The 57,671-nt window shown below is 60.4% G+C and carries 51 protein-coding genes, 1 tRNA gene, 1 other RNA gene and 1 pseudogene (2 of these 54 cut by a window edge); 28 read left to right on the forward strand and 26 right to left on the reverse strand.

The genetic code is table 11. The features are described from left to right. The 4 genes from JIN81_RS10295 to JIN81_RS10310 all read left to right on the forward strand — a co-directional run. Positions 1–781: the 3' portion of a UUP1 family membrane protein gene (locus tag JIN81_RS10295; RefSeq protein ID WP_200278864.1), read on the forward strand. The gene continues 755 nt to the left of window position 1, outside the view; the window shows 781 of its 1,536 coding nt (coding positions 756–1,536); the start codon falls outside the window, past its left edge; its stop codon occupies positions 779–781. Continuing rightward, a complete protein-coding gene (locus JIN81_RS10300) occupies positions 781–1,779 on the forward strand; it encodes an alpha-L-glutamate ligase-like protein (RefSeq protein WP_200278865.1) in 999 nt (332 codons plus the stop codon). Before JIN81_RS10295 ends, JIN81_RS10300 begins: the two co-directional genes overlap by 1 nt. Further along, complete coding sequence (locus JIN81_RS10305; RefSeq protein ID WP_200278866.1) at positions 1,776–2,441, forward strand: ABC transporter ATP-binding protein; 666 nt, start codon at positions 1,776–1,778, stop codon at positions 2,439–2,441. Before JIN81_RS10300 ends, JIN81_RS10305 begins: the two co-directional genes overlap by 4 nt. A 78-nt stretch (positions 2,442–2,519) precedes the next feature. Further along, on the forward strand, positions 2,520–3,806 hold the full coding sequence (locus JIN81_RS10310) for a dihydroorotase (protein ID WP_200278867.1): 1,287 nt from the start codon (positions 2,520–2,522) through the stop codon (positions 3,804–3,806). 146 nt (positions 3,807–3,952) lie between these two features. Here JIN81_RS10310 and JIN81_RS10315 read toward each other — a convergent pair whose 3' ends face one another. From JIN81_RS10315 to JIN81_RS10340, 6 genes are all read right to left on the reverse strand, one after another. Continuing rightward, the gene (locus JIN81_RS10315; RefSeq protein WP_200278868.1) at positions 3,953–5,539 is read right to left on the reverse strand and encodes an Rne/Rng family ribonuclease; all 1,587 of its coding nucleotides are present in this window, start codon (positions 5,537–5,539) and stop codon (positions 3,953–3,955) included. Between the two features lie 21 nt (positions 5,540–5,560). Next, entirely contained in the window at positions 5,561–7,714 is a 2,154-nt protein-coding gene (gene mrdA / locus JIN81_RS10320) for a penicillin-binding protein 2 (RefSeq protein WP_200278869.1), read from the reverse strand. 7 nt (positions 7,715–7,721) lie between these two features. Beyond that, positions 7,722–8,315, reverse strand: a complete 594-nt coding sequence (locus JIN81_RS10325; protein WP_200278870.1) for a hypothetical protein — start codon at positions 8,313–8,315, stop codon at positions 7,722–7,724. Continuing rightward, on the reverse strand, positions 8,312–9,124 hold the full coding sequence (mreC, locus tag JIN81_RS10330; protein ID WP_200278871.1) for a rod shape-determining protein MreC: 813 nt from the start codon (positions 9,122–9,124) through the stop codon (positions 8,312–8,314). Before mreC ends, JIN81_RS10325 begins: the two co-directional genes overlap by 4 nt. Positions 9,125–9,155: 31 nt before the next feature. Continuing rightward, the gene (locus JIN81_RS10335; RefSeq protein WP_200278872.1) at positions 9,156–10,184 is read right to left on the reverse strand and encodes a rod shape-determining protein; all 1,029 of its coding nucleotides are present in this window, start codon (positions 10,182–10,184) and stop codon (positions 9,156–9,158) included. Between the two features lie 214 nt (positions 10,185–10,398). Continuing rightward, the gene (locus JIN81_RS10340) at positions 10,399–11,181 is read right to left on the reverse strand and encodes a ParA family protein (RefSeq protein ID WP_200278873.1); all 783 of its coding nucleotides are present in this window, start codon (positions 11,179–11,181) and stop codon (positions 10,399–10,401) included. 112 nt (positions 11,182–11,293) lie between these two features. On the opposite strand from JIN81_RS10340, the gene JIN81_RS19470 reads away from it, so the two are divergent. Further along, positions 11,294–14,191, forward strand: coding sequence for a DEAD/DEAH box helicase (locus JIN81_RS19470; protein WP_200278874.1), 2,898 nt, complete (start codon positions 11,294–11,296; stop codon positions 14,189–14,191). A gap of 280 nt (positions 14,192–14,471) precedes the next feature. Here the strand turns inward: JIN81_RS19470 and JIN81_RS10350 are convergent, their stop codons facing one another. After that, positions 14,472–15,356, reverse strand: a complete 885-nt coding sequence (locus JIN81_RS10350; RefSeq protein ID WP_200278875.1) for a hypothetical protein — start codon at positions 15,354–15,356, stop codon at positions 14,472–14,474. A gap of 61 nt (positions 15,357–15,417) precedes the next feature. Between JIN81_RS10350 and JIN81_RS10355 the strand changes: the two genes are divergently transcribed. The 12 genes from JIN81_RS10355 (at position 15,418) to JIN81_RS10410 (ending at position 31,961) form a co-directional block, all read left to right on the forward strand. Continuing rightward, entirely contained in the window at positions 15,418–16,254 is an 837-nt protein-coding gene (locus JIN81_RS10355; RefSeq protein ID WP_200278876.1) for an alpha/beta hydrolase, read from the forward strand. Positions 16,255–16,437: 183 nt separating this feature from the next. Further along, positions 16,438–21,123, forward strand: a complete 4,686-nt coding sequence (gltB, locus tag JIN81_RS10360) for a glutamate synthase large subunit (RefSeq protein ID WP_200278877.1) — start codon at positions 16,438–16,440, stop codon at positions 21,121–21,123. 189 nt (positions 21,124–21,312) lie between these two features. Then, entirely contained in the window at positions 21,313–21,876 is a 564-nt protein-coding gene (locus tag JIN81_RS10365) for an elongation factor P (RefSeq protein ID WP_200278878.1), read from the forward strand. A 173-nt stretch (positions 21,877–22,049) separates the two neighbouring features. Beyond that, the gene (locus JIN81_RS10370) at positions 22,050–23,816 is read left to right on the forward strand and encodes an NADH-quinone oxidoreductase subunit G (RefSeq protein ID WP_200278879.1); all 1,767 of its coding nucleotides are present in this window, start codon (positions 22,050–22,052) and stop codon (positions 23,814–23,816) included. 18 nt (positions 23,817–23,834) lie between these two features. Continuing rightward, positions 23,835–25,112 carry a complex I subunit 1/NuoH family protein gene (locus tag JIN81_RS10375; protein WP_200278880.1) on the forward strand — a complete coding sequence of 426 codons (1,278 nt, stop codon included), beginning with the start codon at positions 23,835–23,837 and terminating at the stop codon, positions 25,110–25,112. A gap of 8 nt (positions 25,113–25,120) precedes the next feature. Continuing rightward, entirely contained in the window at positions 25,121–25,687 is a 567-nt protein-coding gene (locus tag JIN81_RS10380; RefSeq protein WP_200278881.1) for a NuoI/complex I 23 kDa subunit family protein, read from the forward strand. A gap of 46 nt (positions 25,688–25,733) precedes the next feature. Then, a complete protein-coding gene (locus tag JIN81_RS10385) occupies positions 25,734–26,291 on the forward strand; it encodes an NADH-quinone oxidoreductase subunit J family protein (protein ID WP_200278882.1) in 558 nt (185 codons plus the stop codon). Between the two features lie 6 nt (positions 26,292–26,297). Beyond that, the gene (gene nuoK, locus JIN81_RS10390) at positions 26,298–26,615 is read left to right on the forward strand and encodes an NADH-quinone oxidoreductase subunit NuoK (RefSeq protein ID WP_200278883.1); all 318 of its coding nucleotides are present in this window, start codon (positions 26,298–26,300) and stop codon (positions 26,613–26,615) included. Positions 26,616–26,669: 54 nt separating this feature from the next. Next, positions 26,670–28,487, forward strand: coding sequence for an NADH-quinone oxidoreductase subunit L (gene nuoL, locus JIN81_RS10395; protein ID WP_200278884.1), 1,818 nt, complete (start codon positions 26,670–26,672; stop codon positions 28,485–28,487). Between the two features lie 33 nt (positions 28,488–28,520). Further along, positions 28,521–29,966, forward strand: a complete 1,446-nt coding sequence (locus JIN81_RS10400) for a complex I subunit 4 family protein (RefSeq protein WP_200278885.1) — start codon at positions 28,521–28,523, stop codon at positions 29,964–29,966. A gap of 35 nt (positions 29,967–30,001) precedes the next feature. Continuing rightward, complete coding sequence (locus tag JIN81_RS10405) at positions 30,002–31,471, forward strand: NADH-quinone oxidoreductase subunit N (RefSeq protein WP_200278886.1); 1,470 nt, start codon at positions 30,002–30,004, stop codon at positions 31,469–31,471. Positions 31,472–31,493: 22 nt separating this feature from the next. Continuing rightward, positions 31,494–31,961 (forward strand): hypothetical protein, encoded by a 468-nt coding sequence (locus tag JIN81_RS10410; protein ID WP_200278887.1) that lies wholly within the window; start codon positions 31,494–31,496, stop codon positions 31,959–31,961. A 7-nt stretch (positions 31,962–31,968) separates the two neighbouring features. Here JIN81_RS10410 and trpD read toward each other — a convergent pair whose 3' ends face one another. The 7 genes and pseudogenes from trpD to JIN81_RS10445 all read right to left on the reverse strand — a co-directional run bounded on the left by trpD (position 31,969) and on the right by JIN81_RS10445 (position 39,864). Beyond that, the gene (gene trpD / locus JIN81_RS10415) at positions 31,969–33,012 is read right to left on the reverse strand and encodes an anthranilate phosphoribosyltransferase (protein WP_234044703.1); all 1,044 of its coding nucleotides are present in this window, start codon (positions 33,010–33,012) and stop codon (positions 31,969–31,971) included. A gap of 957 nt (positions 33,013–33,969) precedes the next feature. Then, positions 33,970–35,370 (reverse strand): annotated as a pseudogene (locus tag JIN81_RS19565) (sodium:solute symporter family protein); the annotation flags it as partial. A gap of 92 nt (positions 35,371–35,462) precedes the next feature. Continuing rightward, positions 35,463–36,044 carry a thioredoxin family protein gene (locus tag JIN81_RS10425; RefSeq protein WP_200278889.1) on the reverse strand — a complete coding sequence of 194 codons (582 nt, stop codon included), beginning with the start codon at positions 36,042–36,044 and terminating at the stop codon, positions 35,463–35,465. 15 nt (positions 36,045–36,059) lie between these two features. Then, on the reverse strand, positions 36,060–36,545 hold the full coding sequence (locus tag JIN81_RS10430; RefSeq protein ID WP_200278890.1) for an SRPBCC family protein: 486 nt from the start codon (positions 36,543–36,545) through the stop codon (positions 36,060–36,062). A 47-nt stretch (positions 36,546–36,592) separates the two neighbouring features. Then, complete coding sequence (locus JIN81_RS10435; protein WP_200278891.1) at positions 36,593–37,351, reverse strand: gamma-glutamylcyclotransferase family protein; 759 nt, start codon at positions 37,349–37,351, stop codon at positions 36,593–36,595. Between the two features lie 4 nt (positions 37,352–37,355). Next, the gene (obgE, locus tag JIN81_RS10440; RefSeq protein WP_200278892.1) at positions 37,356–38,402 is read right to left on the reverse strand and encodes a GTPase ObgE; all 1,047 of its coding nucleotides are present in this window, start codon (positions 38,400–38,402) and stop codon (positions 37,356–37,358) included. A gap of 34 nt (positions 38,403–38,436) precedes the next feature. Further along, positions 38,437–39,864 carry an MATE family efflux transporter gene (locus JIN81_RS10445; protein WP_200278893.1) on the reverse strand — a complete coding sequence of 476 codons (1,428 nt, stop codon included), beginning with the start codon at positions 39,862–39,864 and terminating at the stop codon, positions 38,437–38,439. Between the two features lie 140 nt (positions 39,865–40,004). Between JIN81_RS10445 and JIN81_RS10450 the strand changes: the two genes are divergently transcribed. After that, positions 40,005–40,553 carry a YqgE/AlgH family protein gene (locus JIN81_RS10450; protein ID WP_200278894.1) on the forward strand — a complete coding sequence of 183 codons (549 nt, stop codon included), beginning with the start codon at positions 40,005–40,007 and terminating at the stop codon, positions 40,551–40,553. 16 nt (positions 40,554–40,569) lie between these two features. On the opposite strand, the gene JIN81_RS10455 is transcribed toward JIN81_RS10450, so the two are convergent. The 8 genes from JIN81_RS10455 to JIN81_RS10490 form a co-directional block, all read right to left on the reverse strand. Next, a complete protein-coding gene (locus JIN81_RS10455; RefSeq protein WP_234044704.1) occupies positions 40,570–41,013 on the reverse strand; it encodes a YraN family protein in 444 nt (147 codons plus the stop codon). After that, on the reverse strand, positions 40,940–41,563 hold the full coding sequence (locus tag JIN81_RS10460) for a ribonuclease HII (protein ID WP_200278897.1): 624 nt from the start codon (positions 41,561–41,563) through the stop codon (positions 40,940–40,942). Before JIN81_RS10460 ends, JIN81_RS10455 begins: the two co-directional genes overlap by 74 nt. Before the next feature lie 7 nt (positions 41,564–41,570). Then, positions 41,571–42,044: a CAP domain-containing protein gene (locus JIN81_RS10465; RefSeq protein ID WP_200278899.1), complete on the reverse strand. Its 474-nt coding sequence runs from the start codon at positions 42,042–42,044 to the stop codon at positions 41,571–41,573. Between the two features lie 281 nt (positions 42,045–42,325). After that, positions 42,326–42,400: transfer RNA gene (locus JIN81_RS10470), tRNA-Thr, on the reverse strand. 145 nt (positions 42,401–42,545) lie between these two features. Continuing rightward, positions 42,546–42,965 (reverse strand): secondary thiamine-phosphate synthase enzyme YjbQ, encoded by a 420-nt coding sequence (locus JIN81_RS10475; protein ID WP_200278901.1) that lies wholly within the window; start codon positions 42,963–42,965, stop codon positions 42,546–42,548. 116 nt (positions 42,966–43,081) lie between these two features. Then, a complete protein-coding gene (locus tag JIN81_RS10480) occupies positions 43,082–44,311 on the reverse strand; it encodes a dihydrolipoamide acetyltransferase family protein (protein ID WP_200278903.1) in 1,230 nt (409 codons plus the stop codon). A gap of 5 nt (positions 44,312–44,316) precedes the next feature. Continuing rightward, positions 44,317–45,285, reverse strand: a complete 969-nt coding sequence (locus JIN81_RS10485) for an alpha-ketoacid dehydrogenase subunit beta (RefSeq protein ID WP_200278905.1) — start codon at positions 45,283–45,285, stop codon at positions 44,317–44,319. Beyond that, on the reverse strand, positions 45,282–46,304 hold the full coding sequence (locus JIN81_RS10490) for a thiamine pyrophosphate-dependent dehydrogenase E1 component subunit alpha (RefSeq protein WP_325100871.1): 1,023 nt from the start codon (positions 46,302–46,304) through the stop codon (positions 45,282–45,284). The genes JIN81_RS10485 and JIN81_RS10490 overlap by 4 nt, the downstream gene beginning before the upstream one ends. Before the next feature lie 130 nt (positions 46,305–46,434). Here JIN81_RS10490 and JIN81_RS10495 point away from each other — a divergent pair, with 130 nt between their 5' ends. Then, a complete protein-coding gene (locus JIN81_RS10495; protein ID WP_234044705.1) occupies positions 46,435–47,346 on the forward strand; it encodes a nucleotidyltransferase family protein in 912 nt (303 codons plus the stop codon). An 18-nt stretch (positions 47,347–47,364) separates the two neighbouring features. Here the strand turns inward: JIN81_RS10495 and JIN81_RS10500 are convergent, their stop codons facing one another. Beyond that, entirely contained in the window at positions 47,365–48,108 is a 744-nt protein-coding gene (locus tag JIN81_RS10500) for a TrmH family RNA methyltransferase (protein ID WP_234044706.1), read from the reverse strand. Between the two features lie 167 nt (positions 48,109–48,275). Between JIN81_RS10500 and ssrS the strand changes: the two genes are divergently transcribed. After that, positions 48,276–48,460, forward strand: a non-coding RNA gene (ssrS, locus tag JIN81_RS19635) — 6S RNA. 16 nt (positions 48,461–48,476) lie between these two features. On the opposite strand, the gene JIN81_RS10505 is transcribed toward ssrS, so the two are convergent. Together JIN81_RS10505 and proB are read right to left on the reverse strand one after the other, a co-directional pair. Further along, positions 48,477–49,733 (reverse strand): glutamate-5-semialdehyde dehydrogenase, encoded by a 1,257-nt coding sequence (locus tag JIN81_RS10505; RefSeq protein WP_200278911.1) that lies wholly within the window; start codon positions 49,731–49,733, stop codon positions 48,477–48,479. Then, positions 49,730–50,494 (reverse strand): glutamate 5-kinase, encoded by a 765-nt coding sequence (proB, locus tag JIN81_RS10510; protein ID WP_200278913.1) that lies wholly within the window; start codon positions 50,492–50,494, stop codon positions 49,730–49,732. Before proB ends, JIN81_RS10505 begins: the two co-directional genes overlap by 4 nt. 101 nt (positions 50,495–50,595) lie before the next feature. Between proB and hisI the strand changes: the two genes are divergently transcribed. From hisI to JIN81_RS10535, 5 genes are all read left to right on the forward strand, one after another. Beyond that, positions 50,596–51,039 carry a phosphoribosyl-AMP cyclohydrolase gene (gene hisI / locus JIN81_RS10515; RefSeq protein WP_200278915.1) on the forward strand — a complete coding sequence of 148 codons (444 nt, stop codon included), beginning with the start codon at positions 50,596–50,598 and terminating at the stop codon, positions 51,037–51,039. 188 nt (positions 51,040–51,227) lie between these two features. Next, positions 51,228–51,575 (forward strand): 50S ribosomal protein L19, encoded by a 348-nt coding sequence (gene rplS, locus JIN81_RS10520; protein ID WP_200278917.1) that lies wholly within the window; start codon positions 51,228–51,230, stop codon positions 51,573–51,575. A gap of 140 nt (positions 51,576–51,715) precedes the next feature. Beyond that, positions 51,716–52,624 carry a hypothetical protein gene (locus tag JIN81_RS10525; RefSeq protein ID WP_200278919.1) on the forward strand — a complete coding sequence of 303 codons (909 nt, stop codon included), beginning with the start codon at positions 51,716–51,718 and terminating at the stop codon, positions 52,622–52,624. A 53-nt stretch (positions 52,625–52,677) separates the two neighbouring features. Continuing rightward, positions 52,678–53,427: a YdjY domain-containing protein gene (locus tag JIN81_RS10530; RefSeq protein ID WP_200278921.1), complete on the forward strand. Its 750-nt coding sequence runs from the start codon at positions 52,678–52,680 to the stop codon at positions 53,425–53,427. 6 nt (positions 53,428–53,433) lie between these two features. After that, positions 53,434–54,591 (forward strand): prenyltransferase/squalene oxidase repeat-containing protein, encoded by a 1,158-nt coding sequence (locus JIN81_RS10535; protein WP_200278923.1) that lies wholly within the window; start codon positions 53,434–53,436, stop codon positions 54,589–54,591. Here JIN81_RS10535 and JIN81_RS10540 read toward each other — a convergent pair. Next, on the reverse strand, positions 54,588–55,325 hold the full coding sequence (locus JIN81_RS10540; RefSeq protein ID WP_200278933.1) for an endonuclease/exonuclease/phosphatase family protein: 738 nt from the start codon (positions 55,323–55,325) through the stop codon (positions 54,588–54,590). The genes JIN81_RS10535 and JIN81_RS10540 overlap by 4 nt on opposite strands. 66 nt (positions 55,326–55,391) lie before the next feature. Between JIN81_RS10540 and JIN81_RS10545 the strand changes: the two genes are divergently transcribed. The 3 genes in view from JIN81_RS10545 to JIN81_RS10555 are tightly spaced (at most 60 nt apart) and all read left to right on the forward strand, a layout consistent with a single transcriptional unit that may run on beyond the window. Next, positions 55,392–55,991, forward strand: coding sequence for a CDP-alcohol phosphatidyltransferase family protein (locus JIN81_RS10545; RefSeq protein WP_200278935.1), 600 nt, complete (start codon positions 55,392–55,394; stop codon positions 55,989–55,991). Positions 55,992–56,051: 60 nt separating this feature from the next. Continuing rightward, the gene (der, locus tag JIN81_RS10550) at positions 56,052–57,437 is read left to right on the forward strand and encodes a ribosome biogenesis GTPase Der (protein ID WP_200278937.1); all 1,386 of its coding nucleotides are present in this window, start codon (positions 56,052–56,054) and stop codon (positions 57,435–57,437) included. Between the two features lie 14 nt (positions 57,438–57,451). Continuing rightward, positions 57,452–57,671, forward strand: partial view of an ABC transporter ATP-binding protein gene (locus tag JIN81_RS10555; protein WP_234044707.1) — the 5' portion only. 758 nt of this gene lie beyond the right edge of the window; the window shows 220 of its 978 coding nt (coding positions 1–220); its start codon is at positions 57,452–57,454; the stop codon falls past the right edge of the window.

Here is a 57,671-nt window from a genome sequence, read left to right on the forward strand (position 1 = left end):
CGATCCGCGACAGATGTTTGTCTGGAACCGGGGAGGAGACCCGCTTCTCGACCTCAGTGGGGGAGAGAATTCCCAGGTCGTCTTCACGGCAACGCGCGACATGGTGCCGATGGACCAACTCACGGATCTCCGCAGCTCCGGCCTGCTGGTTTCCACCATCTTCGGTTTGCCCGCCTCGGAGCGTCAGGTTTTCCGCTACGTCGTCCTGATCCCGATCGGAGCCTTCGTCGTGGTCCTGCTGCGCAATCTGATCGGCATCGCCACACTCGGCACCTTCATGCCGGTCCTTCTGGCGATGGCCCTGCTCGAGATGGAGTTGAAGAGCGGACTCCTGATGTTCGCCATCATCGTGGGCGCGGGTCTGTGGTGCCGCTTCCTGCTTTCCCGGCTCAACCTGCTGGTCGTGCCGCGAGTGGCGGCATGCGTGGTCATCGTCACCTTGTTGATGATGCTCCTCAGCGTGGTGAGTTGGCACCTCGGAATGAGGGACGGCCTGAAAATCACCTTGTTCCCGATGATCATCCTGGCGTGGACGATTGAACGGATGTCCCTGACCTGGGAAGAAGAGGGCAAGCGGTCCGCGATCCTCCAAGTGCTTGGCTCGCTGATCGTGGCGGTCGTGGCATTCACCGTGATGGAGCAAAGGCAGGTCCGCTACCTCGCCTTCTACTTTCCCGAGCTTCTCCTCGTGCTTCTCGCCGGGATCCTGCTCCTCGGTCGCTACACCGGCTACCGCCTGAGCGAGTTGATCCGCTTCAAGAACTTCGAGCCCGTTGATTGATGAAAGGGTGGTGGCATCGCTTCATCCGCACGCCCGGCGAACTCCACGCCCTGGGAGTGGTCGGCATCAACATGCGCAACGCCCGCTTCGTGTTGCCAAACAACCCCCGTAGACTCTACGGACTTGTCGACGACAAGACCCAGACCAAGCGGATCGCCGCCGAGCGGGAGATCTCGATTCCCGAGACCTACGGCATTGTTAGTAATCCCGCGGAACTCAGGAGGGTCGAACGACTTCTTGGCGACAGGGAATCCTTCGTGATCAAACCATCACGGGGCTCGGGAGGGAAGGGGATCATGGTCATCGCCGAGAAGGATGGGGAACATTATCTCAAGCCGAGCGGGGCGCGGGTCACGATCGAGGAAATCAAACACCACCTGCAGAACATCCTCGCAGGTCTCTTCAGCCTCGGAGGACTGCGTGACAAGGCGCTGATCGAGTATCGGGTCAAGGCGGCCCGCATCATGACCGACATCAGCTTCCAAGGGGCTCCGGACATCCGGGTGGTCATGCTTCACGGCTACCCATTGATGGCCATGCTCCGGGCCGCCACGCGGGAATCCGATGGTCGATCGAATCTCCATCAAGGAGCGCTTGGCATCGGTGTCGATATCGCGACGGGCCGCACGATCCACGCGATCCACCACGGCAAGTCCGTCGAACTCCACCCGGACCTCAAGGTTCCTCTACTCGGAATACAGATTCCCGACTGGGATCACATTCTGGACATCGCCGTGACGTGTCATGAGATGACCGGGCTGGGTTACCTCGGAGTGGACCTCATGGTCGACGAGGAGAAGGGCCCCTTGATGATTGAAGTCAACGCACGTCCCGGCCTGGCCATCCAGATGGCAAACGGCGTAGGTCTCCTCAAACGCCTCGTGCCGGTCCAGCGACGAGCGAAAGAACACCCGCACGACGAACGCCGGCAGAAGATCAGTTTCTCCCGCAATACCTTTGCCTCCAAATCCGGAATACAACCGACCTCCCTCCCATGATCGAAGCGCGCAACCTTCACCGCAGTTATTCGATCGGGAAGAAGTCGATCGAAGTCCTTCATGGCATTGATCTGTCGCTGAAGAAGGGGGAATGCGCCTTTCTCTGCGGTCCGAGCGGTGCCGGCAAAACGACACTACTCTACACCCTCGCAGGATTGGAACGCCCCCAGCAGGGCTCGGTGGTAATTGACAATACCGACCTCTATTCCTTGAAGGCACGCCAACAGGCGGCGTTCCGCAACGCGAACATCGGCTACATCTTCCAGAACTATCTCCTGCTCCCCGAGCTCACCGCGCTCGAGAACGTCATGGTGCCGGGAGCCATTGGTGGCGCGAATACGAAGGAGCAGGCCGAGGCCGCGTTGGAGCGGGTCGGCCTGAGCAAACGGGGTGAGCATCTCCCCGCCGAACTCTCGGGTGGTGAGCAGCAACGTGTGGCCATCGCGCGCGCGGTGGCAAACCGCCCCGCCGTTCTTTTCGCAGACGAGCCGACAGGCAACCTCGACTCCCGCAATAGCGGTGAGATCATGGATCTGCTTCTGGGGCTCGCGCGGGAAGGGGGGACGACTCTGGCCGTGGTGACCCACGATCCGGAGTTGGCCAAAGTGGGCGATCGCCAGCTGTTGATTCGGGATGGGGCGATCGAGGAGATCGGGAGCTGAACCACCGGTTGACCAAGCTTTCCCGCAATCCTGAAATCCGCCCTTTTCCATCCGACCAGAGGGTGGCATCAACAGCGCATGTCCAACTGCCTGTTCATCCGGAACGTCCAGATCCACTCCGAAGACTCACCTGATCCCGTAACCGCCGACGTGCGGATCGAGAATGGACTCTACCGGGAAATTGGCCCCGGTCTGATGCCCCCTGAGGGCGCGAAGGTCATTGATGGGCGGGGGCGACTGTTGATGCCGGCGATGTTCGATGCGCACGTGCATTTCCGCGAACCCGGCGGAGAGGCCAAAGAGGACATTGCGAGCGGAAGTGAGGCCGCAATCAATGGCGGTGTGACCGGTGTCGTGATGATGCCGAATACCAGCCCCTCGATCGACTCCGGCACCGTCGTCAAGATGGTCCTCGACAAGGCCGCTCAGGTTTCCCGCATTCCCATCCAAACCTCCGGCTGTGTGACCAAGGACCGAGCTGGAAAAGAGCTTGCCGGCATTGACAGCATGCGGGCGCTCGGCGTGACCATGCTGACCGACGACGGGGATTCCACCGGTGACCCGGCGTTGCTCTACCGCGCGATGCAGTATGCGTGTGAGTTCGGCATGTTCTTCGCCAGCCACTGCGAAGTGCCTGAACTGGCTGGCCCACGGGCTCTCAACGACGGCCCGAAGGCCTACCAACTGGGGATCAAGGGCAGCCCGGCCTGCGCCGAAGAAATCATCATCGATCGGGACATCCGCCTCGCCCATGCCGCCGGCGCCCACCTGCACATCCAGCATGTGTCGAGCAAGCTCGGCATGGAAACCATCCAGTGGTGGAAGCAACGGGGCGACGTCAAGGTCACTGCCGAGGTGTCACCCCACCACCTGATGTTCATCGACGAGGACATCGGTGACTTCGATACCCATTACAAGATGAACCCGCCACTGCGGACCCGCGCCGACAACGAGGCGCTGCTTCAGGGACTGAAGGATGGCATCTTCGACCTCCTTGCGACGGATCACGCCCCCCATACGCCCTTCGAGAAGGCTCAGGATTTCACCGCCGCTCCGAACGGCATCACCGGACTGGAAACCGCGGTGGTCTCGATGCACGACCGATTCATCGCGCGAGGTGAACTCACCTGGGATGTGATGGTGAAACGCTACTCGGCAGAGCCTCGGAGGATGATGGGTCTGCCTGCCATTCCGGTCGAGGTCGGTGGCACCGCCGAGTTCCTGATCTTCGATCCGGAAGCCGAGACTACCTTCACGAACGAGTTCATGAAATCGAAGGCGAGCAACACGCCATTCCTCGATAAAACCCTGAAGGGCCGGATTGACCTCGTCGCCCGCGAAGGCGAGATCCTCCTCGAGCGGTAGGAGAGCCGGCGTTCCCCGAGGGAATGGAGATACGATCTCGGATCTCCGCCGCCCACGCGCCACAAAAAACAGGCACAGGGAACTCCCTGTGCCTGAATGAGAATCAGTTCCGCACCGGAACCGATGAGCAGCCGGAGCCGGGCCGTCTAGACCTTGGCAATCGCCTTCTCGGTGGCGGCATCGATGATCGAGAAGCGCTCACGGTGGAGGGCCGGATCCGACCGGAAGATGAGGCGTCCGGAGTGCTGACGCTCCAGTTCCACAAGGATGCGGCTGTCCTCGGTCTTGAACCGGTTCAAGACATCCGGATTCACCACCACGATCAAGTCACCCTCGTTGTTTTCACGCTGCTTGTTGATCACTGCGACCAGCTTCCGCTGGATCTCGACGCTCATGGTCATTGTCGTCTTCACCCGGCCCTTGCCCTGGCAATACGGGCACGGCTCGAACATGGTGTCGCGCAGACTCTCGTTGAGGCGCTGACGCGTCATCTCCATCAGGCCGATGGACGAGATCTGCAGTACTTGCGTCTTCGCCTTGTCGCGGCGAAGGCGTTCCTTCATCGCCTTGTAGACCGTCTGCTGGTCCCGGCGGTGGCGCATGTCGATCAGGTCCACCACGACGAGTCCACCGATATTCCGCAAGCGGAGTTGCCGGGCCACCTCTTCGGCGGCTTCGATGTTCGTCTGCAGGATCATCTTATCGACATCCTTCGAGCCCCGGTTCCGGCCGGTGTTGACGTCGATCGCGATCAGGGCCTCGGTTTCATCGATGACGATGTAGCCGCCGCACTTCAACCAAACCTGGCGGGAGAACGCTTCATCGATCTGCTTCTGTAGGTTGAGGCTCTCGAAGATCGGCTTCTGGGTCGGCAGGTGGTGGATGCGCCGTTTGGCCCTGCGTGAAACCTTGCCGGCAACCTCACGCACGAACTCCGCGGTCTCGGGACTATCACAAATCACCTGATCCACTTCGTCGGTGAGGAAGTCACGCGCGGTGCGTTCGATCAGGCCGGGCTCGCGGAAGGCGCAAACCGGGGCGGGGCGGGAGTCACGCTGTTCCTCCACGCCTTCCCATTGCTCGAGGAGCATGGCCAGATCGCGGACGAAGTGACGGGCGCGGGTTCCTTGGGCGACGGTCCGCATGATGATTCCCATGCCCTCAGGCACGGACAGACGCTGCATGATCTTGCGGAGTCGGGCACGCTCCTTCGGATCGTCGATCTTCCGCGAGATACCGAACTGCTCGGTGTAGGGCATCAGCACCAGGTAGCGTCCGGCGAGTGAGATGTTGGTCGTGACCCGTGGCCCCTTGGTGCCGATCGGCCCCTTCGAAACCTGGATCATGATTTCGGAGCCCACTGGATAGATGCTCGGAATGTCCTTCGAACTGATCTTCTTCTGCTTGCGGGGCTTGTTGCCACGCTTGATTTCCTCGATCCCTGAATCGAGGGCTGCCGGGATGGCGTCCCAGAAGTGGAGGAAGGCATTTTTATCCAGGCCGATGTCCACGAACATGGCTTTCAGGCCCTGCTCGATGTTCTTCACACGACCCTTGAAGATGCCTCCGACAATGTTGTCGTCGCCTTCGCGTTCGACCGTGTATTCCTCGAGGAGACCGTCTTCGAGCAGGGCGACCCGGCGCTCGAGCTTCTCGACGTTGATGATGAGTGTATTGCCTTCCTTCGGGCTGGGTTTCCCCACTCCTAAGATGCGTTTGATTTTTTTAATCATGAATTTGGTAAGCTAAGAGGTTTATGGGTCCTCGACGGGGATGGCACGTGGAATCACGGATCCTTCCTCATCAATTTCCGGGGTGATGGTTGGTTCTGGGGTGATGGGGGTCTCGACAGGCATGGTCACGGCGGGTTGCACATTGACCGGGTCACCTGCTTCGTCTCCCGTTTCGCCGACATCCGTGGTCTCGATTGCTGCGAGGACATCCTCGGGCAGCTCGATTTCTTCGATCGGATCACGATTGCCGTAGAAAGGTTCAAGCGGGGCAAGCGGAAGCCGCATGCCGTCGTCGCGGGCCAGCAGCCCACGTAGAATCAGATGAACGAGGGGGCCGCACACCTTGCCGCCCGACTTGCCGTTCTGAACGAGGACGACCACGGCATACCGCGGCTCGTCATAGGGAGCGAAAGCGACCGTCCAGGAATTGTGCGACCGCTTTCCGTCATCCGCGGTCTGGGCGGTTCCGGTCTTCGCCGCGACTTCAACGTCGGGAATCTTGGCCCGTCCGGCGGTGCCACCGGGTTGGTTCACGGCCATCCACATGCCCTTGCGGATCAGCTCGAGATCGGCCGGCTTCACTCCCTCCTTGATCAGGTCCACCCGAAGCTTCGGACGATCCTCGACCAGAACGGTGCCGTTCTCCATGACCGCCTTCTTGACGATACGAGGTTGATAGTAGCGACCTCCATTGGCAATGCAGGCAACCATCGCGCACAGCTGAAGCGGAGTCGCCAGCGAATCACCCTGACCGATGGACAGCTGCGCGACGTCACCGGGAGTCAGGGAGCGCCCGCGGTTCGCCTGCTTCCATGCACGCGTGCCGGGGATGCGTCCCGCACCCTCATTGGGGATCTCCACGCCAGTCGGCTGGCCGAAGCCGAGCATGGTCAAACCGCTGACAAGCCGATCACTGCCCATTGTGTTGCCCAGCTTGTAGAAGTACGGGTTGCAGGAGCGCTGAAGGGCCTCCGACAGACCGAGCGTTCCATGCCTGCCACGCTTCATGTTCCACAGCCAGCAGGCAGGCTTGTAGTTGCCGTAGGACACGAAGCCTTCACATGAAAAACTCCGTTGGGCCAGACCATTGAGTGCGCCCGCGGTGGCCGTTGCCAGCTTGAAGGTCGATCCCGGAGCGAAGCCCGAGGTCCCGCGATCCGTGAAGGGGGAACTCGGGTTCGCACGGTAGTCCGCATAGACCTGCGCTGCGATGCTTGGAATGAAATCGTTCGGATCGTAATCCGGAACCGAGGCCATCGCCAGCACCTCTCCCGTCCTCACATCCATGACCACACCCGCGGCACGTCCGGTGCGACGCAGCACCTTCGAAACCAGATACTGCACCGGAGCATCGAGCGTCAGGGTCACATCGGCTCCGACCTTCGGCTCACGGTAATCGATCATGCCGGTGATCTTCCCCTTGTCGTTCTTGACGAGGGTCCGACTTCCTTCAGGGCCGCGGAGCAAGGGGTCCAGGGTCGCCTCGAGCCCCATCTTGCCTTTCTCCTCGCCGATGTAGTGGTTGAACCTCCGACGGGCATCGTCGGGAATGTCGCCTTTCTCCCACTGCTGGGTGTAGCCGATGATGTGGGACGCAAGCGCCTCATAGGGATACTCGCGCTGGGGTCTGACATCGAGATACACGCCAGGCACCTCCACGTTGTGCTCCGCCAAACGAGCAAATTGTTCGTAATTCAGGTCCGTGTTGTAGGAGAAGGGGACGAGGCCGCGATGCGTGATGAAATGGGTCCGCATCGCGTTGGCGCTGTAGTTCTTCGCCACATCCAGTTCTGCCAGCTTGGGAATGATCCACGTGTTGACGATTCGGGCGATATCCGTTTCCTGACCGAGACGGGGCATGCCCTGCTCGTTCGTCAGCACGTCGCGCTTCGCATCCTGCTCGTGCTGGCGGCGGTAGCTCTTGTGGATTTCCTCGAGGTCGAAATAGACTTCGTAGTTGCGGCGGTTTCTGGCGAGCTCGATGCCGTTCCGGTCCTTGATGGCGCCGCGGATTCCGGGCTCACGGACGGTCACCTCCCGGTCACCGGGAACCAGCTCCTGATAGTAGGTCCGCTGGGTGATCTGGAAATCATACAAACGGCTCAGCAACGCGCCGAAACCGAACAGCACCAGCGCCGTGAGAAGAAAGATTCGAATACCTGGCTTGGGATCCATTGAGGAATCAGACGGCCTGCGCCCTGGTTGCCCCGCGCTTCAATCCATCTAACCGAATGGTGTAGTTGCTCCATTCCGCGATACGAAAGAGGAGCCAGAAGACGAGTGGTGAGAAGATCGTGGTCAGCCCGGAGGTGAAGACGATCTTGAACAAGGTTCCGCGACTGAAGGTAAAGCCTCCACGCACGAAGTTGATGAGTAAATACTCTGTCAGGAGATAAAGAAAGACCGAGACTCCGGTCAGGATGGTGGATACCTGCCAGCGCCCCTGACGGAACAGTGGCTGGATACCCTGCATGATGAATCCCATGACTCCGTAAAGGAGGATGGAATATCCGAAGCGCAAGGCCTCGACCGGACGGGTATACACTTCGGGATCACCCCCATGGGGACCCAGCGTGCTTTCCGCGTCGGTGAGGAATCCGCAGACGAAGGCGAGGCCCAGCATGAGAGGGGTTGGCAAGGTCACGGCACCGCACAGGAAAACCAGCGGCACGAGGAGCATCCTCGAGCCATTGAGCACCGTGAGTGCCGGCAGGAATTGCTGCACCACCACGGCCAACAGCACCAGGATCAGAAGACACAAGGTGTAGCGGATCATGGGTTGTCCTCCTGGGGGGTGAGCACGAAAACCGTGCCGAGGTTCTGGAAATCCACCGAAGGCCGCACCAATGCCTCGGTGGCAAGTGGGCCTGAGATCACCTGCGCGATCGAACCCAGCAGCAGGTCCGATGGAAACACACCGCCGCGCCCGGTCGAGAAGACCCGCATGCCTTCGCGGATCCGTGCATCGCGTGAAAGAAAGCGCAACCGCAGCATCGGTTCACCGCCGACCTGCTCGCGCTGACCCTGCAGGATTCCCGCCTCGGGTGTGCCTTCGACCTTGGCTGAGACCTGGCAGGCCTCGTCCGTGAGAAGCACGACGGTCGAGCGATGGCTTCCGAGTCGGTCGACCTTGCCGACCAGACCGCGGTCGGTCACCACGGTGTAGGCCGTGGCAATGCCGGATTGGTCACCGCGATCGATCTCCATGGTCTGCCACCAGGTCGTCGGTTGACGCCGGGTCACCCGAGCGGCGACCACGTCGAACTGGGTTCGTTCCTGGAAATCCAGTGCCCGGCGCAAGCTCGCATTCTCCGCCTCCACCGTGCGGAATTGAGCTTCGATCAGACGTAGCCGATTGAAGTCGGTCCGCATCGCTTCGATTTCCGCCTCAAGCACTTTCGAGTGCTCGACTTCATCAAGGAACGCACGTGACCGCTTCTCCAGTTCCGAGCCGACGCTCAGGAAAGGTGAAATCGAGCGGTAGTAGGTCGCCTGAATGTCGCGCACCGTTGGTTCACTCCGCGTCAATGCCCACGTCGCTCCTGCGAGAAACAGGAGGAGAGCGAGCAAATTGAGCGGTTTCATCGCAGGAAGTGGCGATGGAGATTCCGGACAATCAACGTGATGGGCGGGTCACCTGCTTCAACACATCCAGTTCCTGGAGCATCTTGCCGGTTCCCTCAGCCACAGCACTCAGCGGGTCTTCCGCCACGTGGACCGGGAGCCCGGTCTCTTCACGCAGCAGACGATCCAATCCGCGGAGCAGGGCACCTCCGCCGGCGAGGACCATGCCGCGGTCGACGAGGTCGGCGGCAAGTTCGGGAGGGCAGCGCTCAAGGGTCGTGCGCACTGCATCGACGATGGTCGACAGCGGATCCGCCATCGCTTCACGAACCTCCTGCGAGGTGATGGTGATGGTTTTCGGAAGACCGGCAACGAGGTCGCGCCCCTTCACATCCATGGTCATTTCCTTGGCAATCGGGGCTGCCGATCCGAGCCGGATCTTGATGTCCTCGGCGGTGCGTTCGCCAATCATCAGGTTGTAGGCCCGTTTCATGTAGGAAACGATGGCCTCATCGATCTCATCGCCCGCGGTCCGGACGGAGCGCGCGTAAACGATGCCACCGAGTGAAATCAAGGCCACCTCGGTGGTCCCGCCACCGATGTCCACGATCATGTTGCCCGAAGCATCCAGCACGGGCAGGCCGACGCCGATGGCGGCAGCCATGGGTTCCTCCACGATGTGGACGATGCTGGCACCGGCCTGCTCGGCGGATTCCGAAACCGCCCGGCGTTCCACCTCAGTGATGCCCGAAGGAACGGCGATCACGACCTGGGGATTGCCACGGCGACGGTTGTTCGCCTTGCGAATGAAATGCCGCAGCATGGCCTCAGTGACCTGGAAGTCGGCGATCACGCCATCCTTCAGCGGCCGAATGGCGACGATGCTGCCCGGCGTGCGACCCAACATGCGTTTGGCGTCGTCTCCGACGGCCAAAACCTCATTGGTGCCGGCTTTGACGGCAACCACGGAGGGCTCGCGAAGGACAATGCCCTGATCCTTGACGTTGACGAGGGTGTTGGCTGTGCCGAGGTCAATACCGATATCGTTGGAAAACCATTTTCCGAAGAACTTAGAAAACATTATGAAGGTGAAAGAGTTACGAAGATGCTCTGAGCGATTGGCCAGCCTCTTGAATCCGTGAATTCACGAGCTGGCAGACGAAAAAAAATCCCCCTCCCGAGATCTCCGGGAGAGGGGCGAAAATATGTCCGCGATGGCCCTCGAGGGTCAAGCGGGAATAAGGGCTGAATCCATGATCCCTAGAGGGTTCTGACGGAGGAGCAGATCGTCGGATTCAGACGACGACCGCCGGTTGGTGACGCCTGAGAAACTCCTCGGCCATTTCCCGGTAGGCCCGGGCCCCCAATCCGGCGGGGTCATGCTCGAAAATCGTCTTCGCGTGGCTGGGCGCCTCACCGATCCGGATGGTCCGTGGAATCACGGTGTCGTAGAGCTGATCAGGGAAGTAGTTCCTCACCTCCTCGACGACCTGACGGGCGAGATTGGTGCGCCCATCGAACATGGTCATGACGATACCTTCCAAGGTCAGCCCTGGATTCGCGCCGGAATCCCGGATCTGCTCGATCACGTGCACGATCTTCGCAAGCCCCTCGAGACCGAACCATTCGCACTGGAGGGGAATCAGAATTTCATCCGCCGCCGCCAAGGCCGAGGTCATCAGCACCCCGAGCGATGGGGGAGTGTCGAGGATGCAGTAGTCGAACAGATCGTTCGGCTTGAGCCCCTGCAGATGCTGCCGGAGGCGGACGAGGTGGTCGTCGCTACGGGCAAGTTCGATCTCCACGCCCGCGAGGTCCATGTGGGAGGGGATCAGCGACAAACGCTCACGGCCAGAGTCGCGGATCTTGTCCCTGACGTCCGCTTCGCCGAGCAGGGCAGGGTAGACCGAATCCTCGCCTTCGCACTCGATGCCGAGACCGCTGGTGGTGTTCGCCTGCGGGTCCAAATCGATGAGCAGCACTCGTTCGCCCTGCAGGGCCAGGGCTGCTGACAGATTCAGGGCGGTCGTGGTTTTTCCCACGCCTCCTTTTTGGTTACCGATGGCGACTACTTTCATCTCAAACGCGGAGCGGGCACTGACTCTCCCGATCGAAAGGCGGGGTGGCAAACAAAACTGCCGTGAATCTTTTCTCGCACCACCCGGAAAGTCAGGCGAAACAGTCGGGCACGTGAGCGACTGGGACGAGACAAGACTTCGCAGCGAAGTCTCATGGCAGGCATTCAAGGAAGGAAAGTCGTTGCTGGAAAGGGGTCGCGTCCAGGGACTGAAGCTCGGCGAGGATCTGGCCACCGCCCAGTTCATGGTCGGCAAGCGACGCCTTCGGACGGTTGTCCGCACCGGAACCCAACTGGATGTGGAATGCCAATGCCGCGAGAACCGATCCACCGGTGAAGTGTGTGCGCATGCCGTGGCAGTGGTTCTCGCGGGTCTCGGCATGGCGGAAACCGAGACGCCCGAAACCGAAACCGTCACCACGCCTCATGGTGAGAACCTCGCCTGCGCCATCGAGTTTCCCCCGGGATTCGAGAGAGGTCTGGCGGTCGGACGTTTGAGCGTGAAGCTCGATCGCGTCGGCCCGGGCGAAGGCGTGGCCGATGCGGTGCTCTCCCAATGGATTGCGGCCAACCACCCGAACCCGTCGTTCCCATGCCACCTGAACACAGGCGGCAGCCTAACAGCCGAACTATTGGACGCCCTGCGGGATCACCCTCGACTCACGGACTCGAAAGGAAATCCGCTGCGTATCGCGACCGACTCCATGCCACCGGTCAAACTTGCCGGATCATCCCTCAGGGGAACCCGCGTCCACCTTGAGTTGGAGAATCCGCCCACTCCGATTCGCTGGGGCTACGGACTGGGCTGGATGAGTGGAGCGCTTCTTGGCCGAGCACCAGTTGCAGAAGTTCCCGTTGCGTGGCGGGACGAGGCATTCGACCTACTGCAAGAAGGAAGCCTCGATCTTCCCCTGGATGAGTTCATCGGCGGTATCGACTCCTGGATGGATCTACTACAGGCACCGCATGTCGGCTGGCTCGGCGAGATCCGCTTCCGCCAGCGCACCGCAAGAGTCGAGTTGAGCCTTGAGGGGTCGCTGAATGCACTCGATGCGGAAGTCCGCATCGATACAGGCAAAGGAACCGCTGTTCACGACCCGGAAACGAACACGATCTTCACCACCGACCGGACCGCGGCCGACCGTGTCGCCCGGAGGATGACCCAACTCGGATTCTCAAAGTCGGGCTCGGGCTACACACTGCGCGACAAGCCAGCCATCCTTTCCTTCCTCGCAGACGATCGTCACCGCTTGGGGGAGGAATGGACCGTGAAACTGGGTGATCGGCTGAGCCACGTCATCAAATCGCTCCACGTCATTCGTCCCAACTTCGACTTCGGCCCTCAGGAATCGTTGAGCTGCGAACTCTCGTTCCAGACCGACGGCGGCAAGGTCATTCCGCGAGCAAAAGTGCTGGAGATTCTTCGCTCCGGTCGCGATAGCGTGAAAACAAAGAGCGGCGCGGAGATTGTCGTCAGCAAGCAGGTCGCCACTGAAGTGGAACCGCTTCTTGCCGATCTTGGCATCGTCCGACCCGAGGGACGCCTCCAACTCACCCGTGCCCAACAGGAATGCCTGCGGATCGCTGCCGGCAAACCCGGAGTGGGGGACCTTCCACGAAAGACCCCAGGCTCTCTCGGTCCGGCAACCCTGCGCGACTACCAGGTGTTCGGTGCCGACTGGATTCTCGACCGTATCGACCAATTCGGTGGCGCCCTCCTCGCCGATGAAATGGGACTGGGGAAAACGATTCAGACCATCGCCTGCCTGACACGACTGAAGGGTGGCGCACGCCAGCCCAGCCTGATCCTCATGCCCACCAGCCTGATCGGGAACTGGGCGGATGAGCTGTCCCGATTCACCCCCGAGTTGAAGGTCGTGGTTCTCCATGGACCGAAACGGGATGCACTGAGACCTCAGGTCGACGAGTCGGTCGTCGTCATTACCAGCTATGGCACCATGGTGCGCGACCTCGCGTTTCACCTCGCTCAGGACTACTCGTTGGTGGTGGCGGATGAGGCCAGCCTGCTGCGGAATCCCGACAGCGAGATCTCGCGCTCGGTCGCCAAGCTCAAACCCGGGGGCCGACTCGCACTGACAGGCACTCCGGTGGAGAACCGATTGCTCGACCTCTGGTCGATCTTCCGCGTCGTGGCCCCCGGCTACCTCGGAGCGAAAGATGAATTCCTCAGCCGATACGAGCAGGGAGACGCCGCGGAAACCCGCAGGCTGCGCACACGCATCTCACCCTACGTCCTCAGAAGAACGAAGACCGAAGTTGCCAAGGATCTACCGGAGCGAATCGAGACCGACCAGTGGCTTGAACTCGGGGATGGGGCCCGCGCGCTTTACCGTGAGATCGCCACCGCTGGCGTCCACCAATGGGAATCTCTCCAGGATGAAGGGAAACAGGGAGCCGCCAGCATGCACCTGCTCACGACCTTGCTTCGGCTACGCCAAATTTGTCTGGATCCAGCACTCGTCACGGACCTCGAGGAATCGGCCGTCAGCGCGAAAACCCACTGGCTTGGTGAATACCTAGATTCCCGCGCGATAGAACATTGCAAAACGTTGGTATTCAGTCAATTCCCTAGCTATTTACGAAAACTGGAAACCGAAAAACTCGGTCAGGCCGGGAGGATTTTCCGGCTCGATGGCAGCACCAGGAACGGCACCGCACTGGTCAACGAGTTCCAAAAACACGAGGGGCCTGCCGTTTTCCTCATCAGTCTGAAAGCGGGCGGATACGGCCTCAATCTGACGGCCGCAGATGCAGTCGTTCATATGGATCCGTGGTGGAATCCAGCCGTCGAAGCCCAGGCCAGCGACCGCGCCCACCGGATCGGACAATCCAGACCGGTCAGCATCCATCGCTTGCTGATCCGGGATTCGGTTGAGGAACGCGTGCGGAAGCTCCAGCTGGCCAAGCAAGCCATGATTTCGCAAATCACCGAGGACGAAACGCCATCAAACTGGTCCAACGACGATCTCAGAAGCTTGATCGAACTTTAGGCACGATCCGGCAAGCACAGGGTGGCGGCTTAGTGCACGACAGCAGAAGCGGAAGACGAAGTTTGGGAAGCTCGGCGACCTAGCGGACTGACACGCGGTCGGGAGAGCTCGGCAAAGTCCCATGCGAATCCCAAACCGAATCATGGAAAGACAGGGAACAACACCCCGTCCGAGACCACCTATTTCGATTCCGCATTACATACATTGTAACAAGTAATGCTTTAGACCAGTAGTGAGCCGCGACCATGCTGGATTCCGGCCTCGGAGGCCCCAATCGAAGCTATGGGACCAATTTGGCAGCTGTGGCAGGATCAAGATTGAACTGCCCGGATTCGAAGCCCTTCACAGGCTGACCCTCCTTGATGAGATACTCATAGGCGATGATCGGCTTCACTCCTTCGATCTCGGACATCAGGTATACCCGGATCGCCATGGCCTCCTTGCCCGTGCTGCCCTCAAGTGGCTTCGCCGTGAACGTCACTTCGTTGCGGCCATCCTTCGCGCCACCCAGAACGATCTCAGCCTCCTTGGCATTGGCGAAGCGATGGCGGCTGACTCGGTTGATCTGCAGCTGGACCTCCCGCCCCGGACAGAACACGTAGGCCTTTGCGATGTACTTCGCAGGCGGCACAAGCGCAGGCGTGGGTGGAATCTGTCCGGTAGCCTGGCATTCCGGGGTTTCCTTGAAATAGCGAGGATTGCCAGCTGCGAGCTCTTTTCGCACCTCCGGCAAGGCGGCCAGATTCACAAAATCAGCCCGGTCGTAGGTCCAGCGCCCGCGTTCCGATACAAATGAGAGAACGAGCACATTTTCGGTCGGCGCTCCACCAACGCCGAAATTGACTGCACCGAAATAGCCGACTTTCGCCGTCGGCCCCTTTTGCGACAGATGCATGATCCGTAAACCCTGCAGACTTGGTGGCGGCGCAGGCAATTCGAACACCGCGGCTGGAAACGGACGTTTTTCGGAAACCAGACGGTTCTGAACTTCCCGTCGACGATAATCAGCCGTCAACGCCTGCCACTGCCGGGCATCGCGTTTGATCACCGCTTCGCGCCAGGCCTGATAGGTTTTGGTCAGTTGCTGTCCGAGAGCCGCCTGATCGGCCAGCGAAGGGATCGAAGCGGCCAGGAACAGCGCCGCGGAAAGAATGCGTGTCGTCATTGCGGAAAACGATTGGACAAGTTGGCCTGAGAAACAAGACTCTCCTTCGTTCTCCCCATCCATGTCCCTGCTTTCGAAAGTACCCCTCCTTGGCCAGGAACGCCAACGTGAGATGATGAAGTCAGCCACACCGCTGACCTATCTGGAAACTCCGGAGGGTCCGGTGCAGGCGCATTTCTTCGTCCCACACGATTTTTCGCTCGAGCGCCAATGGCCGCTGATCGTCTTTTTCCACGGTGGGTTCTGGGACACGGCCATGCCCACGCAATTCGTGCCCCAATGCCTGCATTTCGCGACTCGCGGAGCCATGGCCGTTGTCGTCGAAACGCGACTCGAGTCCACTCATCGCACCGGCCCGATGGAGGCAATGGAAGATGTGAAGGTCTTTCTCGCCTGGCTTGCCGAGCATTCCGAACGCCTCGGAATCGACCTCGACCGGATAGTTTTCAGCGGCGCATCCGGCGGCGCCTTCCTCGCCCTTGAGCAGGTCCTGCCCAAACCTGGAAAGAACGACCCGGCCCCGCCCATCAGCCCGAAGGCGCTGGTTTTGTTCAGTTCACTCCTCGACACCACGCCTTCCCAATTCGCCAAGCGTTTTCCTGATGGAAAGACGGCCCGGAAGCATTGTCCGCTCCGGCAGATGCGCCGCAAACTCCCGCCGATGATGCTTTGCCATGGCAAATCCGACCGCGTCACCCCCTTCGAGGACGCCCGGAAATTCGTCAAAGGCCTGAAGTGGCGTGGGAATCAGGTGGAATTGCTGGAATTCGAGCGAGCAGAGCACTCCTTCTTCAATTTCAACGTGTCCGAGTTGCACTACGAACTGACCCTCAAGGCCGCCGACCATTTCCTCGTCGGCTTGGATCTGCTCGAGCCGGACGAGTTGGCAGACCTGTAAATCCCCTGCCCATCCGGCTGAAATCCTGCCGGATGCCGAGACTGCCAAGTCGTGTTGCAGGCACAATTCCTGCTTGGCACTGCCACCACCCTGCATTTTAGTCCCTGCCCCGTGGCGGAAGACCGCCAGACAACGATTGAGCGCGGCGCCGCGGGACGAAGTTTTTCCGTTATTATTGCTGCGATGAATCGATTTTACCACCCGTCCACTCCGCTTGTTCCCGGCTCGATGCACTCCCTGTCCGAGGAGCGCGACAACTGTGGCATGGGCGCCATCGCCCAAATCGAGGGCAAGCGCAGTTCACAGGTGCTGGAATACGCACTCCACTCGGTGTGCAACATGACCCACCGGGGCGCTGTGGATGCCGACATGAAGACGGGTGACGGCTCAGGAATTCTGTCCCAGATCCCCTACCCGCTCTTCCGCAAGGTGGTGGCTTCTCTGGGAGGTAGCCTCGAGGACGACTCGGACCTCGCCGTTGCTGTCTTCTTCCTTCCCGAAAGTGACGCTGCCGCCGCCAAGTCGATCAAGGAGCTTGCCGAATCGGTCGTCACCGAGCGTGGCATCGACATCATTGGCTGGCGCGAGGTCCCGGTGGATCCTGACGCACTCGGCAAGATCGCCCTGCGTTCGCAGCCACAAATCGAGCACCTGCTCCTGAAGAAGCCGGCAGGCTGGGATGGCGACCACTTCGAACGTCAGCTTTTCCTCTGCCGACGGAAGATCGAGATCGAGACCTCCGAAGTCCCGTCATTCTACATGCCGTCCTTCTCCAGTCGCCTCATCTCCTACAAGGGACTCGCGATGCCTGCCGCGCTCCGCGGATTCTACAAGGACCTTCAGGATTCCGACTTCGAAACATCGATCGCACTCTATCACCAGCGCTTCTCGACCAATACCTTCCCGGCCTGGCCGCTTGGTCAGCCGTTCCGGATGATGTGCCACAACGGTGAGATCAACACCGTCGAAGGCAACCGCAACTGGCTCTCGAGCCGCGAGGATTACTTTGAATCCGAAGTCTGGGGCGACGACCTCGCACTTCTCAAGAACCTCACGAGCCACAACGAGTCGGACTCGTGCTCGCTCGACCACGCCCTCGAAGTTCTCGTCCTGTCCGGGCGTTCTCTCGAGCATGCCATGTGCATGCTCGTCCCTCCCGCATTCTCGCACGACGAGGACATCTCGGAAGACCTCAAGGCATTCTATCAGTTCAACCGCTCCTTCTCGGAGCCGTGGGATGGCCCCGCCGGCTTGGTTTACACCGACGGCGTGAAGCTCTGCGCTTCACTCGATCGGAACGGCCTGCGTCCGTCGCGCTACAAGCTGACCGACGACGGCATCCTCTACATCGGATCGGAGGCCGGCGCGGTCGTCCTCGACGACGCCAAGGTCATCAGCAAGGGCAGGCTCGGTCCGGGGCAGATGCTTTCCGTCGACACCCGCACCGGCAAGTTCATGGCGGACCGCGAGGTCAAGGAGGCGCTTGCCAAACAGAAGCCATACCGCCGCTGGATCGACGAGAACCGACTCGAGCTTCGTCGCTTCGTATCGCCGGACCCCCACACGCCGGACGTTGATTTCGACGCGCTCGAGCTTTCCCGCCAGCAGGTGTCACACGGCATTTCCCTCGAGGAACTCGACATGGTGTTCCCGCCCATGATCAAGGGCGCCCAGGAAGCCGTGTTCTCGATGGGCGACGACATCCCCCTCGCCTTCCTGTCCACCTACCCACGACTACTCTTCACGTACTTCAAACAGCGCTTCGCCCAGGTGACCAACCCGCCGATCGACCCGATCCGTGAGTGGGCCGTGATGAGCCTTTCCGCCGGACTTGGCCCTGAACTCAACTGGCTTGAGGAAACCCCGGAGCACGCACGCATCGTGCAACTCCAGTCCGCGATCCTGTTCGAGCACCAACTCGAGCGGATCCAATATCTCGAAGAAGAAGGTTTCCCGTCCAAAACCCTCGACATCACGTGGGATGCCGCCAGCGGAACCAACGGCATGAAGGCTCGCCTCGATGAGCTGTGCGATGAAGCCGTACAAGCGGTCGATGGCGGTGTGAACATCCTCATTCTTTCCGACCGCGCCACCAGCAAGGACCGGGTCGCCATCCCATCGATGCTGGCAACCGGCACGGTTCATCACCACCTGATCCGCGAGCGCAAGCGCCTCAAGGCATCGCTCGTGCTCGAGACGGGTGAAGTCCGTGACACCCACCAGTTGGCCTGCGTCTTCGGCGTCGGAGCCACCGCGGTGTGCCCCTACCTCGGCTTTGCCACCGTTCGCCAACTCGTCGCAGCGGATGAGGGCAAGAACAAGCTCGGTGAAGGCATCTCACCTGAGAAGGCCATGAGCAACTACCGCAAGGCCCTCGAGAAAGGACTGCTCAAGATCATGTCGAAGATGGGGATTTCCGTCCTCAACTCCTACCAAGGTGCCCAGATCTTCGAGGCCATCGGCGTCGGCAAGGAGGTCATCGAGTCATCGTTCACCGGCATGCAGTCGAAAATCGGTGGAGTGGGTTTCGGCGAAATCGCCCATGAGTCCCTGAACCGCCACAAGGCGGCATTCTCCACCGAGGTCCCCGAGGGTGAGACCCTCAATCTCGGTGATCCGGGATACAACCGATTCCGGAAGGCGGGCGAGCGTCACGCCCTCACCACCGAGGTCATCAAGAATTTCCACACCTACGTGAAAGGCGGAAACAAGGAGGACTACGACGATTACGTCAAAGCCACCCTTGAAACGAACCCGATGGCCATCCGCGACCTATTCAAGTTCGTGCCGTCATCCAGCGGTCCCGTGCCGATCGACGAAGTCGAGTCGGTCGAAGACATTTGCCGCCGCTTCACCACCGCCGCCATGTCGCTCGGCGCCCTCTCGCCCGAGGCCCACGAGACCCTGGCGATCGCAATGAACAAGCTGGGTGCCAAGTCCGACTCCGGAGAAGGCGGCGAGGATGTGAAGCGCTTCAAGCCGTATCCGAATGGCGACATGGCGCGGTCATGGATCAAGCAGATTGCCTCCGGTCGCTTCGGGGTGTCCGCCTACTACCTGGTCAACGCCGATGAACTCGAGATCAAGATGGCCCAGGGAGCCAAGCCGGGTGAAGGCGGCCAACTACCCGGACACAAGGTCAACGGCCTGATCGCACGCCTGCGGAACACCCAACCGGGTGTCCAACTCATCTCGCCTCCACCTCACCACGATATTTATAGTATTGAGGATCTCGCCCAGCTCATCCACGACTTGAAGGAAGTGAATCCGCGGGCACGTGTCACCGTGAAACTGGTGGCTGAAACGGGCGTGGGCACGATCGCCTCCGGGGTGGCCAAGGCCGACGCCGACACGATCCTCATCTCCGGTCACGACGGAGGCACGGCCGCATCCCCCTTGTCCTCGACCAAGCACGCGGGCTCCCCTTGGGAACTCGGACTTTCCGAAGCCCAGCAAACCCTGCTGATCAACAACCTCCGCAACCGCGTGACCGTGCGCACCGACGGTGGACTCCGCACTGGTCGCGACATCGTCACCGCCGCCATCCTGGGTGCCGAGGAATACAACTTCGGAACCATTGCGATGATCGCCATGGGCTGTGTCTATGTGCGCAAGTGCCACCTCAACAACTGCCCGGTCGGCGTTGCCACAACGGATCCGAAGTGGCGTTCCAAGTTCAAGGGAACACCCGAGATGGTGATCAACTTCCTCAAGGGTGTCGCCCAGGAAGCCCGGGAAATCATGGCAGACCTCGGGGTTCGCAACCTGAACGAATTGATCGGTCGACCTGAGTTCCTCGCCCAACGCGAGGTGCCGGATCACCCGAAGGCAAACACCGTGGACCTCTCCCCCGTGCTCAAGGATGTGGCTGCAGCCCTCGCCGAGCAACAGGGTGTCGACGAATCAAGTGTGGTTCGCCATCGGACGGCCGAGCGCAACGACGGCATCTCGAAGCCAGCCCTCGACCTGCAGATTCTTGCCGATCTCAAGAAGGCCCTCGATGTCGACCCGGATGCGGTGCCATCCACGATCGAATACGGCGCCGACTCCATCGATGAGAAAACCGTCGAAGCCATCAAGCTTCTCCCGGATCGCGCTGCAGTTTCGCTCAGCTACGACGTGGTCAACACCGACCGGAATATCGCTACGCGTCTCTCGGGTCGCATCGCTGAAGTCCATGGGAACCATGGATTCAATGGGTCCACCGCGATCACGCTCAATCTTCGTGGCACGGCCGGTCAGTCACTCGGTTGCTTCCTCGTCTCCGGGGTCAAGATCGACCTCGTTGGCGAAGCAAACGACTACGTCGGCAAAGGCATGGCCGCCGGCGAAATCGTGGTTCGCCCACCAGCCGACGCGAAATTCGAGGCCGCGAAAAATGCGATCGCAGGCAATACCTGCCTCTACGGAGCGACCGGAGGCCGATTGTTCCTCAACGGGCGTGCCGGTGAGCGCTTCTGCGTGCGGAACTCGGGTGCGGTTGCCGTGGTGGAAGGCGTCGGTGATCACGGTTGCGAATACATGACCAACGGGACGGTCGCCATCCTCGGCAAGACCGGCAAGAACTTCGGAGCCGGCATGTCAGGCGGCACCGCCTACGTGTACGACGTCGATGGTCGTTTCTACTCCCGCGTGAATCCTGAGATGGTGATCGCCTTGAAGATTCAGCGCGCTCAGGACATCGAGGAATTGAAGGGGCTGATCGAAGACCACGTCGCTCAGACCGGCAGCCCCCACGGCAAGGCGCTGCTTGAAAACTGGTCGGAGAACTCCGGCAAGTTCGTCCGGGTCATCCCGAAGGAACGCGCCGCCCTGGAAGCCGCCGAAGAAGAACACGAGTCCGCGGCCGAGCCAACCGGCTCGAAATAAGAGACCAACTTGCGGACAGCGGGAAATTCAGGGGCGGTGGTTCTCGGGCCACCACTCCCTGAGTTCTCGTCCGTCAGGCGTCTCGAAGGCTTTCCGACCACATACGGTTGCCGGTCACTCCCTCGAATCCGCCTGGAGACTCATCAATTCTTGCCAAAAGCCCGACGGGCTCCTATCCCCCATCCCACCATGGCCAGCACGCCCGTAATCAACCTCCGCCGCGGTCACGCGGTCCGCCACAACGGCGACGTTTGTGTCGTCATCGCTCACGAACTCAAGACCCCTCCACGCATGGCTTCCTACGTGCAGATGTCGGTTCGCAGCGTGGCCTCGAAGAAGGTTTCCAATCTGCGCCTTACCTCGAACGATTCGATGGATTCCGTGATGCTGGAACGCGTGCCCCACGAGTATTCCTACAAGGATGCGGAAGGTCATCATTTCCTCAACAGCGAGACCTACGACGACGTGGTTGTGCCCGGCGAAATCATTGACTCCTGCAAGGATTATCTCATCGAAGGACAGGAATACACCCTGCTCTTCGCAGATGGTGTGGTGGCCGACATTGAATTGCCGCAATCCATGGAAATGACCGTGGCTGAGGCCCCGGAAGGCGTGAAAGGCGACTCCGCCAACAACTCCAACAAGACCGTGACGATGGAGACCGGCCTCGTGATCCAGGCCCCACTTTTCATCAATCCCGGCGATCGCCTGCAGATCAAGACGGAAGACGGGTCCTACATGGGGCGCGCCTGAAGCAAGATCTGCACAGTAGTCTGCCAATTTCCCCCGAGTTCTGGGCCGTTGAACCGAATCACCGTCGATTTCGTCCGACTTTGTGAAATTTTTCACAAAGGGCACTTGCCGCTCGTGGGGGGGCTTTTCATATTCCCCGCGCGTGGGGTCAAACCCCTGCCAATTTGTGCGCCATGAGCGATACCGCCTCCACTGCTGAAGCCAAACTGCCTAAGGACCTCGCTGCCGAAAAGGGCCTCGTCAATGTGCAGATCGACGGGATCTGGCGACAAGTTCCCAAGGGGACCCGGATGATCGAGGCCTGCCGCCAGTTCGGCGTCGAGGTGCCTCACTATTGCTATCACCCGAAGCTCAGTTCTCCCGGCAACTGCCGGATGTGTCTTGTCCAGATGGGCATGCCACCCCGTCCCACTCCCGGGCAGGACCCGACCTTCGATGACGAGGGCTACCAGCCCATCGGTTGGATGCCCCGCCCGGTCATCGCCTGTGCCAACACGGTGGCCGAAAACATGGGCATCCGTACCGGTGGCGAGCTCGTGGAGGGAGTCCGCAAGGGCGTGATGGAGTTCCTGCTCATCAACCACCCGCTCGATTGTCCAATCTGCGACCAGGCTGGCGAGTGCCGCCTGCAGGAGTTCTCGGTGGGCCATGGCCGGTTCTCATCGCGCTTCATCGACATGAAGGTCAAGAAGCCGAAGAACGTCGAGATCGGTCCGCGCATCCGTCTCGATGACGAACGCTGCATCATGTGCAGCCGCTGCATCCGCTTCATGGACGAGGTCGCCGACGACCCCGTGCTCGGCTTCACCCAGCGTGGCACCTACACGACTCTGACGGTTCACCCGAACCGTGAACTCGATTCAAACTACTCCCTCAACACCGCGGACATCTGCCCGGTGGGCGCGCTGACCAGCAACGATTTCCGTTTCCAGATGCGGGTGTGGTTCCTCAAGGAGACGCAGACGATCGACGTCAACTGCGGAACCGGAGCCAACATCACCGTGTGGACCCGGGAAGATAAGGTTTATCGCATCACCCCCCGTCAGAATGACGACGTGAACTCCTGCTGGATGCCGGATTCCCACCGTCTCAATTTCCACTACATCGACTCACCCGAGCGCCTCACCGAACCAATGGTGAAAGCGGAAGGGAAACATCAGCCCGCGTCGTGGTCCGATGCCCTCGCCCAAGTCGCTGACTCACTCAAGGCCCACGCGGCATCCGAAATCGCCATCGTCGCATCGGCAAGGCTCACCAACGAGGAACTCCACCTGGCCAAGGCGCTGGCGGACCAGATCGGCACCGAGCATCTGACCACCGTGCCCCGTGATGCGGAGAGCGATGGCATCCTGATTTCCGCTGATCGCAACCCGAATACCACGGGAAGCAAGCTGGTTTGGCGCCGGGCGGATCCAGCATTCCGACTCGAGTCGATTCGCGACGGAGTCCGCGACGGATCAATCAAGGTCGTCCTCTCATTGGGTGAAGACCTCACCGCCGAAGCAGGGTTCTCCACCGAGGACCTTGAAAAACTCGACTTCCTCGCATCCATCCAGCTGCTCGCAGGCGCCACAGCCGAAGCCAGCGACGTCGTCCTGCCAGGCGCTGCCTTCACTGAGAAGCGCGGATCCATGGTGAATGTGACCGGACGCATCCAGCGCCTCAACCGGGCGCTTGAACCGCGCGGACTGGCACGCGACGACTGGGAAGTCCTCCGCGACATCACGGCGAGCTTCAAGGGTGAGTCCGGAATGAGCGCCGACTACCCGCAGATGATCGAGGACGTCTTCTCCGCCATGCGCGAGGAGGTCAGCGAATTCGAAGGCCTCACCCTGAGCAAGATCGGTGACCTCGGGGTTTCCGTGACCGAAACCGGTGTCACCATCCCACTCTTGGAAAACGAACGAGCCCGCAAGGCAGCGGGTGAGATCGTCGGCTAATCCTTCAGCCCTGCATTCATGGAAATTCTCATTCCTCTTCTGATCATTCTCGCCAAGATCGTGGGGCTCACCTTCATGGTGGTCCTTCCCTTGGTGCCGGTCTGCGTCTACTTTGAACGACGCTTCTCCGCGGTCATCCAGGACCGGGTGGGCCCGAACCGGGTCGGAATCCCCCTGACGCTGTTCGGCGGCAAGAAGGACATCCCCCTCTTCGGCATTGTCCAGCCCGTCGCCGATGCCGTGAAACTCCTGCTCAAGGAGGACTTCACACCCACCAACGTCCGCACCGCCTTCTACTGGCTGGCACCGGCACTCACCATCGTTCCTTCTCTGGTGACGGTCTGTGTGATCCCCTTCGGATCGCCACTCACGGTGAATGGTGAGGAAATCAAGTTGGTCATCGCCGATCTGGACGTCGGCCCACTGTTCATCTTCGCGGTTTCATCACTGACCGTTTACGGCATCACCCTCGCCGGCTGGTCCTCGAATTCCAAGTATCCGTTCATCGGCGGCGTCCGCTCGACCGCCCAGATGATCTCCTACGAGATCTGCCTCGGGCTCTCGATCATTCCGGTGCTGATGTGGTATGGCGACCTGAACCTGTCGAACATCGTCGAGCACCAATCCAAGAACGGTTGGTTGCTCCTGCCCTTCTGGGGCGAGTCGGCCCCATGGAATAACGGAGGCGACTACACAGCCTGGTTGTTCTGGTTCCCGGCGGTCATCGCCTTCCTCATCTTCACCATCTCCATTTTTGCGGAGACCAACCGTATGCCGTTCGACCTTCCCGAATGTGAGACGGAATTGGTCGGTGGTTACCACACCGAGTATTCCTCGATGAAATTTGCCATGTTCTTCATGGGTGAATACGCCGCCATGGTGATTGGCTCGGCATTGATCGTGACCCTGTTCCTCGGAGGCTGGTCACTGGGCCCGTCATTCGATCAATGGTCCGCCGGACTCGAGATCGGATCCGTGGGAATCGGCGGTCTGCTCGGCCTCGCGGTCTTCATGGCGAAACTCATCGTCTTCATCCTGTTCTTCATCCTCGTTCGCTGGACGGTCCCCCGTTTCCGCTACGACCAACTCATGCGCCTCGGATGGATCATCTTTTTCGAAGTGGCACTCATCAATGTCTTCCTTGGAGCACTTGTGATCGCCGCACCTCACCTCGGTATCGTGATCACGCTCGTCGGCGCCGTTCTTCTGGCCGCCGTCTCCTCCGCCCTGATCTGGGTCCTCAAGGTCTCCGATAAAAGGGAGGACCCCAACACCGGTCTTCTGGCCTCAAACTAACTGAATTCATGGCAGTCGTTAAAGTCAAACGCCCGGACCTCAATGCAGGCGAAAAGCTCTTCCTCGGAGCGATCGTCAAAGGGTTCTTCATCACGATGAGGCACGCTTTTGATTCGCTCCGCGGGAAAACCCGTGGCGCGGACGAAATGGCGTCATCGGGCCTGGGTGCCACCATGCAGTATCCCGAGCAACGCTGGGACGAGCACATGCCCGAATACTACCGTGGAGCCCCCGCGCTCGTGACCGACGAGCAGGACCGGGAACGCTGTGTCTCCTGCCAGCTCTGCGAATTCATCTGCCCTCCGAAGGCCATCAAGATCGTTCCGGGTGAAATCCCGTCGGACGATGCCTGGGCCAAGGTCGAGAAGAGACCTCAGGAGTTCGACATCGACATGACCCGCTGCATCTACTGCGGCATGTGCGAGGAAGTCTGCCCTGAGCAGGCGATCTACCTGAGAAAGGACTATCTGATCAGCGGCCTGAACCGCAAGGAGATGGTCCACGACAAGAAGAAGCTCTACGAGATCGGCGGAAAACGCGTCGGGCTCGTGAACAAGTGGAATGAATTGAAGTGATCCACTCAGGCAGCAGCCGCTCCAACACCCATCTTCCACACATCCCATGCCTCTAACACTCTTCTGGTTCTTTGCGATCGTGATGCTCGTCGGCGGACTCGCCGTGGTATCCCTGCGCAATCCCGTGGCTGCCGCTCTGGCCATGGTGTCGTCCTTCGTCGGCCTCGCCGGTCTGTTCATCGGCCTGAACGCCTACTTTGTCGGGGTCATGCAGATCCTCGTCTACGCCGGGGCCATCATGGTCCTGTTTCTTTTCATCATCATGCTTCTCGATCTGAAGACCGAAGAGAAGCAGGCTCCCAAAGTGGTCCCGCTCGTCGGTGGTCTCGGCATCGTCCTTGCTTTCACCATCCAGCTCTTCGGCATCCTCGGCAAGGTACCCAACAAGGAGTCGACTCCAATCGACTACCAGGCGGCCTCCGAACACTACGCCCCCATCAGCAAGTCGGTGTCCGAACGTCTGGCTGACGGCCAATTGCCCGACGTCAACCTCGTCGGCGACGTGATCTTCAAAGGCTACAATCTCCCGCTCCAGATCGTCGGAGTCCTCCTTCTGGTCGCCACGGTGGGGGTCGTTGTCCTCTCGAAACGCCAGACCATCTGAACGACCATGGCATCCCTTCATTCCTACCTTCTCGTTTCCGGTCTTCTGTTCGCGATCGGTTTTGCCGGTGTGGTCCTCCGCCGGAACATCATCGTCGTCTTCATGTGTCTCGAGCTCATGCTCAGCGCCGCCAACCTGACGCTGGTTGCCTTCTCCCGTTTCAACGGCAAGAACGGACTGCCCGACTACGACGGCCAGATGCTTGTCTTCTTCGTCATCACCGTTGCAGCGGCCGAGGTCGCCGTCGGCCTCGCCATCATTGTCGCTCTCTATCGGGCTCGTCAGACGATCCACACCGACGAACTAACCAGCATGAAGGGCTAGGCGCCCCGCTGACTGACGATCCACCACTTTCAGAAGCACACTACTCAAGTCTCCATGGCCTGGCTCCTACTTCTCCTGCCGCTGCTCTCCGCCGCAGCAAACCATCTTTTCCTCAAGCGGAATGCCTTCCTGGCATCCATGCTATCCGTCGGATCGGTCGTCGCGACCTTCGTGATCTCGCTGCTCCTGTTGGGGGCGACCGACAGTTACGCTTTCACCTGGGCTTCCCTTCCCGAGCCCGTCGGGAACCTCTCGATCTCGCTGAAGCTCGACCAACTAGCCACCGGGATGATGATCGTGGTCACCGGCATCGGCATGCTGGTCCATATCTTCTCCCTCGCCTACATGGCGGATGACTCCGCGAAAGCGCGGTACTTCACCTGCCTGTCGCTCTTCATGTTCTCCATGACCGGCATCGTGCTGGCCGGGAACTTCATCATGACCTTCATGTTCTGGGAGCTCGTCGGCCTCAGTTCCTACCTCCTGATTGGTCACTGGTACGAGAAGAATTCCGCGGCGGACGCCGCCAAGAAGGCCTTCCTCGTGAACCGGATTGGTGACTTCGGATTCATGGTCGGCATCCTGCTCCTGTTCGGGATCACCGGAACCTTCATCTTCGACGAAATGGGAGCCAAGCTCGCCGCCTTCGAAAGCGCCTACCCCGGATGCTATCCATGCCTGCTCGGCACGGCGATCCTTTGCGTATTCTGCGGTGCGGTTGGCAAGTCGGCCCAGCTTCCCCTCCACGTCTGGTTGCCCGACGCGATGGAAGGCCCCACCCCGGTCTCCGCGCTGATCCACGCCGCGACGATGGTCGCCGCCGGCGTCTACATGCTCTACCGCGTGCATCTCTCGCTCGGCGTGGAGGTCTTCACCGAAACGATGGCGGGAGAAGTCATCGCCTGGGTGGGTGGTCTCACCGCGCTGGCCGCCGCTTTGATGGCGACCCAGCAGGACGACATCAAACGGATCCTCGCCTACTCCACCCTCTCGCAGCTCGGTTACATGGTGATGGCCACCGGCCTCGGTGGTGGCGATGCCGGCATGTTCCATCTCTTCACCCACGCATGGTTCAAGGCCCTCCTCTTCCTCGGTTCGGGCGCCGTGATCTACGCCTGCCACCACCAACAAAACATCTGGAAGATGGGTGGTTTGCTCAAGAAGATGCCCATCACCGGCATCACCTTCTTCCTCGGTTTCCTGGCACTCATCGCCGTGCCATTCACCTCGGGCTTTTTCTCCAAGGAGGCGATTCTCCACGCCGCCGAAGGAAATCCGCCACTGTTCTGGATTGCCGTCGCCGTGGCCGTGCTGACGCCATTCTACATGACCCGCCTGTTTGTGGTCACCTTCCTCGGATCTCCGAGCTCGGATGATGCGGATCACGCGAAGGAAGTCAGCCCGTTGATGTTTGTTCCGCTCGTCCTTCTCGCGGTGCTTGCCGTGATTGCCGGCTACAAGGGAATCAACACCCTCGCACCGGCCCTCCCCGCTCACGCCGGAGAGTTTCACGTGAATCCACTTTTCTGGATTTCCCTCGGAGCGCTGCTGGCAGGCTCCATCCCCGCCTTCATCATCTACAGCGGCCGCACCAAGGATCCGCTCTCCATCCCCTTGTTCCGCGAACGTTTCTACCTCGATGCGATCTACGACAAGGTATTCGTGCGTGGCATTCAGGATGGCGGAGCAGCGCTCATCCACTTTTTTGATGAATTCCTGATCAACGGCGTGTTGGTCGGCGGTTCGACGCGCTTGGTCCAGTCGGTTGGCGGGCTCTTCCGCCGCGCGCAGAATGGCAACCTCCAGGCCTACGCCTTTGCCTTTGGCTTGGGCGTTATCGCCGTCATCTACTTCACCGTGTTCTGGAAATAGTCGCCAGCAGCCAACCTTTCCAATCTTCCCGAAATGCTCCTCGCACTTCTACTCATCCCGCTACTTGCCTTCGCTGCCATCCTGAGCGGCTCCAAGGCACGGACTGCAGCCACCATCGCAGCTGGACTCAACCTTGTTCTCGGACTTGCCGCGGCGCTCTCGTTTGCTTTATCCGACAGCTCCCGTCTGTGGAACTTCTCCGTTGACGTCCTGCAACGACCCCACATCCAGCTGTCTCTGGAACTGTTCGATGGCATGAGCGTGATCATGCTTCTGCTTTCAGTGATCGTCACCTTCGCCGCGGTCTTCTCCGGCAAGGCTCCCGACGGTCGTGAGAAACTTTACTACGGATCCTCCCTGCTGATTTCGGCCGGGGCCATCGGCGCGTTTCTCTCCACGGACCTGTTCTTCTTCTACGCATTCCATGAGCTCGCCCTCATTCCTACCTTCCTCATGATCGGCATGCTCGGTCGTGGAGATCGGAAGGCGATTGCATGGAAAATCACCATCTACCTTGGCTTCGGCTCACTGGTCCTGCTGGCTGGATTGGTGTGGCTCGCGAGTGCCTTCGGAACCTTTTCCATCCCCGCGATGCTTGAGCAGGGCCCACTCGCTGATGCTTCTGCGCAGAAGAGCATCGCCGCGTTCCTCATCCTGGGTTTCGGCATTCTGGTTTCCTTGTTCCCCTTCCATTCGTGGGCAGCTCCCGCCTACGCGAGCGCACCCGCACCGACCGCCATGCTCCATGCCGGCGTACTGAAGAAGTTCGGTCTCTACGGTCTCCTCCGACTCGCAGTGCCTCTTCTTCCTGATGGCCTCTCCGCGTGGTTGGTTCCTCTTTGCGTCCTGCTCCTCGGCAATATCGTCTGGGTCGGATTGGTCACCATCAGCCAGAAACGCCTCGACGGCATGCTCGGCAACTCCTCGGTGATGCACATGGGCTACATCTTCCTCGGAATTGCGGCCCTCGCCGCGCCCGGCCTCAATGAAATCGCTCTCCCTGCGGCCGTTCTCCTGATGTTTGCGCACGGCATCTCGATCGCCATGCTCTTCGGCCTCGCCGACCGCATCGAGCGTGTGACTGGAACCCTGGATCTCCAGAAACTCGGAGGTCTTGCCAAGTCAGCCCCCGCACTGGCCTTCCTCTTCGGCCTCGTAGGCATGGCCAGCATCGGTCTTCCGGGACTGGCCAACTTCGCGGGCGAAGTGATGATCTTCATCGCCTCCTTCGTGAACTATGATCCGGCCGCCGGCCTCGGACCGGTGCAGATCACCTGCATCATCGCCATCAGCGGCGTGGTCATCAGTGCCGTCTACATGCTCCGCGCCTATCGCAGCATCTTCCAGGGTCCCGCCGTTGATTGCACCCGCAAGGCTGCAGACCTAACGCTTTCGGATCGCATTCCCGCTGTGCTGCTGGCCGTCACACTCCTCGCGGTCGGGATCTTCCCGAACCTCCTGCTTTCCCTGCTGAAGTAGTTCCATACGCCTTCCACTTCGCACCATCCATTTCCATGCCTGCCTACTACCTTGAAGCTCTGACCGTCGTTCTCGGTCTCGCCTTGCTGATGTTCGAGGCCTTCGGCCCAGCCCACAACAAGCGCCCGATCGGCATGTTCGCGGTGTTCGGACTGTGCCTGATCCTGACCTTCAACTTCTTCGCCGTCGGACCGAAGGAAGGTTCGGCCATGGCCGACTGGCCCCTGTGGAATTTCTATCAGTTCGACTCGCTCGCCCGCTTCTACAAGGGGTTCGCCCTGGTCTGCACCATCCTGGTCCTGCTCATGGCCATGGATTTCCGGTCCATCCTTTCCCGCTTCACCGAGAATCCCGAGTCGGAGGACGGAACCGGCGAGTTCTTCGCCCTCCCGGTCTTCGCATGCGCGGGCATGATGTGGATGGCATCCGCCAAGGACCTCATCGGCGCCTTCGTCGCCCTCGAACTGGTCACCATCACCTTCTACGTCCTGGTCGGCTACATGCGGCGCAACGTCGGCTCCCTCGAAGCCGGCGTGAAGTATCTCATCCTCGGAGCCCTCAGCACCGGGTTCCTCGTCTACGGCATCGCCTGGATCTACGGTGCGACCGGCACCATGAACCTCGATCAGATCGGCGAAATGATGCCGACGCTCGAGAACCCCAACGCACTGCTCTTCGGCATCGCCCTTGTCCTCGTCGCTCTCGGTTTCAAGGTAGGCGCAGTCCCCATGCAGATGTGGATCCCCGATGTCTATCAGGGCGCACCCACTCCAACGACCGCCTTCCTCTCGGTCGGTTCGAAGGCAGCCGGTTTCATCCTCACCATCCGGGTGCTTCAGCCGATGTTCGTGGAAGGTTCGCCGGTAGCGACTTCGGTCACCGTGATTCTTGGGATCATGGCCGCGGCCTCGCTCCTTGTTGGTAATCTCGCTGCTCTCGCGCAGAGCAACTTCAAACGCCTGCTCGCCTACTCTTCCATCGCACACGCTGGATTCATCATCCTCGCGCTGGCGGCATGGAAATCGGATACGTCCGACGAACTGGGTTCCATTGGAGCCGTCAGCTTCTACCTCGCCACCTACCTGCTGATGACGCTTGCGTCGTTCTTCGTCCTCGCCCAGGTCCGCATCCAGACCGACTCGGAAGAGATCGACAGTTTCAATGGACTGGGGCGCCGCAATCCAACCCTGGCCCTTCTCATGACCGTCATCATGGCGGCCATGGCAGGGGTGCCGCTGACCGCAGGCTTCTGGGGCAAATTCTTTGTCTTCTCCCTCGCCGTCGAGGCCGGTCTCTGGTGGGCCGTCGGCATCGCCTTCATCGGTGCTGCCGCCGGATTCTACTACTACTTCAAGCTCATCCGTTCGATGTGGTGGAACGAACCGGACCGCGACACCGCCAGCGTCGTACTCCCTCAGATCTCACGTATCAGCGTGATGACCTTGACCGCGCTCGTCGTGGTGCTCGGATTCTGGCCCCAGCCGATCCTTTGGCTTTTGGGCTGAAGGTGACACACCCGGCTGCAGCATGGCTGTGGATGAAAATCCCTACGCCGCGCCGTCGGTCGAGCCCAGCAACCCGGCCTTCCTTCCCCAGCGACGGTCCTTCCCTGACCTGCGAACCAAGGAACTGAAGAAGCTGAGGAACGACTCCCATTCACTCCGTGCCATGGCGGTCCTTCTGATCTTGGGAGCCATCGCTGCTGGGCTCTTTCTCCTCCCGGCTCCCTCGATCCGCCTCTGGATCGGCGTGACCTTATTGATGATACTGAATCTCGGCACAGCCTGGGCGCTTCTCAGTCGCCCGGCATGGGGTCGTCACCTTGGATTCCCCACGGCAGTCCTCATGCTCTTCTTCATTCCCGTGGGAACGATCTTCGCGCCGATCTGCATGATCGCGCTTGCCCGCGGGGCCCGCCTATTCGGTCCCCAGCGCTTCCTTCACCACGAACTTGAAGCTGAGTGGAAATACCGACACAAACTCGGAATCCACTGAGCTTTGCTTACTTGGCCGCAGCTTGCAGCGCCCGGAGTCGATCCAGCGCACTACCATCATCGATCACCCGACGAGCAATCTCGATGCCGTGGCCGATGTCGTCCGACAAGCCCGCGCAGGCGATCGCTGCGCCCGCGTTGAGAAGCACCATGTCCCGCTTCGGACCGGAATCCTCAGCACCAAGAATCGACTCCAGGATCTGAGCATTCAGTTTCGCATCCCCGCCTTCGAGGTCGGAGACTTCTGCATGCCTAAGACCGAAGTCCCGAGGTCGGACCTCTTCATCCGCAATCTCTTCGAGACTCCCCGATTTGCAGATTCGGGTGGATCCCAACAGGCTGAGCTCATCGACGGACCGACCGTCTCCGGTAGTGCCATGAACGGCCCACGAGCTCTCTCGGCCCAGACGCTGAAGAATCTCGGCGAAGACTGGACACCACTCGCGCGAAAACACCCCGACGAGCTGGCACTGCGGCTTGGCCGGATTGAGCAAGGGACCCACGAGATTGAAGATGGTTCTCACCCCCTTGGTTGCGAGTTGCTTGCGCACTTCCACCACCGCCTTGAAGGCCGGGTGGTAAGCTGGAGCGAAAAGAAAGCCGACGCCCGCCTCTTCCAGACACTTGCGGAACCCTTCGGCTGGAAGGTCGAGTCGGACGCCCAGCTCCTCGAGCACATCCGCACCGCCGCTCTTCGAGGTGATTCCTCGATTGCCGTGCTTGACGACCGTGGCTCCCGCAGCTGCCACGACGAACATCGAAGTCGTCGACACATTGAAGAGATTCAGCTTGTCGCCTCCGGTCCCACAGACGTCGATGGTCGGACCCTCCCGATCCACAAGACCCGCGTGGGGGTCAACGGCATGTTCGAGAAATGCTTCGACGAACCCGGCGATCTCTGCAGCCGTTTCTCCCTTCTTCGAGAGCGCCTCGAGCAATCGGGCCTTCCGCGCCGAATCCCCACCACTCTCAAGCAGCAGCTCCGCAGCCACCCGAACTTCACGGTCATCCAAGTCGCGCCCTTCTTCGAGATGCTGAATCAATGCGTCCATTGCCGGGATGCTACTCCACTGCCCGATCAAGATGCCAGCCTCACCTGCAAAGAAATCCCGAAGACAAGACGTCTTCGGGATTGAATCGGCGGGAATCGGCTCCTCGGCTCAGTTCATCCGCAGACGCTTGATGCATGAGAACATCACGATGAGGGAAACCACCACGATCACCATCAGGATCGCCCCCAAGGCGAGCTTGCCGTAGATGAAGCTACCAATCGCAAACAGAGAACCATAGATGATGAAGCACCCTAGGAAGATGCAGAGCACCTGCAGAGGCATCTGCCAGGTTTGTCCCTCCGGTTCCAACTGCTCTCCATTCGCGGCGGCCGCCTCACGAACGGCGGCCCAACCGGGACCACCCGGCTGGGTCTTGCGGTAGAAGGATTTCAAGGTCTCCATGCTGGCAGGCTTGGTGACCAGCGTGGTGATGATCCATGCCAACGTCACGGCGATCACAGCCATGATCAACTGGGTCGGGAAGACCAGACTGGAGATTGCGGCGTCGTAGAGGACGATCCGTTCACCATCAACAATGGCAGCGATGCTCGAATTCACGAGTGACGGATCCTTGTGACTCTTACGCGTCTCGTGTTGCTTTTGCACCGTCTGCGCAAACGCCACGATCTCGGAGTTCCTTGAGCCCTCCTTGTTGAGAATGGCCAGCACAGCGGACTCACCGACCTTTGCATTGAAGGCACCGTAGGCCACTTCATACGCATTCAAGGCAGCAGCCACACCGTCCGGATCCTCCTTGGCCCGCTTCTGCGAGGTCGACCATACCTTGGCGGCCTGATTCGACCTTTCCTTCAAGCTCTCCGCTTCCTTTCCGAAAGTTGCCTGCTGGGTTTCCACCATCTTGGCGAGAGCCGGGTCTTCGATGGACAAGGTGCGTTCCTTCACCAGCGATGAGGTCGCGAGAAACCGGGTCATTCCATCATCCTTGACCACCACGACAATGAGGATGGCGACCACGGTCGCCACGACCATCGCCACGATCTCGGTCCACGCATTGATCCGCCACCAGAACCAACGCAGAAGGTAGATCAATCCCGTGCCTGCACCCGACAGCAGCAGGATCTTGAAGGCCTGGCCGGCGCTCTCGAGCACGGTCAGTGAGAGCGTACCCGCACAGACCATCAGCAATACCGTGCAGATCCGCCCAACGGTCACCAACTCCTTCTGCGAAGCCTTGGGGCTCACGAAGCGCTGGTAGAAATCGTTCACCACATACGACGAACCCCAGTTCAGGTGCGTGCCGATGGTTGACATGTATGCGGCGATCAAGGAAGCCACGACAATCCCCAACCACCCGGGGCTGAGGAAGGTCAGCATCGCTGGATACGCGATATCCTGTCCAAGATACTTCGGATCGATCGCCGGGAACTTCGCCTTGATGTCGGAGAGTTCGGGGTAGATCACGATGGATGCCAGCGCCACGAGGATCCATGGCCAGGGACGCACCGCGTAGTGCATGAAATTGAAGAGCAAGGTCGCCCCCACCGCGTTCTTCTCATCCTTTGCGGAAAGCATCTTCTGGGCAATGTAGCCGCCACCGCCCGGCTCGGCGCCGGGATACCAGACCGACCACCATTGCACCGCGACCGGAATCAACAACAGTGGCACCCATTCCACCCAGTCGTTGAACTCAGGCAGCGGGTTGAGCTTCGGTGCGACGGCCGGGTGAGCCAGCAGGTTCGAAAGTCCGCCCACTTCAGGAAGATTCACCGCCACGATGGCCGCATAAACCGCTCCGGCCATGGCGATGCCATACTGGAAGAAGTCCGACCAGATGACGCCCTTGATGCCACCGAGAGAGGCGTAGATGACCACAAACACCGAGGCACCCACCACCGTCTGCATGGGCTGAAGACCCAACATGATCGCCCCGATCTTGATCGCGGCCAAGGTGACCGATCCCATGATCAGGCAGTTGAAAAAGAAGCCGAGATAGATCGAGCGGAAGCCCCGGAGGAATGCCGCCCCCTTGCCGGAGTAGCGCATCTCGTAGAACTCGAGATCGGTCATCAGGCCGGATCGACGCCACAATTGCGCATAGATGAACACCGTCACCATCCCGGTGATGAGGAATGCCCACCAACCCCAGTTCGAGACTACCCCTCCACCGCGCACGAGGTCGGTGACCAGGTTCGGGGTGTCGCACGAGAAGGTGCAGGCCACCATCGAGATGCCCAGCAGCCACCACGGCATGCCACGTCCCCCCAGGAAGAAGTTCTCGGTGCTTTTCCCCGCTGAGCGGGAAGCCACCACCCCGATCCCCAAGACAATGAGGAAGAAGATGGCGATGATGACCCAATCGATGGTCTGGAGCTGTAGGGCTAGGAAGGTTGGACTCATTCGCACGTCGTGTTTCGGACGCGCTGAGACTCTGCAATCTCCATCACCGGAGCAACCCGGAAATTGGGCATATTGTCACAAAAATACCGTATCTAGCCGAAATACGGAGGTTCGTTGCCCTCGATCCACTTGATATTGCATCCACTGCTTGGCAACTGCCGACTTGGCGCCGCCTCACCAGCCAGCATCTCATCGATCGCCAACTGCAAATCCGCACCGTTTGGAGTCACCCCATTCTTCGGGCGGGCGTCATCGAATTGCCCAGCATAGAACAGCCCACGATCAGCGCCGAACAGAAAGAAATCCGGAGTGCATGCCGCACCGTAGGCCTTCGCCACCTCCTGGGTCTCGTCAAACAGGTAGGGGAAATCCCAGCCACTCTTCGCAGCGAACTCCGCCATTTTCTCGGGACCATCCTGAGGATACTTTTCGATGTCGTTTGAAGAAATCGCCACGACCTCGATCCCCGCCTCCTTGCAGCGCTTCGCGAAACGGCCCAGCTCTTCCGCCAACATCACTACGAATGGGCAGTGATTGCAGACAAACACGATCAGGGTGCCATTGGACCCGGTCAGATCCTGAAGCGAGTGCTTCGTTCCGGAAGGATCGGGAAGAACAAAGTCCGGGGCCTTGTCGGCGGCCTTCAGGGTGAATGTCGAAAGTGTCTCTGCCATGCCCACCACCTCGACTCATCCGGCGACCGCGTCAAGGGCGGAGCCTGCCCCGAAGCGATTTTCCAGAATCGAACGGCGATAACTGAAGATCGATTCGAGTTTCCGACGGACGAACAGGGCGTGCACCAAGGAACCGATCGGCCCGAATGGCATCGCATAGTAGACGAGATCCTTCATCAGGACCCCGCCCTCGACGGATTCAAAGGTATGTCGGTGATGCCAGAACGCGTAAGGGCCGATCCGCTGCTCATCGACGAAACAGTGCACCTCTTCGACCCCCTTGATTTCGGTCACCCACGATACCCAGATTCCCGGGAAGACCATGACCTTGTAGGTGATGATCTGGCCATTGTGCATGGTGTCGGACCGACAACTCTCGATCTTGAACCCGAGCTCGTCCGGCGTGATCTGATCCAGATTCCGGGGCGATGAGAAAAATTCCCACGCCTCCCCGATGTCAATGGGCAGCCATTGCTCCTGCTCAAGCGTGTGAATTTTCATGAGCCATGCATCGCATCGATCCCCAGCTCGGCAAGTCCCACTTCCCGTCAGGAAAAAGCGGCCGAGAGAAGGGTCGAAAGCACAACAATGATGCCAATGATGCATTGAAAGCCGAGGAACAACAGACTCAGCCCCATCAGGATCTGAAACACCTGTCCAGGCTCCCGTCGCCGAACCGCCATGCGCAAGCTGAACCCGCCCAAGCAGAGGGCCGCCAGCACCCCTGCATGATGCACTCCAAAATCAACGCCCTCCGCCCAAGCGACCTTGGGGAGCAGATCGACAACGATGCCAAGAAGATACTGAACCCCGATCGTGAATGCCAACACCCCCGCACACCCGATCCCGGTGAAAATCGGCTTCTGGGGAGGAGACTCCACATCCAGCCAATCCCCGGACCCGACCTCCGTCGCACGGTTAGCATCCCCCTTCCATTCCCAGACCCACACTTCCCCGAGATCCTCGGTTCCCCCGAATTGCTCCCACTCGGGAGTCCCCCTGATCTCAGGAAGGACATCCACCTCAACCCTGACCCGCCGATACTCATCCCCCTCTTCAGCGCCCTCGGGGAGCCCTTCGAACTCGTCGAGCCTGTTCAGCAGTTCCTTCGAAACCTCCCACACTTCACCGACCACAAACCCACCAGCCGGATCGAGCACCAGCCCGGGATACCACGAAATCTGATAGAGGTGCCCGCGGACACAACGGACACCTTTCAATTCACCACCCTTCATCCGGAACGCGTTCGACGCGTTGCTACGAAGGGTGCCGTAGACAAATACCAGTTCTTTCGAACCGCACGCCACAGGATCAGGCCCGGTAACCGAGCTCCTCGTTCAGATACTCCTTCAGCGGCTCCAGCCCCTCTTCAAGCTCCGCCGAAATCGGAATGATCTTCACTTTCGGAAACCGCGCTTGGAAGATCTTCAATTTCTCATCCGCTCCTTCGAGGTCCATCTTGTTGGCGAGCACGATCCAAGGAAAGTCGCCCAACTCCTCATCATACTCACGGATTTCCTTCCTCAGGATCTCAAGGTCCGAGATCGGATCGCGACCTTCACTTCCCGCCATGTCGATCACGAACAACAGCGTGCGGCACCGCGTGATGTGACGCAGGAACTCATGCCCGAGCCCGCGGTTCTCATGAGCCCCTTCGATCAAGCCCGGGATATCCGCCACCGTGCAACGACGGAAGTCACCGAACTCGACCACCCCCACCACCGGCTGAAGGGTCGTGAAGGGATAGCTCGCCACCTTCGGGTGCGCATGGGACAGCTTGCTGATGAGCGTGGACTTGCCGGCATTCGGGAAACCAACCAGCCCGGCATCCGCAATCCGGCGCAGCTCGAGATAGTAAACCCCCCGATCGCCTTCGGTGCCAGGCGTGCTTTCGGTCGGAGTCTGATGCGTCGAGGTCTTGAAGTGGGTGTTTCCCTTGCCTCCGACACCGCCCGAACAAAGCACAAACTCCTGACCTTCCTCCGTCAGGTCGGCAACCGGCTCAAGATCGATCCCCTCCTCGGAGCGCTCCAGTTTGACCGCGTCCTGAACGTTGTCCGCATTGGCACGATAGACGACTGTTCCCGGTGGCACCTTGCCGACCACCGTCTTCCCACCACGACCAGAACGCTTGTATTTGCTCCCGTGCTGACCGTTCTCGGCAATCAGTTTGGGATCGAAATGATACTGGCGCAGGTTGTCCGTCGATGGATCCACCTTGAGGATGACGTGGCCTCCACAGCCACCGTCACCACCATCGGGCCCCCCTCGGGGTACGAATTTCTCCCGACGGAACGAGACGTGGCCATTTCCGCCGTCGCCGGCCTTCGCGTAGATCCTGATGTGGTCGATGAACATCTTGAAGTGAGTGTGGCCTGCGGGCTTGCGCTAATCAAACCTTGGCGTCCAGCCATTTCCCCCGGAAGTGAAGGCGGGTGAAAATGAATGCCTGGCTGACCATGTCGAGCGCCAGGATGATCCACACCGCCAGGAGACTGGTCAGGCCGAGCGAGCTGGCGACCGCCAGCACTCCGACCCGGATGAGAATCATGCTCCCGAAGGCATAATAAATCACCATCGCCGTGGCCCCAGCCCCACGCATCGAGGTCTTCAGGACGATGCAGGTCGCGAAAAACGGCTGACTGATCGCGCACACGACCAGCAAGGGCGAAGCGAGATCGACATGCATCGAGCTCGCCGGAGCGATCAACTCGACCAACTCCCGGCCTGCCAAGGCGAATACCACCCCCATTGAAGTCATGACGATGAGGGCAATTTTCCAGCACAAGCGCACCGCCTTGACCGCCATCTCCTTCGAGCCGGCGCCAAGATACTGCCCGACCAATGCCGCCGATGCCGTGGCGATTGCGAAACCGGGAAGAAACGACATCGACTCCACCCGGATCGCAAGAATGTGCGCACCCAGCGCGCCTTCGATCGGGAGGCTGGAAATCACGCGGACTCCGTAGGCGTGGATTCCCCACATGCCCGCGATCTCCAATGACTGGGGTGCTCCGACCCGGATGATTCGCCGCATCACCGGCCAGTTCGGTCGCAGCCCCTCCACCGACCAATTGAGTTCGCCAACCTTGGGGATCGCGACCACTCCCACCACCACGGCCAACCCTGCGGCCCAACCGATCACGGTTCCCAGAGCAATTCCGTCGATCCCCCGCCCCCCAATCCCGGGTGGGCCGAAGACAAGAAGCCAACTTGCCAGCATGTTGACGCCATTGACGACCACCATCCCGATGAATGGAGTCCGGGTGTCACCACTGCCCCGGAGACCTGCATTGATCGCCACGAGCACCCCGCTGAACGGCCCGGAATACGAGAACACCCGCAAATACTGCTCGGCTCGTTCAGCAGCCAGCGGACCGAGGCCGATCCATTTGATGAGTAATGGTCCCGCCATCAGCAGCACGGCCATGGAAATCAAGCCCGCCGTGAGCCCAAGCCAGACTCCCTGACCCAGACCCTCCTTGGCGAGTCGCTCCTGCTTGCCCCCGGTGGCTCTGGAAACGAGAGCCATCACCCCGGTGGCGACCGCGATCTGGAGGATGTTGAAGAACCACGCCACATACCCGCCCAGCCCCATGGCATCGAGAATCGCCACGCGTTCGGCCCCTTCCGACATGCGACCGGAAATGAGCAGATCCGTCATGCCAACGCAGAACGTGAGCACCTGCTCAAGCAGTGGCCAGACCGCGAGCACGCCGACCTGGCCAAGCAGAGTCTTGCCCGCAAGCCGACCGCCAAGGAGTGCCGACTCGGTCGCCCCCCTCTCGCTTGCTTCAGAACTGGCTCCCGGTTTCGACATGCTTGCCTGAGAAGCCTCTAACCCGACGCAGCACCGGGATCAACCCTGGTCCCCTTGGGCATCACGATGAACTCACCGCTTGGCCAGGCTGCGTTTCAGGAGTGGACGAGTCGATCGACATCGCCGATATTCGATTTCGAATGTCTGAGCAACAAGTCCAACTCGACGGATCACTCCTCCTCGCCACGCCATCCTTGCGGGACGGGATCTTCGACCGTTCGGTGATCCTGCTGGCGAACCATTCCCCGGACGAGGGAGCCTTCGGCTTGATCCTCAATCAACCAACCGGTCAGGAAGTCGGACACTTCCTCAAACAACCCGAGTTCTCCGGATTAGAGAAAATCCCCGTGCATATGGGTGGCCCGGTTTCCCAACAGCAACTCACCTTCTCGGCCTTCTGGTGGAGCGCCAGCGACGGCCTGCACTGGCAGGTCCGCATCCCCGCCGAGGAGGCGGTTCGGCGCGCCAAACAACCCGGCGTCATCGTGCGCGCCTACATCGGCTACTCCGGATGGAGCGCGGGCCAGCTCGAGGACGAGTTGAAGCGCCAATCATGGATCACCGCCAAGCCTGACGCGGCTCTGCTGGGAAAAGTCCACGACCTTGAACTGTGGTCGGACATTCTCAGCACCATGTCCCCCTACCACCGGCTACTGATCGATGCCCCCGCCGACCCGGGGTTGAACTGATTCGACAACGGGTTCTTCACCCGAAGGCATTCTCGACCCGATGAACCTTCGGTCGTTCTCCATCCTTCAGGACCACCTCGATCACATCGTAGCGCCAGGGGATCTCGCGTGTTCCGAGGAGTCGGAGCCATTCATTGCCACCCCGCCGGATCAACGACTGTTTCTTCTCATCCACCGCATCAAGCGGACGCCCATAGTCCGTGGATGTCCGCGTTTTCACCTCGGCGAAAACGAGCAGGTTGCCCTCGCGGGCGACCAGATCCACCTCGCCGCCCTGCGGAGCTCGGAAATTCCGATACAATACCTTCGCTCCTCTCGCCCGCAGCCAATCGCGGGCGATGCGCTCGCCAAGCACTCCAACTTCGGCCGAGCTCAATCGACCTCCATCACGATGGGTCAAGCGGCAGCAACCGTTGAGCAACGGGCTGAAACGACCGACGATGTATGCGACAAGGGCCATGAGTCTGCAACGCTGCCAGATGGACTTTCGTACCATAGCCCTTGTGCCTCTCAAAGCCGTATTCCGGAAACTCCTCGGCATACTCCACCATCCGCCTGTCCCTTGAAACCTTGGCGATGATGCTCGCCGCCGCGATCGACAGGGACTTGCCATCTCCCTTCACGATCCCTTGATGGGACCAACGGAAATTCGGCACCGGCAATCCATCGATCAGACAATGGTCCACCATCTTCCCGATGGCAGCAACCGCCCGCGCCATGGCGGCATGGGTCGCCTTCAGGATGTTGATCGAATCGATCTCATCCGCCTCCACAAACGCATGCCCCCACTGAAGCCGGTCGTCGTTGGTCAGTCTTTCGAACAGCACTTCCCGACGCTTTTCGGTCAGCCGTTTCGAATCATCCAGCCCTTCGCAGGTGAAGCCCGAAGGCAGTACCACGGCGGCCGCCGAAACAGGACCGGCCAACGGGCCACGACCCGCCTCGTCGACACCCGCGACCACCTTGTGACCACGGGCGTGACAGTCCTCTTCGAAACTCAGGTCGGGCATTGCGCCCTCAGAATGCACCCATCCGGTCCATCAACGCCATATGAGAACGGTTCTCCGTCGCAAAAATTTGCGTGGCATAGACCATGCCGTCAGGAGCTGTGTAGACGCCCACTCCCGTGGCATCCCAATCACCCTTGAGATTGAAACTGTGCTTCTTCGAGTTGGCCCAGGAGTCGACCAGTGTGGACGAGACGTTTCCGCGGATCGTTCCGCCGGCGACATTCTCCGCCACGTTCTGCATGCTGTAGGCCCGCTGAGCCGCGAGGGCACGCTCTTCGAAGCCGTAGTGGGAGATATTCTCGGAGCCGAGGGTGAACTTCCCTCGATTCTTCGCCATGAATTCACAGTGCTGCTGGGCGAGCCGATCAAGCCCGGAGTGACGACGAAGTGGCGCCTTCCCAATGGACTGGCGGTAATCGTTGATTGAGGTGTGAAGCTGGCTCACGTCGCCGGACTTCGCATTCGGCGACTTCTGCGCCATGGGTACTCTGGTGGTATCAAGATCCGAGGCGCAGGATGCAAAGCACAGTGCAAGACCTGCCCCCAATCCCCTCAATAGGCTGGTTTGGTTCATGTGGGTAGTGGTGTGTAGTCATGGGGGGACTGCGGAAGCACACTAGCAAACAAACCTTAAACGTAAAGATTTTTTGAAATTCGACACCCAAGCACCTCCTATCACAACCCACTAACGGCAAGCGTCTTGCAGCCACAAACGAAACACCTACGCGATCACGTAGGCCGCCGAATTCCCCGGAAAATGGGTGGAGCCGCTGGTCGGATTTGAACCGACGACCTGCTCATTACGAATGAGCTGCTCTACCCCTGAGCTACAGCGGCTAATGACCTCCTCGCCTCCCTGATGCCCTCTCACTGCCCCATAAGAGCGGTGGGAATCGGCGGGGTCCGAGGTCGGACGGGGAGGGAATTAGCCTTCCCGGTTCCTGATGACAACCATAATTCGGTGCGATTCCCCTCGCCCTTTTCATTCCCCCACGACAGCCACCGCCACCTGCCGCTGGTGGGCCGCTCGACGGTGCTCGAACAGGAAGATCCCCTGCCACGTGCCAAGCACCATCCGGCCGCTCATGATCGGAATCACTTCGCTGCTTCGGGTGAGCGCCATGCGGATGTGACTCGGCATGTCATCCGGCCCTTCGTAGGTGTGGACGAAATACGGGGTGTCTTCCGGCACAAGATGATCGAAGAACGCCTCCAGATCCTGGCGAGCACTCGGATCCGCATTCTCCATGATCACCAGACTGGCCGAAGTGTGCCGGACGAACACCGTCACGGTCCCATTCTCGATTCCAGATGCTGCCACGATGGCTTGGATCCGGTCTGTGATCTCATAAGTCCCCTTCCCCCGGGTCTGGAGCGTGAATCGGTCGGTATGCGCACTCATTATCGTAGAGGAAGCGGGTTCGGTTGGGCCAGGTGGACAGCGCCGGATCGCGGATTGTCCCCGGGCGCTAGAGCATCACGTCCTGCCGCCTACGGGACCCACCGGGCCGAGCCAACCTAAAGTTTCTCCGGTGACTGTAGTAGTTCAGCAATTCGCGCCAGCAGGAGTCCGGCACCACCTCCATCGACCACCCGGTGGTCGAAGGTCACGGCAAGTTCCGCCTCGGTAGCAGGCACGAAGGCCTCCACTTCCTTGCTCCAAATCGGTTTCTTCTCACCAGCGGCGAGCCCCAGAATCAAGGTTTCATTTGGTAGCGGGATCGGAGTGCCGTTGGTCAGCCCGAAGGTTCCGAAGTTGGTGACGGTGGCAATTCCACCGCGGGTGTCATCCTCAGTCAGTCGACGGCGGCGGGCGCGGTCGACCATCTCGGCATAGGCGCCGGTCAACTGCCCGAGATTCATCGAATCGACATTTCGAAGCACCGGGACCACCACTCCATCTTCCACCTGGACGGCCACACCGATATCGAACGCACGAGGGTGAACAATGCGTTCACCGATGAGGAATCCGGCGCTCGCAGGATCCTCCGCCAAGGCGAGCGCAAAGGCACGAAGAAGGTAAAGGGTGAGTCCCGGTTTCGGGTCCTGGGCACGTCGATGATCCAGCGCCCGATCCAGTCGGACCGGACGACTGACGGTCGCCAACGGACGACTCCAGCTGCGGCGCATCGCATCCGCCACGGCAAGCCGCATGGGCGAGGCCTGACTGCTTGGCCATTCCTCGATGTAGTCGAGGAAGGCTTCCAGATCCTGAACCGTAACGCGTCCGCCTGCACCGGTTCCAACCACGGCGGAGATGTCGGCTTCACGCAGTCCGAGCTCCGCCATGCGCGCACGCATGCGCGGGGAAATGTAGTGGGCGCCCATCACACCTGCCGGCACCGGCAGGCCCTTCACACTTGGCTCGACGACCGGTTGGCGTTCCTCGTAGGTGTCATCATCCACCGCGAAGTGGAGGTTCTTTTCCTCTTCCTCGGCGGCCGTGTTCACACGCTTCTCGGCGGCCGCTTCGAGCGTCTCCACGCCGGTCTTTTCGACTTCATCAGCTTCAACCTCCAGCAGGCCGAGGGTCGTGCCCACCGCGTAGGTCTCGCCTTCCTGAACGTTGAGTTCCCTGACCACGCCTTGACACAGGGTGGTTACCCCCATCGTCGCCTTTTGAGTTTCAACTTCGATGACCTCCTGGTCCGCCTTCACGACATCGCCAATGGCGATATCAATCCGGACGACGGTGGCTTCGGCAATCGATTCCCCGAGCTGGGGCATGAGGATTGGAACAGTCGGCATGATGGTTAGAAGGAAAGGAGTTCACGCATGGCGATGCAGATCGACTCAGGCGTCGGGCGGTGGGCTGCCCAGAGATTCGGATGGTAAGGGACCGGCGTGTCCCGGGAATTCAGCCGCTTCGGCGGGGCGTCGAGGAGGTGGAAGCCTTCCGAACACACACGAGCGACCACCTCGGCGGTGACGCCTCCCCACGGAAAGGATTCGCCCAAGGTCAGCAAACGACCGGTGCGGGCCACACTGGCCAGAACGGTGTCCATGTCGAGTGGCTTGACCGTGCGAAGGTCGACCACCTCGATCTCCCACCCGCTCTCCTGTTGGAGACGGTCGGCTGCCCGCACGGCCTCGTGGACCATCGCACTGTAGGTGACGATCGTTGCGTGGCGCCCGTGGCGTGTGATGCGTGCCCGCCCCAGAGGAAGGCCATCGTGGTCAATCTTCGGAGCCTTCAGCCAGCGGTAGAGAAACTTGTGCTCACAGTAGAGCACCGGGTCATCGAGGGCCACCGACTCGATCAGCATCTGATAGGCATCGGAGACCGTTGCCGGCGTGACGACGACCAGCCCGGGATAGTGGGCATAGATCGACTCCATGCTCTGGCTGTGGAATGGACCGGATCCGGGAGTGCCTCCTGAAGGAAGTCTCACCGTAATCGGCACCGGAATCCCGGTCCGATAAAAGTGGGTCGCGGCCTGATTGACGATCTGGTTGAAGCCGACCGACGAAAAATCTGCGAACTGCATCTCGAGGATGGGGCGCATGCCGTCGATGGCCGAGCCGATCGCCATACCAACCATCGCATCCTCACTGATTGGAGAATCGAGAACCCGCCCGGGATAGGCGTCGGCCAAGCCCTTGGTTGCCTTGAATGCCCCCCCGAACCGACTGATGTCCTGCCCGTAGAGGAATACCCGCGGGTCATCCTTCAACAACTGCTCCTGCGCCTCACGGATCGCGTCAACGTAGGTAATACTCATGCCTCGAAAGGAAGTGCGGGGTTCTGGGAACAGGCCTGCCAGGTTTCGTGCCATGGATCAGGCTTGGTTTCCTGCTGGGCCTTCGCCAGCGCACGCTGGACCCGATCCTCCAGTTCCGAGCGCCAACCCTCGATTTCCTCGGCCGTCGCATACCCGGAATCCACCATCTGCTGGCGCGCGACATCCATGCAATCCTGCCCGAGGTGTCCGGCCCGCAGGGTGTCCGGCACATAGCTTCCGTCGTCATGCTCTCCGTGCCCCGACAGACGCAGCAGATTCGCGACCACCATTTGCGGACCGCCGCCTGCCCGCGCGCTGGCGACCGCACCTCCGATCACACGAAGACACGCGAGGAAATCCGTGCCATCCACCCGATGACCCGCAACCCCGTAGCCTTTGGCCCGGTCATACAAATCCTCGCAGGCAAACTGTCGGTCGTTCGGCGTCGAGTAGGCGAACTGATTGTTGGCCACCACGACGACCAGAGGCAGCTTTTCCACCGCCGCGGCATTCAGTCCCTCGTGAAAAGCCCCGGTCGAGGTGCCGCCATCACCGATGCAGGTGGCCCCGACCACACCATCCAGTTCGCCCTTCAATCGACGCGCGAGCAGCATGCCTGTTACGACGGGCACCGCGGCACCGAGGTGGGAAATCATGGCCAACAGGCCTTCCGCCGGGCGACCCCGGTGGATGTTGCCATCTCGGCCACGCATCGGACCTTCGACCGACCCGAGGTAGGTCCGGGCGCAATCGAGCAGATCCTCGCCGAAGGCAGTGCGACCTCCCTGATCCCGGATCAGCGGGGCAAAGACATCGTGCTTCCACTTCAGGGAGCCACCAAGCGACGCGCTGACCGCTTCCTGCCCCTTGCCCAGATACACTCCGCCCACGATTTTGCCCGCCTTGTAGAGGCTGGCGAGCTTCGTCTCAAGCTGCCGAGCCTCTAGCATGGCTCGGTAGACTTTTCTGGCATGTTCCCGCTCGGTGGCGGGGGGAGGCAGGTCCGGCTGATCTGGCACGGCCAGAGGCTAAGACGGGCCTCTGCCGGGCGGCAAGGGATATGAGCAATCATCCAATGCTCCGCACTGGACAAGGTCGCGGCCATCCCCTCATAACCCCCCGGCCGGTCAAACCCGGACCCATCATTCCATGAAACCGACACTTTTAGTTCTCGCTGCAGGTATGGGCTCTCGCTACGGCGGATTGAAGCAAATGGACCCCATGGGTCCGAATGGAGAGACCGTGCTGGACTACTCCGTCTTCGACGCGATCCGCGCCGGTTTCGGCAAGGTGGTCTTCGTGATCCGCGAGGATTTCGCTGAGGCATTCCGCGAGTCGGTGGGTTCCCGTTTCAAGGACCGGATCGAGGTCGACTATGCGTTTCAGAAGCTCGATGACCTGCCGGAAGGATTCGAAGTTCCTGAAGGCCGGGTGAAGCCTTGGGGCACCGCACACGCCGTGCGGGCCGCGCGTAAGCTCATCGACGGCCCTTTTGCCGTCATCAATGCGGATGATTTCTACGGGGCCGACGCCTATCAAGTGATCGCACGCTGGTTTTCGGAGACTCCCGCGGACGACAGCAAGAGCCACTACAGCATGGTGGGCTACCCGCTCAAAAACACGCTATCCGAGCATGGAACGGTGAATCGGGGCATCTGCCAAACCATCGCAGGAAACCTTCTGAGCGACGTCGAGGAAGTGGTCGACATCTCCCGTGCGGACGACGGAGTCGTCAGTGGGACGAGAATTGATGGGTCCAGCCTCGTAATCGATGAAACCAGCCCGGTCTCGATGAATTTCTGGGGGTTCACCGCCGAATATCTCGATCAACTCGAAGCGCACTTCACCGAATTCCTCAAGGAACACGGGAGTGAAATGAAGTCCGAGTGCTACATTCCAACCGTGGTGGACGAGTTGATCCGCGACGAGCGCGCTGACTGCGTGGTGCTCGACACCAGCGCTTCGTGGTTCGGCGTCACCTACCCGGACGACAAGCCCCACGTGGTGGAGTCGATCGCCGCGCTGGTCGAAGCCGGCGACTACCCCACGCCCTTGACCTGATCCGCCGGGGGCGAACTTTCATTCCTCATCCAGAGCTGCCTCTCGGAGCCTTTGGAGTTCCCAGAGGCAAACCGCACTCGCCGCGGCGGCATTCATCGAGTCCATGCCGGACTCCATCGGGATCCTCGTCAGGCAGTCACAGGCTTTCTCCCAAAAGGACCCGAGACCCTCGGCCTCGGAGCCAATGACCAGCGCTACTCTCCCCTCCACTCCGTCGAGTTGGGTCAGGGCAGTCGCGTTCTTGTGCCCTGAAGTCCCGATCAATCGGAATCCGCCGGCCTTCAGGCAACGGAGCACCTGGCCCGAATCCGCCACCCGGACCGGCACCCGGAACAGCGCCCCGCTCGACGCACGCACTGCCTTCCTCTCAAACGGTGACGCCCCCTCGGAGCCTAGAATCACTGCAGCCGCACCCAGCGCCGCCGCGTTCCGGATGATCGCTCCAACGTTGGACGGATCGCTGAGCCGCGGACACACCACCACCGTCGCATCCGCGTCCAACTCGGACATCAGTCCATGGACATCAGCCACTTCGTCCGGTTGTCGGGCGAGCCCGATCACACCTCGGTGGAAAGCATAGCCCGCGGTGGCCTCAACCGTCTTCCGGTCGCGGCGGATCACGACGAGTCCACTCCAATCCGGGGGCTCCCACTCACAGTGCTCGCCAGCGAGAACTCCGACGATGTCCCACCATCCCCCCATGGCTCCCTCGACGGCATGCCTTCCCTCAAGAACCACCCAAGGGTCGGTTCTTTCCTTCATCTGAAGCTGTAGCTCCTGCATCCACTCTGCCTCATCCATGACCCGGACTTATCAGTAGAACGGCCGTCGGTCCACCCCGGTGGTCGACCGCAAAAAATGCGTCGCTTTCCATGGCGTGAATCCCCTCGATTTGCTTTGCCAAAGTCCACTTCTCGACTAGCCTCACTCCATAACTACTGTGTGCGTCCACTTACGGCAACGTGCCCGGACCGACTCTATTAATTAGGGGCATTTCGCTGCAGCTTTTGACGGATCACGCCTTCTCAGGAAGATCTAGATGAAGTCAGTCGCCCCACCTGTTGAGACACCGGAACGTGGCTCACAATGCCGGGGACGGCACAGTGGTTTCTTTTTTTCACCAACGCCCCTCAGGCCTTGGTCTGGCCGGCTCCCCGGACACGATATTGGTAGCTTGTCAGCTCCCTCAGTCCCATCGGCCCCCGTGCATGCAGTTTCTCGGTGGAAATGCCGATCTCCGCTCCGAAACCGAACTCTTCGCCGTCTGCAAATCGGGTCGACACATTGTGGAAGACACAGGCCGAGTCGACCGCCGGCAGGAACCTGGCAGCGGCAGCAGCATCCTCGGTGACGATGCATTCCGAGTGATGCGATCCGTAGCGATTGATGTGCTCGACCGCCTCATCCAGTGAGCCCACAACCTTGATCGACAGAATTAGATCGAGGTATTCCGTCTTCCAGTCCTCCTCGGTGGCGGGCACTGCGTCGATCACCTGGCAGGTCCTTTCGCAACCCCGCAGCTCCACCCCTTTTGCCTGCATGGCCTCGGCAACCTTGGGCAAAAAGCTCGCTACCACGCCTTCATGGACCAGCAGCGTCTCCATCGCGTTGCACACCCCGGGCTTCTGCGTCTTCGCATCCACGGCGATCTTCACCGCCATCTGCTCATCCGCGGCGGCATCCACGTAGGTATGGCAAATGCCGTCGTAGTGCTTGATCACCGGCATCCGGGCTTGTGAAACCACGGTCTCGATCAGGCCCCTTCCGCCTCGGGGAATGATGACATCCAGCCACTCGTCCATCTGACACAGTGCCGTCACACTGGAACGGTCGGTGAAGGGAATCAGCTGGATCGCATGCTCCGGAAGCCCGGCTTCCTCCCCGCCGCGCACCAAGGCCTCGGCAATGGCCCTGTTCGAATGAATGGCCTCGGACCCACCACGCAGGATCGTCGCGTTACCGGCCTTGAAACAGAGCACCGCCGCATCACTGGTCACATTCGGACGACTCTCGTAGATGATTCCAATGGTTCCGATCGGAACCCGAACCTGCTCGAGCTTGATCCCGTTCGGGCGCTCCCATGATTCCATCAGATCCCCGACAGGATCAGGCAAGGCGGCGACCTGTTCGATCCCGCCCGCGATCGCGTCGATCCGTGCCTCATCCAGACGCAGTCGATCCAGCATCGCCTTGGTCAACCCCTTGGCCTCTCCGGCTTCAAGATCCCTGACGTTGGCCTCGAGAATGGAGGCCGACGCACCACGCAACCCGGCTGCCATTGCCTGAAGAATGGCATTCTTCTCCCCAGTGCTCAGCTGCGAAAGCTTCAGCGCCGCCGCCCGCGCCTGCCGTGCCATCGTCTCGATCTGATCCTTGATGTCGCTCATGATGTTACAGTAAATCTAGTAGATAGGCCGACCTCACCGGCCAGAATGCGTGGCAACCTCTCCGGTTCGCGACCGTGCGCAATGTGGGTTTCGATGCCTGAATCCACCGCCATCTGCACCGCTTTCAGCTTGGAAGCCATACCGCCGATCGAAAATCTTCCCTGCTCGTCCTTGGCGAAGCCCAGCACATCGGCGACATCGGCCACCTCGGGCACCAGCTCCCTCGTCTCCGGGTGGAGCAGGCCGTCGACACTGGTGAGAAGCACGAGACGTTCCGCCCCGACCAATCGCGCGACGCGTGCGGACAGCATGTCGTTGTCACCGACACGAAGCTCTTCGACGGCCACCGAGTCGTTCTCATTGATGATCGGAACGATGCCCGGCTCGGCCAACAAGCGCTGCAGCGTATCACCCACATACTTCCTCCTTTTCTCCTCCCTCAGATCCTCGCCGACCAGAAGCACCTGCGCCACCGAGAGGTCGAAGTTCCGGAACAGGCTCTCGTAGGTGTGCATCAATCGCGCCTGCCCCACCGCCGCACATGCCTGGCGGACGACCAACTCCGATGGATAGCCATCAAGTTTGAACGCCGACACACCGGCACCCACCGCCCCCGAGCTGACCAGCAGGCAACGGTGCCCGGATTCGATCAAGCCGGCGATGGCCGTAACCAAACGGACCAGAGCCGCCCCATCGAGTGTTCCATCGCGAAGGCGGGTCAGAACGCCGGTGCCAGCCTTGATGACAGTGAGTGGTTTCATGGTTGAGCGACGGGCCTATGCCGTGGATTCGACCAAAGTGCCACAGCAAATCGTGGCAGCTCCGACTTGCCTCCGCCAAGCATCGGGACTATTCGCGCTTCATGAGCACTTCATGCTTTGCCCCGCGAGGAGACAAGAAGGCCATCGAGGAAGATCTTCGGTTCGCGCCAAAATTCGATGCCGATGGTCTGATCCCGGCGGTTGCCCTCGATTTTGAAACGAAGGAGCCACTGATGCTCGCCTACATGAATGCCGAGTCTCTCCAGCTGACCCTTGAGAAAGGTGAAGCGGTCTATTGGTCACGCAGCCGCCAGGAAATCTGGCACAAGGGCGCCACCTCCGGTCACGTCCAGCGCGTCCGGGAAATCCGCACTGACTGCGATCAGGATGCCGTGGTCCTCTATGTCGAACAGATCGGCGCGGGTGCCTGCCACACCGGGCGATCGGGCTGCTTCTACCGTCGAATCGACGGCCCCGACGGCTCGATGAGCCTCACGGAACAAGACCGGAAGTTCGACCCCGAAGCCGTGTATGGGAAAGGCTGATTCCATGCTTGGAGCAACCGCCCAATCGTGAATCTCCCCTTTCCAGAGGAAAAACTTCGGGTTTCTTAACAATATCCGCCAAATCATTGAATTTCGCGATTGCAAAGGCGGGTCTCTTCCCCTAGTTCTCCCGCCCCTCGCGAGCCGAGTGAGGAATCACACATCATTTTCAAGCACAGGAGGACGCCATGGACATCATCAACAAGATCGAATCAGAGCAGCTCAAGAAGGACGTGGTCGACTTCAATGTCGGTGACACCGTCAAGGTTCACACCCGCGTGGTGGAAGGCGGCAAGGAGCGGATCCAGATCTTCGCAGGCATCGTCCTCGCCAAGCGTGGTTCCGGCGTGAATGCCTCATTCACCGTGCGCAAGATTTCCTACGGTGAAGGCGTTGAGCGTGTGTTCCCAGTGCACACACCCCGCATCGCGAAGATCGAGGTGACCCACCGTGGCAAGGTCCGTCGCGCCAAGCTCCACTACCTCCGCACCCGGGTCGGCAAGCGCGCCACTTTGGTGAAGAGCGCCGACGCCTGAGCCGTTCCGCTTGGAACTTTTTCTGAAAGCGCCCGTAGCCTCCGGCTGCGGGCGCTTTTTCGTGCGTTTCCACGGGAAGGTCCCGGACGTTCCCGACGCCGGACTCTGGACAATCCCCCGGGCGCGCTCCACTCTCCGGCGTGAGCCGAATTCCCCCATGGATCGCCATCATCCTGTCCATCGCTATCATCGCCAGCGTCTGGATCCTCGGCACCCGCGAGATGGATTTCATGACGCCTCCCACCGAGGCCAAACTTGAGATGGCAAGGACACGCGCGAGCCAGCAACTCGCCAAACCTTCCGACCTGTTTGCCGTCCCTGCAGGCCCCGTCGAGAGCCCGCCTCCGGCGGAACCTCCCCCCAAGGAAGCCCCGGACCAACCGGAGCCCCCACCCACGATCCAAGTCGGTGATCTTGAACGCAGCCCGACACTCGACGCTTGGAAGGACGAAGAGGACACCCCCGCGGCTTCATTCATCGAACTTGCCTCGAGACTGGAGGCCAACACCCAGATGGCCTGGGCCCGCGTCGCGTGGGAAAGAGTCATCGACCACACGCCAGCGGATGAGGACGAACTCCAAGCCGCCATCAAGGGCGTCCTGCGAACGCGTCTGACGCCAACGGCAATGGACGGTGATGAGCGCCCACGCCTCTCGCTGACCCTTGCCGCACCACGCGACCGTGTCGAGGTCACGAAACGCGCGGCAGCCGGTGCCGCCGAAGAACTATCCAAGGCAAGCTCGGAGCTGATCGTCTTCACCAGCAAAGTCACCCCGGATGCCGAGCTCAATGACGAGTTGGAAGTTGGCCTCGGCATTGGCGAAACCCGCCTCGCCATGCGCATTCCGGCACCCGGAAGTCCCACCGACTACGCCGACACGATCCTGCGCGCGACCTTCCGCTTGATTTCCTCCCAACTCGCGGCGAACGAAGGGCTCCAACCCATCTCCCAACCGATCGCCGGCGAAAAGCCCGCCGAATCTCTCGCGACCCGCATCACAAGGCTCGGGTGGCAATCATTCGCGGCCGCCTTTGCCCCATCAGAATGAATTTCTCTAAGAGGATGACTCCTCGCCCGTTCACCCCTCAGTCACACCCCTTCATGCTCCGTTTCCCAGCCCTAGTCATCGGCATCGCCCTGTCCTCAGCCCTCGCTCAGGACGTGGAACGCGCCCCCGTCGAGCCGAAGACCCTCCCCGCCCCGGATCAGCCGGTGGCTCCGGTGAAACCGGCAATCGAGCGATTGGAGGACGGCCGCATGAAGATCGGCAAGGTGACCTTCGATCCCAAGACGAGGGAGATCCAGTTTCCTGCCGCAGTGAACCAGACTCAGGGTCTCCTCGAGTTCGTGGTTGTGCACCAGAACGGGAAGGTCCACGAGTCCCTTTTCGTCACCGACATCTCGGCGACCCATCTCAATCTCGCCTTCAAGCTGCTCGGCTACGTCGCTTCTCCCGAGCTCTACTTCAAGGTCGAGGAGGATGGGAGCCTTTCGTCAGAATTCGAACAGAGCACTGAAGAGCAGAAGAAGAAATCCCGGGTGCAACTGTCGGTCGATCTCACGAAGGATGGCAAGACCGACCGCCAACCGGTCAGCAAATGGATCACCCACGCCTCCACGGAAAAGGACATGCCGAGCTCCGCTTGGGTATACGGCGGCTCGTTCATCTATGACGGCAAGTTCGTCGCCGAGACCTCCGGCGATTTGATCGCTGTCTTTCTGAGCAATTCCGCTCTCATCAATTTCTCTGGAAAAGACAACCAGTTCGACGACGTTTGGTTGCCCCACCCGAAGAGGGTCCCCGCCGAGGGCACCAAAGTGACCGTCGTCATCCATCCCTATCAATCCTGACTCACCATGAAGACCATCGCACTTGCTTTGCTCGCAACGGGCACGCTTGCCGTTCAGGCACAGGACGCGCCGCCGAATCCCTACCTTTCGATCCAGCAGGAAATGCGCCTCGCCATCGCGCGCGGAAACAGCTGGCTCGCCGAACAACAGAAGGACGAAGGCTACTGGGATGACAAGGAATTGCCGGCTCTCACCGCACTGGCTCTCACGGCTGGCGTGCGGGATCCCGCGGTCGATCTGACAAAACCCCTGCCCGATCACCTGAAGAAGGGCTACGACTGGCTGCTCAAGCAGCAAAAGGAAGATGGCGGAATCTACAACCGCGGCCTCGCGACCTACAACACGGCCACCGCAGTCACCGCCCTGACCGCCGCCGCTCGGGACATTTACGAGCCCGCGATCGTGCGCGGACGGAGCTATCTGATTTCCCAGCAGTGGGACATCGGCGAAGAAGGAGTCACCGACAACCAGAACGATGGAGGAATCGGCTACGGGTCGAAAAACGACCACACCGACCTCTCGAATACCTATCTTGCCATCGAGGCCTTGGCCTTGTCCAAGCAGGTGATCGAAGACGGGAAATTCGGCGATCAACCGGAACTCGATTGGGATGCGGCGATCACCTTCCTCTCAAGGTGCCAGAACCTGACCGAGACCAATGATCGCGCCGATGCTTCGGACGATCCGAACAACAAAGGCGGATTCATTTACACCCCTGGCAGCTCAAAGGCCGGCACCGAAGAACTGGAGGACGGCAGTGTCGCCCTGCGCTCCTACGGATCCATCTCCTACGCCGGTCTGCTGTCGCTGATCTATGCCAAGCTCGAGCCGGATGACCCACGGGTGGTCGCGGTCAAGGAGTGGCTGGGCAAGCACTACACACTCGAGGAAAATCCCGGAATGGGCGCCGAGGGGTTGTATTACTACTACCAGGCAATGTCGAAAGCGCTGGCCGCCGCAGGCATCGACAAGCTGCCATTGGAGAACGGCAAGAGCGCGGATTGGCGCATGGATCTCGCCGGCAAACTCCTCAGCACTCAGCGCGAAGACGGTTCATGGGCCAACTCCAACGGTCGCTGGATGGAGTCCAACCCGGTGCTGGTCACCTCCTACACGGTGATGGCTCTCGAGCAGATCTACCACTCAATCCCCGGGAAACCTTAAGAGGGCTCCACGGTGAGCGCCAGCGGGCGGTGATCGGATGCGACAGCCTCTTCGATCACCCTTGCGCCCATCGGTGACTGAAACCCGCGCAGCAGCACGTGATCGATCTCGACCGTCGGAGCACCGGCGGGTTGGGTGAACCGGGCTCCTTTTTTGGGGACCAACTCCCACTTCTCGAACACCTTCATGGTCTTCGATGACGGGTCGGCGTTGAAATCACCGCACAGGATGACGCTCCGAACCCCTTTAAGCTGGCGGTCCAACTCCTCGGCCTGAAGCCGTTGTCTCTCCTCGCCTTGATGGTCGAGGTGGACATTCACGAAGGAAAAGTTCCCCTCCGGATGCCCGATCATCACCTCGAAAGCGATCCGTGGCTCCCCCCCACCCGGCAGACGATGCACCTTCTGCCCCTTGATCGGGAGCTTCGACAACACCGCCAGGCCGTAGCCACCTCCACCAAAGTCCATGGCCTTGCCGAAAACCGATTGCATCCCAAGAAGCCGACCCAACTCGGCCGCCTGATCCACCTTTCCACTCCGTCCGCATCGGTTGTCCACCTCCTGAAGGGCCACCAGATCCGGTTTCTCCATCTCGATCACCTTGGCAATCCGCTCCAGATCGAGCCGACCATCCTCACCGACGCCATGATGAATGTTCCAACAAACCACCTTGAGAGGGTCGGCACAGGCTGTCAGCAGCATCGCTGAGATGACCAGAAGTCGGGTGAACCACATGAGGATCCATACGCGATCCCCACACCAATCTCGCAAACGCCGCGAATTCCAGATACGATCAGGTCGATGACCGTTGCCAGCAAGATCACCCTGACCCGGATCTTCCTTGTACCGGTATTCGCCGTGCTCGCCATCTACTACGGCGTCAGTGTCGAGGAAGGCCATCCCGAGGAGTGGCTTCGTGGCTGGGCGCTCGCCGTCTTCATCATCGCCTCCGCAAGTGACGGTCTCGATGGCTGGGTCGCCCGCCGCTTCAACCAACAATCCCGCTTCGGCGCCACGATCGACCCGATTGCCGACAAGTCCCTTCTCATGACCGCCATCATCGTGCTCAGCCTCGTCGAATGGGGTCCGGACGGCTGGCGGATTCCACTCTGGTTCAGCGCTCTGGTGATTGTTCGTGACTGCCTCATCCTGGGAGGGGTGGCCGTGCTCCATTTCATCAATCATCATGTGCCGATTCGTCCTCACTGGACCGGGAAGGTCTGCACATTCACCCAAATGTTCGCCTTGGGATGGGTCATGCTCCGGGTCATCCCCATCGATCCCATCTACCCTTGCATCGTGGCTGCGGTCTTCACCGTTTGGTCCGGCTATGCGTATCTCAGGGAAGCGCACCACCAACTGCGGGATTCCCCCCACGTCAAACCGGGCTCCCACCCGTGAACCTCGGATCGGCGGTTCTTTTCTCTCGCCTCAGGACCCCACACTCGGTCTCCTTCCCGCATGCCCACCGTTGCCATCGTCGGACGCCCCAATGTGGGGAAATCCGCGCTCTTCAATCGCCTCGCCAAACGTAGGATTGCGATTGTCCACGACCAGCCGGGCGTCACCCGCGACCGCATTTCAGCCCCCTGCATGGTGACCGCCCATCCATGCACCATCGTCGATACCGGTGGCATCGGCTCAACCTTGGATGACGGCTTCGCCGAACAGGTCACCCTCGAGGCCGACATCGCCTTGGAGACCGCCGATCTCATCCTCTTCGTGGTCGACGGCCAGGAGGGCCTCACCACCATCGACGAGGCCCTTGCTCAGAAGCTTCGCAAGGCAAAATCGCCCGTCCTCCTGATCATCAACAAGGTCGATCATGAGAAGCACGATCACGCCCACACCGAAATGACCCGTCTGGGTCTGGGAAATGGGCTGGAAATCTCAGCCGAGCACGGACGTGGATTTGCAGAGCTCACGGCCGTGATCGATGAGCATCTGGCACCATTGGCCGGAGAAATCGAGGAGGTGGTCGCTGAATCCCAGGAGTCCGGGATCCGCCTCGCCATCGTCGGCAAACCGAACGCCGGCAAGTCCTCCCTCGTCAACGCGATCGTTCAGAGCGACCGCACCATTGTCTCCGACATCGCCGGGACGACCCGTGACGCCATCGACCTTCCCTATCAGTTCAAGGACGAGAAGTTCACTCTTGTGGACACCGCTGGCCTGCGCCCCCGCACCAAACGGGACGAATCGGTCGAAGTGTTCTCCGCCATGCGCACGGAGAAAGCCATCCGACGAGCCGACATCTGCCTGCTGGTCGTCGACCTCGCCTCCGGCGTCAGTGCCCAGGATCGCAAGATCGCCCAACTCATTCTCAAGGAGAAGAAGCCCTGCTTGATCGTTCTCAACAAGTTCGATCTGTTCCACCCCGGAGCGCCGCTCAAGGAGCGCCAGAAGGAGGCCAAGGAACAGGTCCGTCGCGAATTGTTCTTCCTCCACTACGCTCCCTTCGTCTGCGTGTCGGCCAAGGAAGGCACCGCCGTGACGGAAGTCCTCGCGAAGGTGCTTTCGATCAAGAAGACCTCTCAGGACGTGCCGTCCACCGGCAATCTGAACCGCATGCTACAAATGGCGTTCGAGGTGAATCCTCCACCCTCTGCGGGCAAGGGAACGCGCCGCCTGAAGCTCTACTACGCCACGACCGCGGTCAATGAGCGCTACCATACCATCCCCGTTCCGACCTTCGTGCTGTTCGTGAATGACAAATCCCTCAGCACCCAAAGCTACGAGCAGTACCTGTCCAACCGGCTCCGCGAGGTCCATCCTGCACCCGGGATCCCCGTGGTATTCTCGATCCGCTCGCGACGCCGTCGGAAACTCGATCCTAGAAGCCTCTAATACGACCAGCCGCCATGCCATTGCTAGACGTCAAGAATCTCACCACGCGCTTCCACACCCGCAACGGGGTGGTCCACGCCGTTGAGGATGTTTCCTTCGCTGTCGATTCCGGAGAAACCCTGGGCATCGTCGGAGAGTCAGGATCGGGAAAATCCGTGAGTTGCTATTCACTTCTCGGTCTCATCCCCCAGCCTCCCGGTCGGATTCACTCCGGAGTCGCCTCCTTCGACGGCA

This window comes from Haloferula rosea (assembly GCF_016595525.1).
GTDB lineage: Bacteria > Verrucomicrobiota > Verrucomicrobiia > Verrucomicrobiales > Akkermansiaceae > Haloferula > Haloferula rosea.

Coding starts and splice junctions, on each gene's coding strand:
- JIN81_RS10465 (WP_200278899.1), bottom strand. CDS start 42,044: ATGGCGCAGAAGTCGCCGAATGCGAAGTCCGGCGACGTGAGCCAGCTT.
- JIN81_RS10410 (WP_200278887.1), top strand. CDS start 31,494: ATGGCTGTGGATGAAAATCCCTACGCCGCGCCGTCGGTCGAGCCCAGC.
- JIN81_RS10305 (WP_200278866.1), top strand. CDS start 1,776: ATGATCGAAGCGCGCAACCTTCACCGCAGTTATTCGATCGGGAAGAAG.
- JIN81_RS10405 (WP_200278886.1), top strand. CDS start 30,002: ATGCCTGCCTACTACCTTGAAGCTCTGACCGTCGTTCTCGGTCTCGCC.
- JIN81_RS10450 (WP_200278894.1), top strand. CDS start 40,005: ATGTCTGAGCAACAAGTCCAACTCGACGGATCACTCCTCCTCGCCACG.
- JIN81_RS10370 (WP_200278879.1), top strand. CDS start 22,050: ATGAGCGATACCGCCTCCACTGCTGAAGCCAAACTGCCTAAGGACCTC.
- JIN81_RS10355 (WP_200278876.1), top strand. CDS start 15,418: ATGTCCCTGCTTTCGAAAGTACCCCTCCTTGGCCAGGAACGCCAACGT.
- proB (WP_200278913.1), bottom strand. CDS start 50,494: ATGAAACCACTCACTGTCATCAAGGCTGGCACCGGCGTTCTGACCCGC.
- gltB (WP_200278877.1), top strand. CDS start 16,438: ATGAATCGATTTTACCACCCGTCCACTCCGCTTGTTCCCGGCTCGATG.
- JIN81_RS10350 (WP_200278875.1), bottom strand. CDS start 15,356: ATGACGACACGCATTCTTTCCGCGGCGCTGTTCCTGGCCGCTTCGATC.
- rplS (WP_200278917.1), top strand. CDS start 51,228: ATGGACATCATCAACAAGATCGAATCAGAGCAGCTCAAGAAGGACGTG.
- JIN81_RS10340 (WP_200278873.1), bottom strand. CDS start 11,181: ATGAAAGTAGTCGCCATCGGTAACCAAAAAGGAGGCGTGGGAAAAACC.
- JIN81_RS10475 (WP_200278901.1), bottom strand. CDS start 42,965: ATGAGTGCGCATACCGACCGATTCACGCTCCAGACCCGGGGGAAGGGG.
- obgE (WP_200278892.1), bottom strand. CDS start 38,402: ATGTTCATCGACCACATCAGGATCTACGCGAAGGCCGGCGACGGCGGA.
- JIN81_RS10480 (WP_200278903.1), bottom strand. CDS start 44,311: ATGCCGACTGTTCCAATCCTCATGCCCCAGCTCGGGGAATCGATTGCC.
- JIN81_RS10540 (WP_200278933.1), bottom strand. CDS start 55,325: ATGTGGTTCACCCGACTTCTGGTCATCTCAGCGATGCTGCTGACAGCC.
- JIN81_RS10325 (WP_200278870.1), bottom strand. CDS start 8,315: ATGATCCGCTACACCTTGTGTCTTCTGATCCTGGTGCTGTTGGCCGTG.
- JIN81_RS10445 (WP_200278893.1), bottom strand. CDS start 39,864: ATGTCGAAACCGGGAGCCAGTTCTGAAGCAAGCGAGAGGGGGGCGACC.
- trpD (WP_234044703.1), bottom strand. CDS start 33,012: ATGGACGCATTGATTCAGCATCTCGAAGAAGGGCGCGACTTGGATGAC.
- mrdA (WP_200278869.1), bottom strand. CDS start 7,714: ATGGATCCCAAGCCAGGTATTCGAATCTTTCTTCTCACGGCGCTGGTG.
- JIN81_RS10485 (WP_200278905.1), bottom strand. CDS start 45,285: ATGAGTATTACCTACGTTGACGCGATCCGTGAGGCGCAGGAGCAGTTG.
- JIN81_RS10505 (WP_200278911.1), bottom strand. CDS start 49,733: ATGAGCGACATCAAGGATCAGATCGAGACGATGGCACGGCAGGCGCGG.
- JIN81_RS10400 (WP_200278885.1), top strand. CDS start 28,521: ATGCTCCTCGCACTTCTACTCATCCCGCTACTTGCCTTCGCTGCCATC.
- JIN81_RS10315 (WP_200278868.1), bottom strand. CDS start 5,539: ATGATTAAAAAAATCAAACGCATCTTAGGAGTGGGGAAACCCAGCCCG.
- JIN81_RS10455 (WP_234044704.1), bottom strand. CDS start 41,013: ATGGCCCTTGTCGCATACATCGTCGGTCGTTTCAGCCCGTTGCTCAAC.
- der (WP_200278937.1), top strand. CDS start 56,052: ATGCCCACCGTTGCCATCGTCGGACGCCCCAATGTGGGGAAATCCGCG.
- nuoK (WP_200278883.1), top strand. CDS start 26,298: ATGGCATCCCTTCATTCCTACCTTCTCGTTTCCGGTCTTCTGTTCGCG.
- nuoL (WP_200278884.1), top strand. CDS start 26,670: ATGGCCTGGCTCCTACTTCTCCTGCCGCTGCTCTCCGCCGCAGCAAAC.
- JIN81_RS10460 (WP_200278897.1), bottom strand. CDS start 41,563: ATGCCCGACCTGAGTTTCGAAGAGGACTGTCACGCCCGTGGTCACAAG.
- JIN81_RS10385 (WP_200278882.1), top strand. CDS start 25,734: ATGCCTCTAACACTCTTCTGGTTCTTTGCGATCGTGATGCTCGTCGGC.
- JIN81_RS10545 (WP_200278935.1), top strand. CDS start 55,392: ATGACCGTTGCCAGCAAGATCACCCTGACCCGGATCTTCCTTGTACCG.
- JIN81_RS10375 (WP_200278880.1), top strand. CDS start 23,835: ATGGAAATTCTCATTCCTCTTCTGATCATTCTCGCCAAGATCGTGGGG.
- JIN81_RS10535 (WP_200278923.1), top strand. CDS start 53,434: ATGAAGACCATCGCACTTGCTTTGCTCGCAACGGGCACGCTTGCCGTT.
- JIN81_RS10425 (WP_200278889.1), bottom strand. CDS start 36,044: ATGGCAGAGACACTTTCGACATTCACCCTGAAGGCCGCCGACAAGGCC.
- JIN81_RS10310 (WP_200278867.1), top strand. CDS start 2,520: ATGTCCAACTGCCTGTTCATCCGGAACGTCCAGATCCACTCCGAAGAC.
- JIN81_RS10500 (WP_234044706.1), bottom strand. CDS start 48,108: ATGAAGGAAAGAACCGACCCTTGGGTGGTTCTTGAGGGAAGGCATGCC.
- JIN81_RS10365 (WP_200278878.1), top strand. CDS start 21,313: ATGGCCAGCACGCCCGTAATCAACCTCCGCCGCGGTCACGCGGTCCGC.
- hisI (WP_200278915.1), top strand. CDS start 50,596: ATGAGCACTTCATGCTTTGCCCCGCGAGGAGACAAGAAGGCCATCGAG.
- JIN81_RS10430 (WP_200278890.1), bottom strand. CDS start 36,545: ATGAAAATTCACACGCTTGAGCAGGAGCAATGGCTGCCCATTGACATC.
- JIN81_RS10335 (WP_200278872.1), bottom strand. CDS start 10,184: ATGTTTTCTAAGTTCTTCGGAAAATGGTTTTCCAACGATATCGGTATT.
- JIN81_RS10495 (WP_234044705.1), top strand. CDS start 46,435: ATGAAACCGACACTTTTAGTTCTCGCTGCAGGTATGGGCTCTCGCTAC.
- JIN81_RS10380 (WP_200278881.1), top strand. CDS start 25,121: ATGGCAGTCGTTAAAGTCAAACGCCCGGACCTCAATGCAGGCGAAAAG.
- JIN81_RS10530 (WP_200278921.1), top strand. CDS start 52,678: ATGCTCCGTTTCCCAGCCCTAGTCATCGGCATCGCCCTGTCCTCAGCC.
- JIN81_RS10300 (WP_200278865.1), top strand. CDS start 781: ATGAAAGGGTGGTGGCATCGCTTCATCCGCACGCCCGGCGAACTCCAC.
- mreC (WP_200278871.1), bottom strand. CDS start 9,124: ATGAAACCGCTCAATTTGCTCGCTCTCCTCCTGTTTCTCGCAGGAGCG.